Below are 54892 nucleotides of genomic sequence, written 5' to 3' on the forward strand. Positions count from 1 at the left end.
GTTTGCGCCAGAAAGGCAACACCACGCGCTATCGTGCCTGCGCTCAGCGTTGTTCCGCATTCGGGCAAAACCGTTGCGCCCATGGGCTGAGCGAAAGCATTGGAACGGCCTGCTAATCCAAGATTGAGCGTGCTCTCAAACTCCGCACCAAGCTCAAAGGTGGTGTCCTGTGACCAACGCTTGGTGGCATCCACCATAGTCAGCGCGGCCCTCTGGACCTTCTCATTGAGCAGCACTGCTTCATCTTCAAACAGATGCTCATTGGCGTAGACGGTGAGCCTGTGGGTGTCGTGCGGGCCTTCTGGCTCTTGTTGCCACCAGTGTTCAAAGTGTGGGCGAATGCCAATCAGTGACAGGCCAAGGGCCACACCATCGTCGGTGCCTTTGTCCTCGTGCAGCTTCCACACTTCATCAATCAGGCGGCGCACCGCTTCCTCTGGCAGACCGTCTTCTGCGATGAACTCTTCCAGTGAGCGGTCGTGGATTGCCAGCGGCAAGGCTTCTGTTGAGACCTCATCGGAGTTGCGCTGCATCAGGACGGAGAAGTCGAACTCCGCTGCCATCACTTCCAGTGCATCCACAAAGGCGCGGGAGCGCTCCTCATTGATACTGGAGGAAATCAGCGTGTGTGGAAACCGGCGCTCGCTCATGACGCCTCCGCCACAAGGTCCACATCGCCAATCACAGCAAACTGAGTTTTGCCAAGCTGGCGGGAGGCCAGATTGGACACATGCAGATCCACATCCACCACGCCTTCTATGAGCCGAACGGCAGGCGTTAAGGCGGACAGCGCCAGATAGTCGCCCAGACGCTGCGACCAGATGAGACCGGCCTTACGAATGGCCTGTTCTGAGGCAGCGCGGGCGGTTTCAAAGTCACCGTTGACCTTGAGTGGGCCGGTGATGTGAACCCTCACCAGCTCGGCTGGATGGACACTCAATTCATCGCCCTGCGGACGTTTGCTTTGTGGGTCCAGATAAGCTTTCAGGTCCGCGCAGAACTGGGCACCAGGCACACCGGAGGTCAGCAGCACATAAAGTGCAATGCGACCGGGTTCTGGCCGGATCACTTCCACGTCGGCAATGTCTGGCGAGAACGCACGGGCCTGCTGACGATAGCTTTCCTTTGGTCCGGCCTTGGAGATACGGTCATGGGCTTTGGCAGCGCGGTAGAGCAACGAGCTGTCCTCTTCTGCGGTTGTGCCGCCAGCGCTCGCCGTTGTGTTGGTCACGCTCACATCAGGATAGCCCGCAGAGATTTCCGTGATCTGGCCGGGTAGCAGGCCATTGGCCTCAGGCCCCGGTTGTGTTGCTGTGGCACGGCCACTTAACGAGACTTCGCCTGCCTTCAATACCTGCTGGTCATCCAGCGTAAATGAAACTTCCCCGGCGCTGACTTCCAGCCCACGCGGCAAGATAAGGTCGGTTCCTCGTGGGGTCTCCAGTATGAAGGCTAGCTCCACCCGTGCAGGTTTGGATTTGAGACGAAACGTGCCGTTGTTGGCGGCGGCCACATCCAGTGAGTGCCCCTTGGCAAACAGCAGCCAGCGCTTGTCGGCGGCGTCCTGCCCCTCTTTGCCAAGCAGCGACAGGCCGTAGGCGAGCAGGTTGATGAGCAGCATCTCATAATGGGCCGGATAGAGCTTGCGCTGTGGCCCATCCGGGTGGGTTTTCCACCACGCCACCAGCTTTTCCTTCCAGGCATTGGCCGAGGTGGTGAAGTGCTGCGGTGGACCGCGTCGGATCAGCTCATCAGTGGTTAGGGCTTTGATGAGGTTTACCATCACTCGGCCCTCATCAGATCGACATCGGTTCGTTGAATATCGGAAAGTACATCAGAGCGTGGACGCCAGAAAATAGAGGCTGCGAAATAAGCAAGGCCGAGTTGTTCAACGTCTACGCGGTCAAGCAGAACACGCGGCTCCCAGCGGGTAATGCCCTCCCAGATCTCTTTGGAAATGCCCGGAATGGCTTCTGCTGGCACGCGGTCAATATAGCTCAGAGCATCGCAGAATTGCTCAGGCTCAGTAGGCACAGAGAGCTTGGGTGTCAGGCAGATAATGCGGATAGCCTGAGCCAGATCATCCAGCCCTTCAACTGCTTCATTCCACGGCGCATCGTCTTCCTGCGCTAACTTAATCTGCCAATGGAGGGGATCTAAAGCCATCGCCCGCAAACATCCTTGCTAAAACTTCTCGTTGTAGGCAAGGTATCGCACGGGCGAGGATCAGGTTACGGAAGTGTTCCGCAGGTGAAGTTCAGCGGGATGAGAGAAAAAGAATTTAGCCAACTGATTGGGCGACGCCACCAATGATGCCGCCAATCAACGAACCAATCTTTCCGTATTTCTCAGAACTTATCTCACCATTGCTGCTTTCAATTACTTCTTCAATCGTATTTTTATCAAGTTCTTCGAATTTTTGATTTTGAATTAATGATATTCCATAGGAGGTTAACTGCACTCCGTAATGATTAAAAGAACCACTTAAGGCTTTGCTGTTATTGACAATTGAGATAATCCCTTCTTGTTCCATCCAGTCAATAACGTCTGAAAAAGTTGCGAACCCTTTCTCGCCCTCAAGCGTAGTCCCTTCATAAAACTCTTGAGCCATACGAGAAGAAATATCTGTTTTGGATAATCCTCTTTCATACAAAAAGTGAAGTATTTTGCCGATCAGTTGCTGGTGCACACGTAGTGTTGACATCTCTAAAATCCTAGGAAAAATGAATACAATCTTCACTCTAATGAGAAGGTAGAGAAAATGGAACTCAAAGAATTTGTGACGCAAAGCCTTCAGCAAATCGTTGAGGGTATCCAAGAAGCTCAAGCAGCTAGTGGCGGAGAGCATATTAATGCTGGGCTTCAAGGCATTAGCCTTAACGGAAACCTCATCAATGGCGGATCCTTAGGGGTATTTTCTACAGTCGAATTTGATGTTGCTGTCAGTGCTGAGCATAACGGAGGTGGGAAAGCAGCACTAAAAGTTTTTGGAGTTGGTGTAGAAGGTGGCGGACAGACTGCTGCTAGCTATGCGAACAAAATCAAATTCAGCGTGCCGGTAAGGTTGCCAGATGGCGACCCAACGAGAGTACAACAACGTGACGATCAAATAAGAGCAGAAAATGAGGCGTTAAAACAACGTCACCAGAATTCGCGCGCTCGTGCCCCGTATTAAACCACCACACCTGTCTGAGCTGGCCCCGGTGTCACATCCTTATGCTTATGCGTCTCACCCACTTCTTTACCGTTGTGGGTGACGCTATCGCCTTCCATCTTCACCACACCTTTCAGCTCAATCAGATCCGCCTCAAACGTGATCTTGGGTGCACCTTTGACCTTCATCTCACCTGTGACCTTATTGTAGAAAATCTCCAGAGGCCCAAACACTTCATGGACGATATTGGGATCATTTGAAGGTGGAGTATCTTCATTAGACCAGACAGCCCCTCCAATGACTCCATCCTCACCATAAGCATCCAGAAGGCACCAGACTTGCGTGCCGACTGCGGGCATATCGTAGCTCTTCTGCCCTTTGGTGTTGCGCTGGCTGACAGAGAGCCACGCAGATGCATTGCCGTCTTCGTCCTGGAACTCAACCTGAGCCCGCCCATCCTTGCCGTGCTTGGTTAGCGTGCCGCGTTTGAACGGGCTGGAGCTTTCGCCATCTGTAACTCTGCTCATTTGGATTTCCTTTAAAATGTCTGGCCTTTGGGCTTTGATAAATCCTGCACCGACCCATCAAATAGCCCAGACTTACTACCGGATTTTGTGCCTTCAGCAGAGGCCTTGCGCACCTTGCCGTCCTGGCGGATTGCCTTCAGCTCCAGCTGGGTGGTGTATTTGCCGCGTGAGATCTTGTGCACGGCTTTGTGCACCAAATAGAGCGCCGCATATTTACCAAAGGTTGCGCCCAGAGCGACCACTTGACCAGCGATCATCAGCGGGTCACCCACCGCTGTGAGATTTGCTATCAGGCCATCTTCATTGGCTTTGGCAAGGCGAGACTTTGCGATGGTTTTGGCTTCTGTCTCATCTTCCACGCGTTCATCTATGGTGAGCGTATCGCCGGACTTGATGGAAAGATCCTGCACGTCACCGGTGATCAGTTTCTTTTTTTGGCCGTGAGTATAGGCAACCTTGGCTTTGCTGTAGGTCTGGTGCGTTTTATCGGTGGCCTTCCAATTGATTATGGTTGTGCCATCCGCCAGCTCGAAAGTGATTGTTGCCTCACGCTTTTCCAGATCCTCACGTTTATAAAACACCAGTTGCTTGTCTTTGATGGCAAAGAAATAGCCGTAGTCTTCAGCCAGACGTTTAAGGAACTGGAGATCGCGCTCGCGGCGCTGGCGCTTATAGCGAAACTGAATCTCTTCGATTTTGCCTGAGACCGTGTAGCCAAGCCCCTTGGCAATGTCTTCAATCACCTTCTTGAGCGTGGTTTTCTCGAAGGCCTTGGATTTTTTGGTGCGCTGCTCGGAGCTGTAATAAGCTGAGGTTGCTTTAAAACTGAGGCGGTCATTCAACCGTGAGCCTTGCGCTTCAGGAATGTCCACCTCAAACTCGCCACAAGGCATGGGTGGATACCCTTGATAGCCAATAGAGGCGATGACCTTATCGCCTTTCTCCGGTCGCCATGGACCACGCCATAACCCGCTATCATCGCGCAAGGTAACCGCAACCTCATCCGCTTTGCCATGCAGGTTATCTGTCCAGGCAAAGTCAATCAAATGCGGGGCAAGACTGTCTGCCACTTCCACGCCGTTGATCTTGAGAGAAAGAAAAGGTTCACGCAGATTCATGGGGCACCTTAATCAGACTGATCTTTCAACTTTGCACGTTTCTTTAGCCACGCGAGTTTCAGCCGATCTGCGCGTTCTTGTGCACACAGGCAGAGTAACTCTGCAATGTTAGCCATGAGCTTGCGACATGCGTGGGTTGTGTGAGGCCAGTTAGTCATTCCCTGCTCTTCTGAATTGGAGGATCTGCAAAACCCCTTGATTAATCCATCAACAAATCTGGCTATCACTACGCCGCCAACCCCGGCCAAAAGGACGGCCCAGAAGTACGGTCCATCCAGATCGAAATATGACTTAATTGCAAGGCACATGATAAAGACAAGCGTAGAGATAATAACGGCGGCAGTGTTAGGGTGATTGTGTGCAAGACCCTTACTCTCTTTGTTTTGTTTCGATATTTCTTGAGCACTCATCTCATTCTTCTCCTAACGCTTCCATGGCGGCAACAGGTCTGTGTCCAGCGGATCTTGCTCAATCACCGGAATACGCAAGGTCAGGCGTGGGGGCAGGATTGCAGGGATCTTTGCGATTTCCTCCGGGAATAGATGGCGGTTTTCTTTTATCAGGAGGTCCATCATTTCCGGGTCACGGTAATAAGCCCAGGCGATGGTATCCCAGCGCTCTCCAGGCTCGCTCACATGCTCCAGATAATCACCGGTCGTTATTGCCATCACCTGAGCCTCTTAATCAGCGGGTTCAGCAGGGCAACGGCAGCCCCAGCTATGCCAACACCACCAAGGCTTAAGGCGCTGCCGGGAACTTCCACCAGCTGAATACTGGCAGAGATCCGCACAATGCGCCCGCTCTGAGTGGTCTTATGGGTGGTGCCTTTTAGCTCCTTGATAAAGTAATGCTTACCCAGAAACCCTCCGCCACCTGGAATAAACGGCAAGATATTGCCAGCGACTTTAGCAGCAACTAAGCGAGTATACTCAGCTTCCGGACTACAGAAACTCTCATCAAAGAAGAAAGAGAACGAACGGCGATCTAAGGCTTCTCCGCCCTTCTGTGGTACGGGTTTGCCCCGTACCACTTTGTGCTCGTGGAAATCATTGGCAAGGGTTTCATCTGCCGCCGTGGGGCCTGTCATCACGCTGGTAGTACCCAACTGAAAATCTCCAAGGCTGGCAAAAATCATCTAAAACTCAAGCCTCTTTTTCTCATCCATCTTGCGCAGCAGCAGTTCAACCAGCTCATCCGCTTGATCTTCCATCACCTCGGTAATTTCTTCTTTGGTAATGGATGCTCCTGAACCTACTGTGATTTGAGGGGCGAAGGTGACGGATATGGTTCCGCCAAAGCCTGAAGCGCCAGCCCCGCCCGAACCACCCGCCGCTTGCAGAGCCTGAGCGGGCGGAGTGATCGCTTGCGGAGCAGAGGCGGCCAGAGAAGGTGAAACGGTTGCCGTGCTGAGTGCCGCCGCCGCCATGGTAGCCGCCGCCGCCTTACGCATTGCTTTGACCATCGGCGCGGGCTTGATAGATCCTGCAATGGTCTCGCCAAATTTGAGGCGGTGAATATCAGAAAGTGGTCCCATCTTTGCCGGAGAGGATGGCAGATGGTCGCGCAAGATCTGTGTGACCTGGCGCATCTCATCTACCAGCAGATGAGCCCGTGAGCGCATCCCTTTAGCAATCGTCTCCATCATGCGCTGGCCGTGATAGGCAAAGTCCACACCGCCAAGCAGATTGTCGACTTGGGCAATGGCAGCTTTGCTGGAAGCTTGAAGCGCTTCCACCGCCGCATTCGCTTTTTCCACCTCTGCAAGCCCCATGGGCGCTTGTTCTTGCTGACCAAACCCGGAGTGGCCCTCAAGTTGGCGGGACAGGCCCATCATCTTTTGTGCATGAGAGGCAAATTCACCACCACCAGAGGCAATAGCGGCAAGCTTTTGTTGATAGGTTTCAAGATTCATCTGACCGGCCTGCAGGGCTTCTGTGAGCGCCAGACCTTCTACAAAGTCATCAGACCAGCCGTTTTCGGCAACCTCGGTCAGCTGATCAATAAAGCGATCAGCACCCTCTGGGCCAGTCACCGCCGACCAGAGCGAACTTGCCATATCAGCTAGGGATTTAAGGGTCTCTCCAACAGTGGTCGCAAGCGTTTCACCCGCACTGCCGATGGCATCAAAAATGCCAGACAGTTTCTTCCAGGCAGTGTCTGCAAAGCCTGTCAGTTTGCTCCAGAAGTTTGAGAAGACATCCATCTTTGGCAGCCATGCCCCAGTAAAGAAGGAGATAAACCCTTCTTTCATCTCCGCAAAACTGGGGAGCTTGAGTTCTGGTAAGTCGGGCCAGACCCAATCTGGCAACCAGCCCAGCTTGAAGAAATCAATGAACGCCTGTTTGATTTCCGCAAAACTTGGCAGCTTCAGGTCTGGAAACTTCGGCCACTTCCAACCTGTAAACGTGGCCTTGATTTCAGCCCACTTGCCTGAGACCTTGGTTTTAAGGCCTGTCCAGAACTCTTCAAACCATGCGGTGATCTTGCCCCAGTTGGTGATGATCAACCCAAGAGGCGTCCACTTAAACAGTTGCTTCAGCCCATCCCATGCGTCTGAGGCTGTTTGCTTGATGCCTTCCCAAAGTTTGCTGAGCCAGCTTTTAATGGTGCTCCAGTTGGAAATGATCATGCCTAGCGGCGTCCAGGAAAAGACAGTTTTAAAATGCTCCCAAAGGATGCTTGCTTTGTCTTTAATCCACTCCCAAGCATCCACCAGCCAAGCAGAGACCACGTCCCAGTTGTCATAGATAAGCCACGCGGCTGCGGCTAATGCTGCCACCACAGCCACAACAGCCAGCACCGGCCAGCCAATGGCGGCAATACCAGCCCCAACTACGCCCAGCAAAGGGGCAAGTGAGGTCAGGCCACCAACCAGAACCGTGATGCCCGCAGCAAGCTGGACAAAGCCGGTCACGATCCCGGCCAGTGTTGAGATAATCGGAATGGCAATCAAAACAGCTGCAAGATTATTCCAGCCGCCAAGCTTATCCGCCGCATAAGACAACCAGCCACCGACACTTTTTAAAACATCCCACAGACCAACCCCGAAGGCCCACAAGGTTTCCAGCGCGGTGATGATGTTGGCGCTGACTTCCTCGGCCCATTTTTTGAGAGAACCGTCGGACTTCATCAGATTGAGTTGACTCAGAAATCCTTGCAGTTTCCCCTTGGCCCAGTCAAACACTCCAGCATCTGCAATCATGAGACGGAACTGATACCAATGGTCAGACATATTGGACATCATCCCATCCCATGTCTTTGACATCTTGTCTGATGCACCAACAGCACGAGTTCCCATCAGTTCAACTAGTTTGGAAATAGCTTCATGGCCCAGTTCTCCTTTAGAGGCCATTTCCATAAGAGCGGCAGAGCTTTTGCCAGTTGCTTTGGAAAGCATGTCCCAGACAGGAACACCTCGCTCTTGGAGCTGGTTTGCTTCCTCTGCCTGAAGCTTGCCCTTTGTCCAGGCTTGACCAATTGCAAGGATGATCCCGTTCAGCTCTTCTGCGCTACCTCCGGTCATAGCCATAGTATCAACCAAAGCTTTGAGTGAGCCGTTCGTAGGATCTATTCCGGCGTTTTTCAATTGCCGATAAGCTACGACGACATCCGGCAATTCTAATGGTGTCCTCGTAGCAAAGTCGGTGATCCAATTCATCGCCTTTTTTGCGCCTTCACTTGATTGCTCAAGGCTTTCAAGCTGGACCATGTAGTTTTCCATCTGCGCGGCCGGACCAATCACAGTCCCGGCGGCGGCTCCTGCAATCGCGCTGGCCCCGGCAAACAGGCCGCCTCCGACAGCTGCCCCTTTCGCGATTTTTCCAGCCCCGCCCTTAACAAGCCCACCACCTTTTTGAAGTCCCTTTGTGGTCCGTTTGACCTTGTTGAGTGCACGGCTCAAGCGCTCAGTCTTGCGCACGGCCTCGCCGGTTTTGCCGACAAAGCGGCCCATGGCATCTCTGGCTCGGTTTGTTTGCCCAGCCATGACTCCGGCACCTTTAGCAACTGCCTCGGTAGCACGAGCAGCTTTCTGGGTTGCTTGAGCGACTTTATCTGCTGCCTTAGCGGTTTTGCCCGTCGCTTTTTCTAGTTTTTGGGTGGCTTTGGCTTGTTTGCCCGCAGACTTAACCTGACCCTTTTGCAGTTTGTCCTGGGCTTTAAGCTGCTTTGCCATAAGCGTGTTAAAACGCAGAAGCTTGCGCATCTTTTTCGATGCGCGGTCCTTAAACTCGGCGGTAATTCCAAGGCGCATAGCTGTTCCCCATCCTCACCGCCGAGAGGCAGCCTCGACGGCTTTGCGCTCAGCCTCAGCCCGCGCCTCATCCAGCGCTACCTGCTGGTCAAAGTGAGATAGGAATTCAATTTCCAGAAGGTCATCAAGGTAACCGGGGGTCCATCCCCGGTTGACCATGTAGGTGTGGCACTCAAGCGTTGACAGCGCTAAGCCGCTGCCGTGCTCCCGTTTCCCTCATCATCCTCTTCAAGCTCCTCATCTGAGCCGCCAAAGATTTCGCCCATAAGCTCATTGGCATCTTCCATGGGGATGTAAGTTCGCCAGTCGGCTTCAGAAAGCTTCTCACCGTCAAAGGTACAGACCTTGCAGATGTAAAGAATTTGCGCCTTGGCGATCTTGTTCTTCGCCATGGTCAGAACTTGCGTCCAGGCACCGTGTTTACGGAACTTGGGAAATTCAACTGCAACCTGTGTGAGCGGCAGGGTGAATGTGGCCATGCCCTGGTTGGCATCCCGGTAGGTCTTCAGTTTGCTGATAACATCGGTGTCTTTCGCTGCCTCAGGCTGGGCCGCTTTCTTATCGCTCTGGTTGTCCATGGTGCACCTCTTTCTAAAATCAGGGATCAGTCCTTAAAACGCAAGAAGCCCCTGCGCGGTTAAGCAACAGGGGCTCTCAGGTCGCGGTCTATGAAGACCGTTATGGGCTTATCTGCGCCACATCTCGCCGGAAGAGTTCCGCACTGAACTGGCAAACACGTCCACCTCAAACAGCGGCTTGTTGCTGTCGTGGATACGCTGGACCAGACGCGAGATAGACAGCTCATGGGTCATCTCTTCTGGGTCGCCGTTCTTGCTCTCGCCCAGCTCATGACCAAAGAAACGAACCTGCAAGATAGTGACCAACGTATAGGATTGCTCCAAATCCGCCCCGTCTGCACTGTTCACATCAACATACTTGTGCAGCTGAATAGTCTGTGTCTTCGTGGGGTTTAAGAAGGCTTCCTGCAACTCCGGATCCACACTGCTCATGGTGATTTCACCGGTAAGCGCTTCCAGCGTTCTGGTTGGCGCTTTGTAAACGGCCACCTGACCCAGTGTTTCAATATCTACTGTCTTCCATTCAATTTTGGGCATTTTGAAAGACTTGGCGAGCCCCACAAGGGTGTTGTCGCCCAAATAAATATCGGAGTTGGTGATTTGCCCAAAGCGACCGCGATAATCAGCCATTGATCATCCCTTTCTTTGCTTAAGCCGCGTCTGACTGGGAAAGCCCCAGTGCATCGGCCAGAAGGTTGATGTTGAGGGAGCGGCGCACGGTGATGGTCTCCATGATACCAGTCGGAGCAAACTCCAGCGTATAGTGGAACCAGCCGTCAGCTGCATAAGCAGCACTCATCTTCTCCCGGTCGAAGGCAAAGCGGAAACCGGAAAGCTCAGGATCACGACTGCCCGTCTTGCCAATCCCCCAGGCATTGATGGCATCTTCTATCTGCTCAATACGGGGCAGAGAGCCCACGCGATCCTTTTTCTCATCAAGGAAATGCAGAACCGCTTCGTCCAGGACGTCTTGCGTGTACTGGGCGTGGAAGAAGGTCAGCATGGAAGTCTTGGTGGGATAGCCAGCATTGCGGTTACCAGAGGTATGCGGGCCTTTACCAAAGCGTTCTTCAACGGAGATAATCCCGTTAGAACGGGTGACCTGCGTATCGCTGGTGCCGTCACCGGGTACATAAAGCACCTCCTGTGCAGCGCCTTCAATACCTTTGACGGGCCGATTGGACGGGCTGTGGTGATAGCCGTACTCCATCACACTCATGAGCACGATGCCCATCAGATAGGCGGAGTAATGGTCTGCGATGACTTCCCCTGCTTGAGCGGAGGTATCATCCAGGTTGACCGTTTCCATCATTGGCCAACACAGGTTGACGCGGGTGTCGTTGGTCTGGAAATCAAACGACCCACTCGGCCCGCGTGCTTCCACAAGCTGCTGTAAGGTTGCTCCAAAAGGCGCATCCCAATAACAGCGGGCGCGAATGCGTGCACAAATTGCCGCCATCTCAGCGCGTACACCCGTTAGACCGTCAAAGCCGGGAGCCCCAATGTTCTTCGGGAACCAGCCAAAACGCTGATAACAGGAATAAGCCAGCTTCAATCCGCTTGGATTGCCCATGGCATCAAAGGCACCAATGATATCCAGTGCACCAACCTTGCTTGAGTCGGGCTTGCCTGCCTCATCTTTATGGGTAGTCGGATCAAACACATTGACCACGCAAATGGTGCCGATACCGCGTGTTTGGGACTGCTTGAACATGGCCCGCAGTTTTTGCGGCAGCGTATAGCCATCGCGAAACGGGCCGAAATGCTTGGCAATATCCTTCTCACGCCGAATGATAATAGGCTTGTTGATGTACTTGGCCTGCTTCTCGGGAGCGTCATGCACTTCGTGAATGGGAGCAGTGCCAACCAGAAAAGCAGTCGCCGCCTTCAGCTCACGAACCAGGACACCATCTTCATTGGCATCAACAATCTCAGGTCCAAAAATACGCTCAGCCATTGGACGCCTCCGCAAGTTTTGTCAGGATGCCGCCGCAGACCCACGCTGCAATTGTTGGGTGGTTTGATGGCAGCGTGTAAGTTTTACCGGGAGAGAACATGCCCTCAAAGAACACAACATGTTCTCCGGCAGTGTTTTTTGCTTTCAGCTGAACCGATTGCACCGGGCCGCTATAAGCGTAATCGCAGAAATGCGCGGGAGCCGTGCCTGTTGCACTCATGGCTCTGGTCCTCCTATTGTGATTGAGATTGTCGTGAAATGGGTAGAACCGGACGACGCGGTCCCTGATGGTCAGAGATACTGCGTGCCTGACAACTCACCTCCATTTGCCAGCGCCACATGTTTGGGGTGTGCTCCACCAGATCCTCACGCTCAAGCATGAGAGCGCTTGCCCCGACTAATGGGAAATTCTGCAAAGCGGTCCGGCAGCGCTCTAACGCTGTATAGGCTCCATGCTCTCCCACCAGAGAGGTCAGGCTCAGCGCGATTGCAAAGCGCATGGCCCGCGATTGTGTGGTGTGGTTCAGGTTGTTGTCGCTGGCGTATCGTGCCCCGGAATAGTGGACCAAAGCCGACATCTGGAAGTTGGCAAGGTCAAATTCCTCCGGCTTGGAGGGAAACCCGCCCACATAAGCAATGGAAGGCAGATAGAGTTTGAGGCGCTCGACAATCTGGTCCTGAAGGTTTTCAATCTGATTCATTGATACCCCTCCAAAACACTGCCTGCGCGGCCTTCGTCAAAAGAGGCTGAGATGCCACCGGTTGCCGGTTCATTGCCTCCGCTCACTTCAAGTCCCAGATCCACCCGGCCTGCTTGAACATCCTTTAGCCAGGACAAACAGTCCCGGTAACGGTTGCGTGTTTCTTCTTCGACCGCGTTGGAGTGATGATGCCGCTCGCGCAGGTAATAAATACCAAGGTCAGAGACAACGCCCTTTAAGGCTTCGGGAGCATCAACGGGTTCAATGGTCTTCAGGGCAGCAAAGCGGCCATAAAGATAACCGCCCGCCATAGCTTCAGCCCGGCCAAGCTGCGCTTCCACACGAGGGCGGTCGATATGTCGGCCACCCGCAGAGTTCGGTCCGCCAATCCCGGCAACAGCAAGCAAGTTGCTTTCTTCATGCCTTAAGATGAACTCATCCACCGTTAGGAAGCGCAGCTTTGTCATGGCTCTAACGCTCCTGCTTAAGCCTGTTCGCCGTTTGCGGGCGCTTTGGCCTGCAAGTCGGCATGAATGGCTTTAATCTCATCTGCTGACACATCAAATTTGGTGAGAAGCTCCACGGCCTTCACCTTTGGCGTGCCGTCCTTGGTGAAGTCGGCCTCGGATGTAAGTCTGGAGATGGCCTCAAGGATTGCTGCCTTGCGCTCGTCAGTGGATACTTCAATGGCAGCCGGGTCTGGTGCTTCGGCCTCACTAAGAATGCCAAGGGCTTGCAAGGTCTCGGCCTGTGCTTCTGTCATATCGACGGTGTCGCCCGGTTCATAGCGGGTGCCGTTGTGGCGCAGTGCTGCCAGCACCGGATAGGTGTTTGTCTCAGGGTCCATCTTGGTTACTCCCGATTGTTACAATTGAAATGGAGAAGAATGGGGCCGCATATCAGCCCCACACAGATGCAGGTGCTTTAAGCAGCCGCTGCGTTTTGAATTAAGAACCCGGCTCGTTTGGCGACAATGATCTCTTTGACTTCCTCGCCAGAGCGCACCAGCTTACCGCCGCGCAGGCCCATATTGGCAGGCAAAGTACCTGCCACCTTTTTGCCAAACTGGGCGGTAAAGCCGAAGGTCAACCCGCCGCTGCTGTCCGCTGCCCGGTTGATGAATTGCCCGGCCACGATATTGTCCCACACACGAGCAAGAACCGGGTTTTCACCAGGCCGCTTGATGTTGACGCGGCTTTCACCGACCAAAATCCGTTTTACTTCCAAAAGCTCAGCAACTTGCTCTTTGGTCGCGCGACCCTGATCGCCCGAATTGCCATGTATTGCTTTCACGACTTTGGAGTGTTTGCGAAATGCCCGCCAGGACACATGACCAAATGCCAGCTGGTTTGGCTTTTGCCAGCACGTTGACATCATATCTTCAATGAGAGAGATCGGGTCACTGTCAGGGTCATTAAACAGGTCTGAGCCTGACAAAGCTTCCACATGGTCGGGGTGATAGTTCGCCGGGTCTTTAACCAGGTTGGCACAGCGCACCTCCCGGTCAAGCATAACGATATCTGTGGCGCGTTCTGTTGCCCGGTTCTCCGGGTTCCATTTATTGCGCTTGGCTTCTTCAATGGTCACATTGTCAAGCGGCACATCAATGCCAAAGGCATCAACCGAGGCATCTTTTTCTGTGCCGCCAATTTCAACCTGATTAGGAGCAGAGCGACGCCCAACACGGGTATCAGGGAGAGAAAAGTCCTCGCCCTCGCCATACTCTTTGTATTTGAAAGAGCGGGAGGTTGGGACACGCGGCAGCACCTCGTCACCAATCAAAGTGTAGTCCGGGTTCTTATAAGCAATGGCGATGGCCGTCATCACCGCGCTTTCGGTAAATTGGTCAGTGGCTGACATGGAAGGGCATCCTTAAAATAGATCAATACGAGGGAAATGAGCTGGAGGCTTAGCCGGTGATGTAACCGGGCAGCACGTGCATATCGGCCACCACGCCAGATTTGGCTGAACACATGGCGTGACCAGCAATGGGAACGGTTTCTCCATCTGCTGGATCAGCCTTAACGGCACGACCTTGCGCATCTGAGGTCAGCGGATCGCCGAAGACCACATCGCCGCCAAACGTCACAGCCCGAATGCCATCGTGATAAACATCAAGACGAGCTTTATCCTTTGCCCCGCGTACGCCAGAGACCCCGAGGATCTTGTCCCCTACAGTGGCTTGTTTGACGTGGCCGTCCTTGGTACCTGGCGCAATCAGGCAGTACTGATCCGCAACGCCCTGACTGGTGTAGTTTTTGATGAGCCCGAATTGCTGCATCTGAAATCTCCAATTAAATTGAAATGAGGAAGCGGATTAGAGCGGGCTAAGTCGAAAAACCGTGCTTCTTGCGCACATGCAAGACAGCGTCACTGGTGGAGACCTCGATCCCGGCTTCTCGTTGACCTGCTTGAAATTCAACAGCCTCACGAGCAATGGTCTCGGTGTCAGCCGTGCCATCAGCGGGCGTCTCGCCAAGATCCGTCTCGCCAAACTCAACAATCTTGGGCTGGGCTTTGAAAAGGCCTTTGGTCAGATCCAGCAAGTCTTGCGTTTTGGTGGTCTCACCATCGGCAAAATCTACTGAGCCCGCATCGCTCCCCGCCAGACCATCAAGCAGCGCCACCACACGGGGTTTGTAGCTGGATGCCAAGCGGCCTTCATTGATAAGGCCTTCTGCAAAGTCTTCGTGCTCTTTATGGCGGGCCTCGCTCTCACGCTTGTTCAGCTCATCTTCGCGGGCTTGCAGGGTCGCTTCACGAGCGGCAAACTCAGCGCTCTGTGGTGTTTTGGGTGTCTTTGGATTGGGCACCGGATCATCCTTTACTGGAGGGGTTGAAAAATCGTCGGAGACTGGCTCAGGCGCGGTTCCGGCATCATCTATCCAGCTGATCTCCCAGTCTGAGATCACTCTGTCGGCGGTCTCCAGGCCGTGCTCCTCAATGAAAAAATCACGGATACGGCGAAATACGCTGGCCACGTCTTTAAAAGTGCGGTCTCCAAATTCGATTGTGAGCGTGCCGTCATCGCCGCCAGCAAACTCAACAGGCTTGAGACCGGAGACAGCAGGTGCGGCACCGCCCAGAAAACCCACATGGCGCGGGTAAAGCTCATCTCCAGCCGGATTGCTGGCGGCACCTGGTTGAAAGAAGCTCATGGAGATTTTCTTGTAGCGGCCTGTTTCTACGGCCTCGCTGAAGTCCGGGTCGAGTTCGCCGACCTCAGCAATCAAGCGCTCTGAAGCCTCATCATAGGAAAAGCTCTGGACCCAGCCATAGGCCGGATCGTTGGTTTTGGGGTGCCCCACCACAACCGGCACCGGGTTTGCGCTGGCATCATACCGCTTGGCCAGAGCACTCAGCTCGTCTCCGGTAATGGAAAACGATGTACCGCCCATGCTGGTAAAGGTTCCTGGACGAAACACTTCAATCTGTTTGGTTGTGATCTGCTGGTCGTGTTTCGGCATTTGGGCGCTCTCCAACGAGTAATCTCAAGTTGAAGGCAGTTTCGCAGGTAGAACTAATATGAGCGCCGGAACTGCATCCGAAGCTCCTTGCTTATTGCCGCTCCTAAAGTGGCGGTAAATCACAGAGGTAAACAGCGCATTCGCCAGCAGGCTGCGACCGGGTAGCTCCTCGACCGGTCAAATACATCTCAGACGGGTTTCTAACGGGCATCTAACGGGCCTTGCTATGAAATCAGGTGTGGTTGATGCAGCCAAGCCCGTCAGGGCATCACAGCCGCCTTAAAGCGGGCGCGGACATAAACACGATTGGAAAATGAAATGGGCGAGATCAGCGACCAGGTAGAAGAGCGCTACTATGACCAGCTCCACCGCAGCAATGAAAGCGCCCATATCAGTACGGCGGTCAGTGCGTTCTCTCACAAAATGCAAGCCCGTATGCGGGCGAATATAGATAAGAAGCACGGCTGGGATGATCCGCATCAACTTAACAACGGCGAGCTGAAGAAGAAACTACTGGCGGCGCTTGTTGATGAGGATTGGGTCAGCGTGGGCAGCTACGCCATGATGGCGAGTGGGCGGAGGTGAACTTAGCGACTGGCTAATAAGGGCTGGTAGGTGAAGCAGGCTAATGATCAGGGTTGAGCGGAATCGCTACTGTAGTCTTCCGGATTATTTTCGGTAGCTCCCCTATCAAGTTCCACTACTCCAAACACAACTTGATAAATATCGTACATGCATAAAATGTAGAGGGTTAAGATCCACAAAGCCAAAGCATGTACAATCGCAACTGTAGTTGAATTGTCTTCATTCAGGCCCTTCACAAACAATAAGACTATGGTGATGGAAAAGCCCCAAAAAATATACCAAGCGTTGTCCCGGAGTTCTTTTTTTACTTCATCGGCTGCGTTTTGAATGTTGGGGTTGCCTTTGAATTTCTCTCTCACCATTCGGTTTAACGCGAGATGTAAGTTTGCAACGCTAGCTAGGGTCACAGTAAGCACAACAGCCATCAACGCAATGAGCTCATGACTGACAAATGCTAGCAAGAAGGTATTCTCAGCCAGCCAGTGCTCCCGACTAACAACAATGCATGACAGGATAACCCCTACACCGATTAAAACTCCCCACTTAATCACCTCTTCCCCCCAAGCAGTAATGAAAGCAGCCCTAAGATCTTAGCTGGTTCGCTTTGTCTTGGCATTAGTGATTCTGGTACTTGTTTGATTTTTCTAGCGTCGCTTGAATTGTAAACCTTCTTTTTTCCTGCTTTGAGGGTCGCAGACCCAGGGCCTTCGGAGATGTAGTCGATTGCCTCCGTTACGAAATCACCCTCAGGAATGAGTGCGCCGTCTTTGTTTTTTACAGCGTATTCGGTACTTTGTCCGTTGGTTTCCTGCACAATGACTTTGTTGAGTGCGCGCAGGCCATCCATGCCACGTAAGCCATTCGGTGGGTAAAACTCAAGCTTAAGCTCTGTTATCTGTCCTTTGTATTCTTCAACGGCTGCCCAAAAATCATTGCTATCCGAAATAAATGCAATGTCGGTATGCCAAGAGAACGATTTCCTATCTCTAATAACCTGCTCGAGCATCGATGAGAGAATTGGTTTTGCTGAACCAACATCTTGGCGTTTCTCAAATGCAACGACCTGTTGGTCTGCTGCTGTGTCAACGCATAGAAAGGAGGCCTTATAATGTTCTGATTTTGTTAGCGCAAACTGGCTATCGGGACCTGAGTTTACTGTTTCGACGACAGGTTTACCTATAAGTCCAGACAAAAAGTTGTTGTCTCTGGAATCAACGTGAATGGGTACATACGTGTATTTTGTACCTCTATGGAAGAAATCACGCCGTTTTGAGAACGTTTCTTTCAGATAGTCTTGTCTGGAAATCTCGGGCTCTTCACGACCAAGCGCGGCTACTAAGTCGCCGATAGTGGGAATGCTGAGTGAAAGTCTGAGGTACTCAAAGGTTGCCATATCGTATTCAATTCAAATGCAGTTGATTCCTTTGCGCCTTATAAATCTAAAGTTGTGATAAGAGAAGCACCGAGCGCGTATTATTCGAGTACAGAGTTCATCAACTAGAGCATTTTTTCTTCGAAAACTTGGCTAGTTACAGCGAAAAGATTATCTCGGAAATGTCCGTGTGTGAATTCTCTACAGGTGCGCTTCTCAAGTGACAGTCAATGGAAATATACAGGCGCGGAGATATGAGGTGAATGCGGTCAAGTGGCCTGAATTCTTCCCACCAAAGGTTGGATTAAATTATGTCCAACAAGCTCCCGATAGTTAGACTGCTGCAAAGTTGCAGCAGTCTAACTAAGTTAATTATCTACTCTTCCAAATACCCTTCCAAATACCCTTCCAGCGTTTCCTTCACCAGCTCCTCATCACCACGCCCAATACCAATGTATGGCCGTGCCGGAATGGTGATCTGCTTGGCTGCAAGCTTGCCGCCCATATACGGAATAAGCAGAAACGGTACCCGGCGCGGGCGGATGGTTGCACCGTACTGGTTCACCCAGACCTTGGGGTGGTTGAGATTGGTGCCCACTTCTGCTTTCGCCGCTGAGCTGTTCTTATGAATTGAGCGGAACAGTTCTCCGGTGTCACGCAGTATGCCGGATTTAGAGCGTCTGTTGTCCAGCGTGACGGGGTGAAGTGCAGGCCAGCTTGAGCCGTCCGGGGCCTTTTCCTCCCGGATACGTTCCTTGGTTTCATCCAGCAGCACCTCGCCAATGATGTCATGAACGGTGGCCGTATCTTCCACGCGGCCTGCCACATCTTCAATGGCCGCTATAAAGCCCTTGCTATCCAGAGATAAGGTAATCATTGAATTGAATGCCTTCTGTGCTTATATTTGGAAAGAGTGATGACAGCGCTTGCTGATGTATGCCCCCCGGCGTTGAGGTGGGATCTTAAAGATCAGCGAAAGCGCGGTTGTGGACCGCCTTAAGCAACCCATCACTCTTTCTCCTCAGATCTTCTGTAAAGCAGAGCGCCTGCACGGTGATTTTCAAGGTACTTGATATCCCGCTTTTCTTGACGCCCACGAGTTGGAGTAAATGCTGTCTGGCCTTCCCAGCCTTTGCGTGTGTAGCTGAAAGAGACAAAGCCGGCTGCGTCCTCAAAGTACCGCAAGTATCGGCGCACGAGGATGGCTTGCCCCAGTTCATTGACGCTCCAGTCCACCCAGATCTCGTCGGGATCGGTTAGGCTAGCAGCCAGATAGGCCACAAACACCTCACGGCCAAACTTCTTCACCTTCCACGCACCGGCTCCGTTCTTAAACAGGTCATCAGAAACGGTAAGCACATGGCCTGCTTTGTCGCGCACCAGCTTAGCCTTGCCCTGTTCAGCGCCAAACGGCTTTAAGAACGCCTCCACGTAATCCTCTTCGGGAAGTTCCGGTGGCAATGGCTTCAGATCTGGTACAGGCTCAGCGATCTCATCAAGTGCAGGCAGGTTAGGTTCCGGCACTGGTTTTGGGCGGATCGGCTTAACGAGCCCAGCCTCATCAGGAACCAGATCCGGTAGCTTTGGTTTGGGTCTGAGCGGCTTTTGCAGTTCTTTGGGCACGAGGCCTTGCGACCAGCTTTGTCCTGGCGCATAGCCCCAGCCCATGCCAACGTCTTTGGGGTAGTTGATCAGTTCACCGGTCGCTGGGTCTTTAGTGATTGTGTATTTGACGGTCGGCGCTGTGTCCGGGCCATCCTTGCCAAGACGTTTGAGTTTGGCTTTGGAGATTGTTCGCACACCACAGCTACACAGCCAGTCATTGGGTGGGTAGTAGGTATCCCACCACGGATCATCTGCCCGCAGCACCATTCCATCCCATGCTTTGTGAGAGACACGGGCTGTCTTTGGAATGCGCTCATAGGCGTGAACATACTGCCAGTACGGGAAGGCCTTAAGGGTGGCCGGATCTTGCATCTGCTTATAGCGGCCTGCAGCATGAGCACTGCGCAGGTTAGTGTCATAGATCACCCGTGCCCGCCACAATCGCTCGCCGTTGTGATCCCAGCCGTGGCGTTTAATGATCTTATCAAACTCATCCAGAAAACCGGGATGATAAGTATCGTCTTTATCCAGCCAACCTTTAAAGGGCTTGCCCTTGGCAATAGCGTCATCAATGGCCTTTTGAAAATCTTCCAGCAGCGCATCTTTTGTTGCGCCTGCAACGACAAAGGCCCGGTCGTGGCCTTGATGAAGCACCTCTGTCCAGGCCTTTGTTGGAAGGCGCACCTTTTGGCGGTGGAACTCCAGTGCCTCCTCAAAGGGATCCGCAAACTCAGTGCTGTCGTTAGTCTGATTTTTTAGTTTTTTTTTGAGTTGCCAGACTTTGCGCCAGATGGGGAGATCCCGGTTTCTTCAATTACTTCAAGACGGCCCGTGGCCTCAGAAAGTGCAATAGCATCACCCATGAGATTACCAAGCGGGTCCACCTCAAGCTCTGCATAAGCCTCCAGCAGAGCCTCAGAGGCTTCTTGGTAGTTCTCTGCCCCGTCCAGTTTGTCTTTGATGCCATCAGTCCAGTTATGGATAGCAGGTCCGGCCAGTTCTTCCAGTTGCCGGGTCAGGTGATCAACGGGACTTGTTTCACCTGTAGCAAAGTCGGCGCTTTCTTGCTTGCTGCCGCCTTTCGCGATTGGACCATCCGCCGTTTGGGGGAGCTTATATTCGACAACTTCCGTCCCCAAAACATCGCCCAGCCATTGGTCAACGTCTTTGGGCTCATAGCCTTGCAGGCGGGTTGCTTCCAATATCCGCAGTGCAGATTGTTGCACCCAGCGCACTTTGCGCTCAACATCAGCTTCATCGCTTTGATTGCGTGGCCGTGGCCTCCAGACCTTAGGAGGGTTGGCAGTAGGCCAGTTGAGTTCGCTGATCCATGTAATCAGTGTTGAGTTGAGCGTTTCACACAGCTGGTCACTGTCATCATCAACAATGCCATCGGTTTCATCGGCATGGGTCTGACTGGCAGCGCGAGACCCCTGACCCTTTGCACCTGTAGCAAGGGTTGAACCTAACACCACTTCCGCTGTCTGCTCATCCCAGTAGCGGCACCAGGATTCATATCCGGCCTCCCCAGAACGAGTGGCTTCCAGAAAGTCTACCTCAGTCCCGATGGGCGCGACCAATGCGCCTTGGCTGACCATCTGGCGAAGCACGCCAAGCAGTTTGTCTTGTTCTTGCTTGGAGGTTCTGTGTGCGTATTTACCAAATGGGATTGGACTTGCGAACTTGTCCATAAACTTCATCCAGAAGGCGACACCTTCACGCTTGAACAAGACATGCCAGAACAACACCGACCCAAGCCCGTGGCCAAACGGATTGTTTGCATTGGCATCAAAGCGGTGCACGATGAACTTGCGCTCTGGCAGTTCTTCACCTTCCTCCCGGTTGTCAACGGTCAGCAGCCGGAGGCGCCAGTCCGCATCAAATGTAAACCGGCTCGGGTTGTGGTCTTTAATTTTGAGCGGAGCAATCAGGCCCTCCGCATTGCGGAACCACACAATCTCACCAACGGCAAAACCCTTGAGGATCGCTTTGAGAAGAGCTTTGCAGATCGCATCAAAGGGCAAGACTTTCAGGATAGCTTTCACGCCTTCAGCAGCAGTGATATCAATTGCCTCATCACTTGCAGGCTCCACCTGCCATTCCCGCCGTGTGACCTTGGATATACGTTTGGACAGCGCCGTGCGCGCCCGTGCATCCTGCAAAACTTCATCATAAAGCTTGAGGCCTTTTTTCTCGCCCTTGGCTTCAAGGGTCGGGTCTTGCGGCTTTAAGATATCGGAGTAGTTCTCGATCGTAATATCGTTTTGCGCGGTCGCAATCAGTTGCCCGCCCTTGGCTGGAACACTGGCCGGAACTGCCTGCTGTGCAAGATTGCTTTCAGCTTTACCGGAAGCCTTGTTCTTTTTCGTTTTTTTACTCATAGGCGAAATCCTTCAAGCGGGCTGGATGAGGCAAGCGGCGCAGTCTTAATGGTGCTCGCATTCAAGGTGGTAAAGGCCATGGAAAGGGTCTGAGTCCACAGCATCTCGAGACAATCCGGGCCGTCATCATGAGCAGCGTTCGGCCATTGCTGAAGCTGGTCAATCAGGGTCTGATGGGCTTTGTTAAAGCGGATCAGACCAGCTGCTGCGGGCGGCTGCAAACGCTCAATGCGCAGGTTCTTATCTGCAATGGGCGTGACCGCAAAACACGGCATGGCAAGACCCGCCTTGGCTGCTGCCTTCATTAGGTCTGTGCGCAAGAGTTCCTGGAACTGAACGGTCTCCACAAACCAGCCCTGACAACCGTAGATACGCTGTAAGGCAATGGCGTCCTCAATGATTACATCAGGAAGGCGCTTGCGGATGGAGGCTTCCACCACGTCCAGCGTCTGTGTCTCTTGATCAAATCCACCAATCAGGATCGCGCTTGGGTCGCGGTTCTTGTTGTGCTTGCCCAGGGAAGGATCAATCGCGCCAAAGTGCAGCCAATCACGTTTGATCTGTACATAGTAGGTCAGAGCACGGAACGGATTGTCCTCACTCATCGGCTTATTCTGGTATTCGCTTTCAAAGGCGGAGTGTGATCCGGCCCGCTCTTTCATCAGGAAGTCAAGAGGATGTAGTTCCGGCCAGTTGAGCACCGCGCCCTTGTTCATCTCCTCACGCTGTGCAGCATAAAACGCATCTGCGGCGGGCTCGCCGTCATTGAGATAGATCTCTTCCCACTTGTCCCATAGATCCATGCGGTCCGGCCATTTGAGAAGGGCCTGGTATTCTGCAACCCGCCAGCGCGGCTTTTTAGAAACCCGCACGATCACCGCATCAAAGTGCAACACCGTTCCCGCATAAAGCACGTCCATACGTCCATCGGTGGAGCCCAGTTTCAGAACAGCCTTCTCAACCCAGTTCTCAAGCTTCTGCCTTTGCTTAGGGCTTTCAACGTTTTCATCGTTTTCAATGTCGTCCAGGATCACCAGATCCGGACGATGGGGACCATGACGGCGACCGCGTAGCTTCTTGCCGGTGCCAAAGCCTTCCACCTTGATATTGTTTCGGGTGATCAGATCACCTTCACGCCATGTGCGGCCCTGACCGACAACCTTGGGAAAGTCATAGGCAAGGCGCGGGTTGCTCTCTAACTCCGCTTTCAAGGCTTCCACCATGACAGCAGCCTGTTCAAAGGCGTCCATGATCAGCATGATGTAATGCTTGAGCCCACGCACAATGCACCACAGCGGGAAGATCAGCGATACATGGGTGGACTTGGCAGAGCCGCGTGGGGCAGTGATCAGCTCACGCTCGCCCTTTTCAGTTGTAACGATCAGCGGCAAGTTTTGATAAAGATCCAGATGCAGCTTGCTCGGCGGGCTGGTCAGGTAATGGGGAAAATAGGTTTCGGCAAAATAGCGGTACCCCGTGGCCGGATCAGCCACCGCCTTGATACGCTCTTGCCGTGCGGTCTCGTCAATAGGAAAGGCATCAACCGCAAGCTCAATTTGCAGGCGCAGGCTTTCTGCAAGCTCGGCCAGTTCTTTCTTAAAGTCCTTCCCGGAAAGCTTTTTAGGCTGTCTCATCCGTAGACCTCTGCCAGATACTCGCCAAACGGCTCCAGCACTTCTAAAAAGGTCTGCGCATGGTCAGGGTGATGTTTACGGATGAACTCAGCAAAGCGCTGCAGCACATCTTGCGCCACTCCAAGTTCTGAGAGTTTGGGCGCAACCCGTCCGGCAGAGGCCACCATCTTGTTGAAGGCATCAGACAGGGACGCCATCAGCTTCACTTTTTCAGGTGGCTCAATGGTTTCAGAGACTTTGATCTGCTCGATGGTTGCCTGGAACATGGAGACAAAGTCTTCAACCACGGTTGCCACCACGGCCTCCAGCCCTTCGCCTGCAAGAGCGTTGGCAGAGCGGGCTGCATCCCAGTTGTCACCACTCGTTGCCGCATCCTTCTTCCACCGCCGTAGGGTGCTTTCAGACACGCCAATAGAAACCGCCACGGTCGGGATTGCTTGCCGGTCGAGAACAAACAGTCGCCGCGCCAGTCGCTTTTGATCTGCCTTGGACGGTTTCTTACTCATTCAGGCCCCGACTTTCTGCTTGATAAAGGCAACACCAACAGAAACCACCGATGCGACCACAGTGCTGTTCACCATGGCTTTACGTTCAACGGCGCGTAACCGCTCATCCTGTTTTTCCTGACGGACTTCCAGCCCATCGACCTTCTTATCGATGCCCTGAAGGAGACCTTTGATTTCTCCCAGTTCCTTTGCAATCTGCTCAGACATTACCGGACCCTCCGGGTAGATGCGCCGCGAATGGCTTTTTCAAAAGGACGGGTGAGGAAGTACGCGCCGACGATCCAGCCAGCCCACGTACCAAGAGGATCTGGCAATGCGGCCACATTCCACTCAAAGTGAAACAGACTGTCCGCTACAATTGCGCCGGAATGAATCACAATCGGCCAGGCAAAAGCAGGCCGGATCATGGCTGTTACCCACCAGCCTTGCTCGGCCAGCACAATGTCACGGGCGGCACGGCGGCTTTCCAGCTCAGCTTTCAGCTCTTCAGCAGCAAGGCCTGCGCTGATACGCTCGCGCTCGTTGTCACTATCAGCGCGTTTTTCCAGATGGCTCAAAACCCGATCAAGAGCACCACCACTGAGCCAACTCAATCCTTTGGCCGCAATAGACAGAAGGAACCTCATCCTGCGTGCCTCCAGCTTTGTGCATCTTCAAGGCGGCGCTGCTTGATGTTTCGCGCCAGATACCAAATCCCCAGCCCAACTCCGGCAATCAGGAGCCACTTGTTATCGGAGGCAAGCTCCATCAGCGGGGCAAGCTGGTGACGAAGCTGGCTGAGCTGTTCAGCGCCCGTGCCAAGCTGATCCAACAATCCTTGAGAGGTCTCTCCAAGTGCACCCGCGCCGACACTGGTTCCGACCAGAACCTTTGCAACACGCGTCAAGTCATCTGCTTTTTTAACGGTTTGTGAGCCCGCCGCCCGCAAGTCACTAACGGTCAGATCTGCGCGGGCCTCATCGTGCCGCTGAGCCAGAGGCACGGCCTGCTCAAGAGCAGTTTCAGTGTTGCCTCCAACTTTCCCGTCTGGCTTCAGGCCGTGCTCCACCTGAAACGCCACCACAGCCCGCCGTGTGGCTGGACCAAAATCACCATCTGGGCGCAGTGGAAACCCAATTGTTGCCAGACGCTCCTGCAAGGCTTTGACCCGGTAGCCGGAAGAGCCAAGGCTTAAGATAGTCTCAGAGGAGGAGGCCTGCGAAGCGCCCGAGGAGCCGGTCGCAAAGTTGTAAGTCGTACCAGCAATGCGGGCGTAGGCTTCAGCAAGCAAAGCAGCATAATAGTCCACCTGACCTTTGCCGTTATAAATTCGGGCAATGGCCCGCCAGTCTTTGGCTTGTAATTCTTCGCGCAGACCAGACGTTTCCAAAAAAGAGACAAAGGCCTTAATCTGGTTTTCGCCGTTTGCAGCAAGAGCAAGAACAAAATCCTGCACGCTGTCAAAACCGCACATGGAAAAGTTGAAACCCATGATCTGAGCAAGGCCGTAAGAGCAAGCTTTCAAAGCTGCCGTCTCATCAAGCTTTGCCATCTTTCTCAAGCGGTCCCAGCGGCGATTTGAGCCAGAGCCTCCAAGCCCTTTGTAATTCTTTTTCTTCCAACGCTTGGCAGCAAGGCCGAGAGTGACGGCCTTAAGTCGCTTGGACTTAGGTAGTTCGCGGTAAAATACGTGCTTTTCTGGAAGCAGGATCAGGCGGCCCTGATCATCAAAAGGGGCTCCCTTGCTTTCCACTTCCAAAACAGCCTGCAAGACTGCCATCTCGCAGCCAAGTCGAGCAGCTTCCTGCTTGAGCAGCGGTTCTGCGGAGGTTTGAGTGCCGCGTGCACGGCGCAATTTTTCTACTATAAAAGACATGAGGCCCGCCTCAGCTAACAATCACTGGGGCGAGCCTCATATATTTTGGGATCTCGTGCGACGGAAGCAGTTCCGCAAGGGGTAAGTTACGGCGGTTGCTCTTTGAGCAAATCCTCCAGGTCGATCTGACGTGGATCAACCGGTTTGCGCCTGGGCAGTTTCTTGCCCGAAACCAGGGTACGGGCATAGCGCTCGGAAACGCCAAGTTCCAAACCAATTGCGAGTGTTGTCATGCCATCTTTGCGCATTTTTAACGCTGCTTCTCTGGTCTCCCCCCGGCCCACATGGGTTGGGATATAGATCTTGTTGCCCGGTAATTCCGCAATCAGCAAATCCGCAAAGACACGGTCAATAAGCGCCAATGGATTGCTCTGACTCCATTTGAGCGGGATCTTCACCTCTACGCCCGGAAGTTTGCTTAAAAGCTCCTCAACCACCTCTTTGCCGCAGATGTCATAGATATCACGCATATCTTCAGTCAGGTGTTTTGCTTCAACCATGACGCCCTCCAGGCCGACCAGAGGGCATAATTGTAACGACTTTGCCGTCAGCAAATACATATCGGATTGCATCACTGCGAAGCCCCACAGCACCGGCCAGTAAAGCTGTTTCGGTTTCGCGTCTGATCAGGTCGCGAACAGCACCCACATCAATCTCTAAAACCCGCTCCATGTAACGCAGTACCGCGTGGTCAGTAACTGGGTGAAACTCAGGCATGACCACCTCTGAAGGTTGCGTATCCGCTGCCAGACTGATTGAATGCCCGCATCAAACCTGATTGTTTTAAAAGGTATTTACTATGAGATTTGTGCTGAGCCTCGCCGCCCTGCTGTTTGCCTCCGGAGTGCAGGCGGAAACAGAACTTGAGCCGTGGCAGGAAAAATCTGCTGAAGCCCTTAGTTCCTTTAATAAGTTCAAGGAGGTGAGTTGGGAGCAGAAAATTAGTCTCTGGATTTTTGTAGAAAATGACGGTTCTGATTGGAACTCTATTCAAAGCTACGTTTGCAAAACGCTGAAAGGTAATGGAAAACCTGATAGCGCGTTTGTTGTAGTAACTTTCTGGGATCATCAGGCTGCATTGGCAGGTAATTCTATTCAGTATGCAAAAAATCCTTGTTGACGTATTCATCCCAACAACCTCCCTTCAATCTCTTTCAGAGCTTCAATCAAAGGAGTGGCCTGATCATAGGTCAGCCACTCGGGATCATCCACATCACTGCGGTTTTTGACAAAGCTCCGCAGAGCCTCCTTGTAAGGCGCTTCCCAATAGCCTAGGTCATCCAGATTTTTAGCCAATGCGTATAGCTTACGCACATAGCCCTTGCTGGAGGCAGGGCGGAACGCGCCACCCTGTTTTTTAGGTTCCCAGCCAAGACGCTTGAACTCGGTAACCACACGCAAGCGCTGTGCTTCGCTCAGATCCTTGGCGCTGCTCTTTCCGGCGACCCGTTTCAAGACAGCCCGATAGCTGTCCTCATCCAGCGCCAGATCCTTCTTCGCAATATGAATTTGTGCAAGATACCGGCTCATGCGTTACCCCCAATAAGCCGTGGGGCTTGTCCGTTATTTACTGCGTGAGCGAGATTGATGTCGTCAGCCGCGCTCACCCCCTCTTGAAATGCAATTTCGCTAGAGTAACTGCGTTCACGAGACTTGAGTTTCTTAGGCTTCAAGCGTTCTTCGGACACTTTAATCGCCCGCTCTCGTTCTTCTGAGCACATCTGGTCCGAAAACAGGATTTTAAGCTTTTGCGCTAACGAAAAGCAAAGAGCCAGGGTGAAGTCATGGGAAAGCCTGCGACGAGAACGTCTGCTTCGGGCGCGCCGATACCTTTCTGATTTATGAAAGATTTTCACCTCTCGTTTTACAGCTCTTTCGCACACTTCCCGAAGGTAGCACGCAATCTCTGGACCAGGTGCTTTCCCAATATATTTGACCCAAATTAGCCCGCCGACTGTCTCGATTATACAGCTTGTGTTTGTGCATTTGGCAATCACCGGCCAGAGATCATCGATAACTCCGTACCCTCTGGTTTTGGATGAAGTGCGTTTTTCCGATATTTCCACTGTGTCGATAGTAAGGTTGTACTCACGCATCAAGGCTGCTGCTTTTTGAGCAGCTGACAACGCCTCTGCTTCCGAGCAACCGTTGCCTACCGTCATTTCCATAAGCTTGCGGATACGCTCTGTAATCTTGTTTGTATCTGTCATGCCTAGCATTCCCGACGATTGGCCGAATGCCCTACAGGGCATCCATTCATCATATCAGTTGTTGTGGTGTAAATCGGAGTTGGACCGTCCTCGTGGTTGACACTGACAGTTCCAGCAACCTGATGCCCGCGACGGTTCCAGTACCCTTTGATGATATTGAAGCGCTCATGCTCACGGCGCAGGTCGTATCCCATTTGCTGATTACTCATGATGGTCTCCTAGACAGCAGCCAGATCAAGAGAAATTGGGGTGCGCTGCCCAGTTGCAGGGTTGCGCTCATAAAGGCGAAGGTAGGTTTTTGAGCCAGTCACCCGCACCGCATCAGAGATTGCGTCCATGGCCTTTAGCCATTCATTGTCCTCAATGGAATGACGGCGCAAGCCGAGGACACGCCCTGTTGAGATTTGCCCCTCTTTATCGACCTGGAAAGCATCATCTACCAGCACCTGAAGGTTGGCATTCGCTCCCTCACTCCACTTATGAATACAGCTGTCAATCAGTGCCTTGGCGGCTTCCAGCTCTGGTCCAAAGCTGATGCTTTCAGAGATTGCAATTTGTAGCTCCAGCTTGCCGTCAAAACTGCGCAAGGTCATATTGCCTTTCTTGCCGCCTTTTTGAGCGCCATACTTTTCGGCAATCAGTTCGCGAAACGCTTGAACCTCTCCCATGCTGTGGGTTTTAAATGTTCCCAGCAAGCTGTGCAGCTCACGGGCTTTGGCTACAACGTTCTTAACAAGTGCGTCTTCTTCCTGATGCTCGGGTTTGATCGCGCAAACCGGGATCATGCCTCCCTTCGGATCTTCCCAGTACTGGGCAGGGTCAAGGCGTGCTGTTGTTTCATGTGTCATGGTCAATTCCTTTTTGAATACATTTTGTGTTCCGGCTCAGGGTTGGGAACACAGCAATTTTGGGGTCGTTAAAATGGGAGGCTTCCAGAGGTGTCACCTTGCTTTTTGCAAGGCGTTCCAAATGCTCAGCCAGTTCGGTTCCCGTTAGCAGGGATTGGGCAAATAGCTCATGAGCTTTAGGCTCCATAACCTCATTGCAACGTGAGGCCAGAAACAGAACGCGCAGCTCTTTCAGGAGGCCGCTTAGCATGCTGTTTCCTGACCTGTTCGGGAGGCGTTCAGGGAACAGCGCTGACAGGCTGCCCAATGGCGCAGGGCTGCCGGGTCACTGGTTGGTATGGCGCGATCACAGTTGCTCTGACAGCTTTCCCGGCTAATGTCTGACCCAAGGTATGGGCACAGCACGCGGTCACAAAACCGTTCAATGGCACGGCTTTCAAAGCGGTCTACCCGTCCACCATTGGCCTCAAGTTTTCCCGCCAGATAAAGACTGACTGCCGTACGTGATACGCCCAAAGCATCTGCAACAGCTTGTCTGCTTCCAAGTGTTGCCACCTGTTCTTCAAGGAGGCCGCGTACATCTATTTGCATGATACGACCTCCCCGGAATTGCCCAGGTTATGGTCAAACAGCGTCTTTGATTGCGGACGCCACACCGGTGCAACTGGGCCAGTATCTTTGAGAAGACGCCACCGCTTAAATCCGTTGGAGGTGAGCTTTGTTCCAGCCGCACGGCGCGGCATTTCGAGTAGGTAGCCAAGCCTGCCCAGAGCATTGATATAGCGGTGCAGGTTGTTATCCGCCGTTTTCTCTGTGCCTTTTTGGGCTGCCATTAGTAAATCGGGAACAGTAAAAGCCTCTCCCATACGCATGATGTTCCAAGCCCGCTGACGCAAGGTGCTGCGTTGTGGCGCTCTGCTCTTGCCTCTGTCAGGCATGATCGGCCCGCTGGTCAAAGTCACATTGCCTTTCACCGCGCATGTTCCTGCTTCTGTGAGCTGGTAGCACCCGGCCTCCACACGCTCAGCCAAGCCGCGAAAGATCAGCTTAGTTGCTCCTTTCGAGATCTGCCTGCGAGACAGGTCCAACTGCGCGTCCAGCTCATCCATGGTCCGGCAAGCGCCATCTCCAAGGCTGTAAAGCAAGGTTGTTGGGATTTCGCCAGGAAGCGTCATGCCAGCACCTCCGGCACCGTGATTGGATGGTTGGAGGAGCGGTCATTGATGATGATCACCCCGGCCATGTCTGCCATTGTCAGCCCGCCTTCACCGGGAGGGTTAAGCAATCCATGACGCTCAATATTGGCAATAGCCTCTAAAATTTCGCGGTTAAACCCACCGGATACCTTACGGATAAACTTAAGCAGGTCATCAGCCACGGGCACTTCACAGCGCCCGTCGATCAGAGCCCGCACATCTTCTTCAGAGCATTTCTCAAAACGAACTTTTTGGGAAACACGGGAGGCAACCTGCGGAAAGCGCGTCAGGTTATCATTCACTTTGCCCATGCCCACCAAAATGACTGGCAGCTCAATCATGTCGGAGATATCGCGGATGGTCTCCAATATGGCTGATTTGCCGGAGACGTGGTCCGCCTCATCAATCACCAGCCCAAAGGCCTTATTCTCAATGCCTGCAGAAGCTTGTCGTCCAGCCAATTCCTCAAGAGCTTTGCGGTACTTTTTCTGGAATGCATGAGGTGGGTGCACCCGCAAGGCTTCCAGAAGCTCATTCATAAACCAGCTTGGCGTCCATTCTTTCTTGGCCCGCAGGTAAATCGAGCCAGTCTTGCCCACCCAGTTTCTTAAGGTGGTTGTTTTGCCAAGTCCCGGCAGTCCGTCCACGACTACCAGACAAGCCTCTTGTGCACCCCGCTCATTCAGGGCAGTCAACGCGTTAAAAAAGCGCTGCACGTTGGAGGTCTTTACAAAGTCATTCCGCATCTGTTAGTTCCTTAAGTGCGTTTATAGGGGCGTCAGGCAGCGGCACGGAGGAGAGTTCGAAGGCTCTCCGTATCGATACCAAGCGCTTCAAAGAGGTCCAGATAAGTCCTGTTGGTCACACAGTCCGACAGGATTTTTTTGTCCAGATCGGTCATTTTTTCAGGATTATCCAGGACCCAAACGGCAAGCTCTTCCTTGGACTTAAATACTGGCCTGCCGGATTTGGTTGTGGGTTGAGATTTCGGTTCTTGAACTTCAATTGGTTCCGCCATGTGAACCACGTTGGTATCGGGCTGAGCCGACTTCATCACGACTGAAACAAGATCGTCGTCGCGCTCTTCAAAGCCGGGGGCCGAAGCAAACACTTCCATAGGCTGCTCGCCAGAATGCTCCACGAGATAGCCCGGACGCTGCTCTTGCTCGACACGGCGCAGCTTGTCTTCCAGCCGTTTGGCCGCTGTCTTCGCCTTTTTCTCGCGGGCGCTTTCGATAACCGGTTTGGGGAAGTAAGCTTGGCTGTTGCCTTCAAACTTGGCAGTGCAGATCAGCGCACCCGGAGTTTCAATGCCGTCCACATAATCAAGCTCGCGCACCCACACCTGGCTTGCATCCAGCATGTCATAACAAACCATGACTTCCTGGCGGTCATAACGTTCAAGCTCCAGCGCGAAGTAGCGGTTCTTTTCAATTGTTACGAGGCCGCGTGAAACCTTGCGGCGAACTGCCGGTCGAGACAGGTCGTCACTGTCTTCCTTGGCAAGAGTGACGGCCTTGAAACCGTGAGATTCAAATTGAGCCCAATATTCATTGGGAGACATATGGCGAGTGTTGCCGGTGATACTTCCACGCACCTGTGGCAGCGCAGAATGAGGTCGATCATTGTAGTATTGCAAAGCTCCATCAAAAATTTTGAGGAACTCGTTCCAGCTGATGAGTAACTCGGATGCGCCGGTTTCTTTAAGGTCATTCTTGATTTTCTTGTGTAGCTTCAGCGCGGCTTCCCGGTCCAGATCACGACCAGCATAGCTTGGCAGCGTTTTGGCAAGGCGGGTGTAAACTGATCCGTTAAACCGCTCAATAATACCGCGAGCCTGCGAGTTGTAGGCTATGCTGTGTTCTTTGTGTGTGCCAAGGCGGCTCAGCATGCCTACTGCAGCTTCATCCAGCAGCAGGTTTTTGTAGCCCTTACCGTTATCTACGTAGAAAATCGCAGCAACACCGCTTGCCATGCTGGCATTGCGCAGGGCTTCAGAAACATCGTAGGCCTTCTCATTCAGTCCGATGGAATAACCAACGCATTTGCGGGTCACTACGTCCAAAATGCTGGTGATCTCAGGGCGGATCGGATTGCCGGAAAATGGGTGTGCGACAAAAGCGTCAAAGGTCTTGCCGTCAGCCGTATAGATGTCGGTTGGTTCCAACCCTTCAGTTGACCGGCTCACATAGACTTTGCGGGCCTTAAGCGCCAGCAGACCTTCGCGGCCTTTATAGGCAGCAATCGGGTCGGCCTTCTTCAGCTTGGTTAGATAGCGTTTGACCTGGTCGTAACTTGGGGCCTGTGCAGGATTTTCCAGACTGGCGCGATACTGATCTAGTGCCAATGCCACAGTTGGTTTACGTGGATCCGCATAGAACTTCAGAAAGCCCGGAGCCCACTCGTAACGGGCAGCATTCAGCGCATCTTGTTTGCGTTTGCCGGGGATCAAGCCCGCAAAGCCGCTTTCCTTAAATGCCTTGCGCCAGTTGTAAATGGCACGGCGGGAGATCCCAGTGCCTTTGTCCTTGGCCGTGCGCACCAACTGAAGTAACTGCTCCTCATCCGGCGTTAGAACCTCTTGGTTCAGGAGCACTTTCACTTTAGCCGTGAACCCACATACGGCTTTGTCATAAGCCATGCCGCGCATGACCAGCTGCTCCACCATCTGCAAGATCTGCTTACGAGCTTCCGCAGCTCGACGCTGTGCGCCGTCAGCATCCGCCAAAGTCACAGGCGCTTTAACCCGCACAACAGGCACGTCTGCGTTAAGACGCTCAATGTTGAACCGAGCTTCTAACGCTTTACGAGCTGGCTCTGGTAGTAAGTCAATGTGGTACTCCCAGCCACCGCCTCGGCCTTTGCGTTTTCGAGCGAGGGAAGAGGATTGCCAATCGTGCCTGTCGATGAAGCGGATCACAGATTTGCGGTCACTCTGGGGGATCTCCGGAAGTTTTAAATCCGCTAGCTCACGAGCCGTAAACCATTCACGCTTCGTACCGTTATCCGATAGGGCTGGAACTGTTCCGCTCATTTCAAGCCCTTCCATTCTTTGTCTACTTTCTGGATCATTTTCTTGATGCGCGTCTGCGCTTCTTCCATCAGTTGCCGTTCAATGAGAGGGCGATACTTCCGGTCCACCACAATCATGTCAGTGCGAGCCAGAAGCTCGTTAAGCAGTTCTTTTGATCTCAAAACGGAAACGAGGCCGATCAGGCGATACCCGGCAATATTGCTGGCTTCCCTTGCTTCACTTGCCCATGCATCCAGACTGTCCCGGCTGATGGGCTCTCCAAGATGTTCAGACAGGGCTGCTGCGATTTCCTCGCGGCTACGACCATCTTCTTTCATGGCCTCAGACAAGGCCCGGCAGACTTTGCCAGAAGGAGTTGCCGAGCGAACCCGTGTTGGTTCAAAACGAGCCTCCACTTGTGGAGGTTGCCAGCTCAGTAAATCGTCAGTATGTTGGCAGCGACGGGCTCTCATAGTGGGTATCCCACTCTGTAAGACGCGACTTCTACGCACAGCATCCAAACCCAAAGCACAAACGCAGTGGTGAACACCCCAAGGGCAAGCGCACTGGCAAAGTCTTTGAGGTGGTTGTCTTGTCCCGCGTCATAATCAAAGCGCCGATAAAACCGCAGGGCAACACACCGTGTTGCGCGAGCTGTTCTCATGCCGCCACCTCCGCCTCGGAAAGTGGAGTATCAGCGAGAGATCGTTTTTTCTGACTAGCGCTTGGGCCGTGTTTGTCGCTATTGTAGATGACATGGGCAGAGCGCTTGCGCCGGTCAGGCCAAAGCTCTTCCAAAGGAATACTGAGATATTTGGAGATAAGCTCCGCGCCGCGCCCGGTTCCGGTTTCCAGAGCCTTGGTCAACGTGGTACGGTGCATGCCTTCTCTGGCAGCGATTTCGGTGAGCGTCCACTCTTTGCGGTGTAACTCAGCCTTGATTGAATGCTTGTCCCACTTCATTTGGGGTGTGCGTCTAGCCATTGTATCTCCTTAAAAGCGGACTGTTGCAGCAGCCGCTTTTTTATTCACCGTGCGACTCACCTTGGTGATTTGCACTTGTTGGTAACGAATGAAGATAGAATAGCTAAATAAAGCTCGATGTAAAGCTATATATAGCCTGCCACTGTTTGATATGGTTATTTTTAACCTGATTATTGGCTTTATATAGCACTTACAATGGCTTAATAAGGCGCGTATTCTGTTTATAAAAGGGTGGCCGTTAGGCCATTGTTGCAAATGACTAACAATGGCACCTTCTCTGAGCGCTTAAAAAAGCTTATGGGCGATGACAGTCGAGCAGAGTTTGCAGAAAAATGTGAGATATCGGTTGGAGCGCTCAGAAATTATCTGAATGACGGGATGCCGAGTGCAGACAAAGCCTTGAGAATTGCAAGGTTATTTAGCGTGAGTATTGAATGGCTCATTGAAGGCGTCCAAAATGTCGAGCCAAATAAAGCACAGGCGGTTGATTTTATTACCATCCCACGTGTTGATGTCCACCTAGCCGCTGGTAACGGTGCTTTGAACGGCGATAGCATCGAGAGAGTGGAAGATATTCCGTTCACTAAAGAATTTTTAGGCGGGAAACTTGGCAGAAGCAGTTCAGACGGCTTGATTATCCTCACTGCGGACGGTGACAGTATGGATCCGCTCATCGCCGACGGTGACCTAGTGATGGTCGACAAAAAGCGCAACACACTGTCTGATGGCGTCTATGCCTTTGTCTACGGTGGTTTGGCGCGTGTTAAGTACCTCCGTCCAACAATTCAGGGCGATGTTGAGCTGATCAGCCAAAATCCTATTCACAAAGACGAGCTGCTAAAACGCTCTGATCTTGAAGATTTTCATATCATCGGCAAAGTAGTGTGGTGCGGTCACCGCTTCAGCTAAACTGCCCTTGAAGCCAGCCAATTCAAACGTACCACTTTCTTTTGCTCATTTTTGACCGTTATATGCACACCTAAGCGCCCATTTTGAATATATTTCGCGCAACACTGTGCAAAATGCTTTTCCCTATCCAAAACAATATAATTGAGAAGTTTCAACGGGTTCATTCAATTTTACCCGCCTATACCTCTGTGCAGAATAACAGTCCCCCCCACAACTCTTTCAACTTAATACTGGAAAAGCTGTGAATGCCGTCACTAGCTGTCAGAGACGAGGCGTTCTGTGAGGTTTGGTGAAATAGTAGCTGACAGTTAGTTGTCAATGGTTGCAAGCCGAACTCCTCAGCAGTGTAGAGATCTACCAAAGAGCCCCAAAGGCAGCAGTACCCAAATCTCAAACGCTAGCGAAGCAGCCTAGTCCGTATTATCGGACAGGTATGATGTCGAAAACTTAAACTCTGATACGATGAAAAACTTTGCTATTCGTTGAATTACTCGCGAAGCAACTAATAGGCGTCGCGTTTCCTCAGCACCATCGGGATCAGAGGGCGCATCTTTTGCGGCGTGGGCCGTAGCTACTCGACAGTTTTTGTAGACGTACTGCCCTCTACTTACATTCGCCGCTTTTCTGTCTGCTTCAAAAGAATCTAACTCGCCCTGCCCGGCAGACGACACAGCATCATCAAAAATTCGATCTACCCAAGATACGACCTTTTTCTTGTTGTCATAACGTGTCTCAAACACTCTGAAAAAGCTGAGTACCGCATGACTAGCCAGCCCTACAGAGCGCGCATTTAGACCATCACGATAGAAAGACAAACACATCAGCAAGTCTTCGTCATGCGGCAGCTCTCTATAAAAATGCCATTGATGCATCGTCATAAATGCTAGATTTTGCTTAGGGACCGGAACTGGAACTGGATTTCCTGACCAACCTTCATGAAGAGAAGAAGGCTGATCCTCGCACCAGCTCATGATACTTAACATTCGATTTATCAGTGACCGGGCGTCATCGCTAGAGAGCCGCTCTTTGATCAGATCAACGCTAACTGAGTGCGAATTTTCTTTTGTCTTTGGAAACAAAACTAAATGATGACCACCAAACTTAACTCGCGTCGGCTCCTTAGGCCAACTAACTTGAGCATCAACTCTCAAGTTGAGAAATTTCGATGACGGACTAGCTCCAAGCCGACGGTGAAATTCATCTCGCTCCTCTTCAGTTTTGTACTCTTGCCAATCAGTTTTTAGAGGTCGATTTAAATGTCTTGATATCGAAGCCGATTTACTAAGGGTTCCAAAAAAACATGGCGCAAATGATCTTTGAATAGCTGTAAATCGCTCTAATCGTTCATGATCATACAGCTCCTCCGCCCCAGGGACTAAAACACTCTCTGCATACCTAGACACATATGAAGCTGTTTTCGCTATACCACTTCTACGAAAATACAAGGTTGCAGAATATTCCTCACCCTGAAAGTCCTGTTCAACTGATAACGTCATGCGAGTAAGATTATCTTCATTTCCATGATCTTCGATCAGGCTCGCTATTGCTTCATTAAGATTTGTTACATTATTGAAGGAAGCTGCTTCTCCGCCCACAGGACGCAACTTTCCCAGAATAAGTGACGCATGGCCAGAGTAGCCTATTAATGGGTGTACAAATCCCAAAACTGCATTTGCAATTTGCTTGTTAGATAAGCGAACACCAGCATTTTCTCGCCCGCGAGGAAGTAGGTTGTACCCCCTCAAGCTCTCAAACCGTCTCTGAGTTTCCGCAAACGTCCCACGTTCGGCAAGCCGTTCGTGAAGCCAAATCATTAATTCACGTGCATACATTCAAATAACTCATGCCTACTAGCCAGCTTGAAACACTCAACTCTCAATTCGAACTGAAAGATTTTTTAATAAACTCAATGTCTTGCAATTTTGTACTCTTTACAACACCCCGGATACCGCTGCCTCGTTCAATACTTTTGTTTCTTACTTCGATTGCTACCACCAATCAAAAAAAGCCTGAGAAGCATCACGCTTCCCAAGCCAGAATATTCCGTGAGAGGCAAGGCCCCTCTTCATTCCGTATTTTTAGTCTTTGGAGACTTCCAGCGCGCAAGGTTCAAGCAGCTCGGAAATCTTCTCACTACTTCCCTGCACATCTTCAATGTGATTGCGCACAGTATCAAACAGCGTCAACAACGCTTCATATTCCTGTGTATGCTCCATGCGTTCGCTCAAAACCACACTCATAGAATAAACTAAATTTTTGAGGTGGTTAGTTGCTAAGCTAAGCTGATCCACTTCATTGCGAAGGGACGTATGGGCACATTTCTCTTTACCAGTTTCTGTCATTTCAAGCCCTCTACTTTGGGTGTTGAACAACCACTCAGCAGAAGGCTTCTGACAACCCACTGGTGAGCGGGAGGTTCAGAACCTGCAAGTAGACAGGCGGGTTTATTCCCCCGCGAAGGGTATTATATTCACCGCCCTCCCGCCCATAAGCGAGAGTTTGCGTTTGGAGAACGAACTCCAGACACAAAAAGACCGCGGATTAACGGCTGCGGTGACCGCTACTTGAAAAGAGGTTCTGATGCCTCAAGATGAAGCATGCGATGATTGGCGCAAGGTGTCAATGCAATGAAACTGAATTCCTCCACAAACCCATAGGATTAGCGGGGCCAAAAAGGGAGAACAACAACAAGAACCTCAACACCAAGCCCCCGCGAAAACCACATAGCTGCTTGCACCGTGGTCTCGAACTACCCGCAGTCAAGGAAAAGCCCAGGAAGGACCCGTGATGATTGGGAAGGGGAAACGACTAAATCACATCCAGATAGATTAACCGCTTTGAACCCGTCGCCTTCTTCTGCACCTGAATACGCTTTTGCCTCAACAGCGGAGAAGCTCGATCTACCGCACTGCCAAACGCATTCACCTTTGTCGGCCAGAAACGTGAGGATCTGATCTGATCACTCACAACCATATTGAGCTCAGCCAACAGCTCAGTTGCCGTACCCACCCAGCCCTCACCACCTTGCCGAACCATGAGAAACTCATGAAGAGCCACAGCAACCGGATCACCTTCAAAGACGGCCTCTGCCGTGCCGCGCCGGTTGCTCTCATAAGCCTCCAGAAACTCACCCTCTTCCCAACCAAGGCCAGAAGACGCAGCCACCATTAACCGCGCAAAGTCCGCCATGCGTGGATGGCGATCCAGATGTACACTCTCAATGTTGCGAATAGCTGCGCTCAACGCATCCAGTAGAGCGCCAAGCATACGCGGTTTGAGCAGCTCCCATTCTTGCCAGAACAACTCTTCCGGCTGACGGCCCACTTCATCAATCCGCTTGAGACGAACAGAAAGGGCTCGCTCGGCCAGATCAGCCCGCTCAGTCAGCGCAGGAATGCCATTAAGCAGCACTGGCCGCGCCCCTTGAAACCAATAGGCATCGCCATCCGTGTGTAATTTGCGAGAGATAAACCCACTCCCCGTCGCCATCCGGCAAATAGCATCAGAGAGCCAGCCTTCCATTTTCGAGACATTATCAAAGTTGAGCACATGCCCGTTTTGCGCCATCACCATAAGATCGCGCTCATCCTTGGGAAGAGAGGACGCAGAAACCGCACAAGGATCTGTAATGGACCGCAACAGTCGCGCCATAGTGCTCTTGCCGCTGCCTTGCTCTCCACCAAGTGCGAGAACCGGATAACTCCGACTACGCCCCCACAAGGAGGCCACCATCCAACCAAGAATGAGCTTGCAGTCCTCTTCCTCCGCATTGATAAGATGGTGCATCTCTTCAATGTGATGCCCTTTTTCAGGTACCGGTAACGCAGACATCGTCTGCTTGCGGATGAATTTTACGGGAGGATTGTTGATCACCTTCCACTCGTCACGGGTGATACGGACAGCTTGCCAGCTCTCATCTACCAGATCCAGCCAGCTTTCCCCGTCCTGCCAGCCAGTGCGCATAAAGGGCTCATGACAGGCACCTTGTTCCAACGCTCGCACCTCAAACACCCGCAAAGCATCACCTAAGTTCTGCGTTGAAGGTGCAAGCCCGGTCTTTTCATAATACCGCCCCACCAGCCAACGCTTGAAGCTTTGGCTCTCAACTGGCCAATGCTCATAATGATCATTCACGAACACAGTGGCAAAAGCATCTTTTTGCGGAGAATGCCAAAGCTCCAGATCCTGCGCGACTGATAACAAACTCACACCACGCGCACGTGGCTTAGCTTCCAGCTCTTCCGCATCCTCTGCTTGAGAAGACAATACGAAGGTTTCAGCTTGTTCTGGCGTCCACCCATCCGTCAAAGCATCGGCCGCATCCCAGCCTTTGGGAACGCCATCCGGCGGATCAAGAATCCTCACAGATGCAGCCCCAATCTTCTCAAGGTAACCAGCAACATCATCAGCAAATTTTAGCCCAGCCTCATCCGCATCAGGCCAGATGACGACCTCTCGCCCTTGAAGCACAGACCAATCCGCTTTCTTAGCTGCATTTGAGCCACCAGGTGAGCTGATACAAACATGTCTCAATAACAATTGCTTGGCAGCATCTGCAGCCTTCTCTCCCTCAACAATGACAACAGGCATATCCGAAGTTTTGGCAAGTAGGTCTAAACCATATAGAGGCCTTGGAAGCGGCCATGTCTCCCACCGCCATTTCATTTGCCCTGCAAATTGGAACAAACACAAAGGGCGATAGCTCTTCCCCGCCCCAGCCTCATCAAACCGGTACACATACCCAAGCACTTCACCCGCTGCATCGCGGTATGTCCAGCACTGCGAAGGAGCCCCAAGCTTAGGATGAAAGGCATGTGGCTCCGGTGCCCCATCAGGCACCGGCATTACAATCACCTTTTGAGGTTGTTCCCGCTTCGGCTTTGATGTTTGGATTGGTTTAATTGGAGCAAACGGATCACTCATAAGCATCCACTCCAACCATGTCCGCCAGATTACAGGCAGCTTGCTTTTGCGAGAGCGAAAACAGATAGGCTCCAAGGCTGATAAAATCCCGTCCTCCTGCACCGGTAGCAAAATCACACCACAGGCCTGAAGCAATGTTGATTTTGAAGGAACCAGCCCGACGATCCATCCGGCGCGGGTTCTTCACGGTATACTCACAGCCACAAAGCCGCCCACCGGGGAGCCATTGCCTGCAGATGGTATCACCATGCAATAAAGCAGCTCTGGCAATGCGCTGGAAAGCAACGCGGGGATTGTGTCGCCGTCTCATGAGCTCGCCCCCACTTCACTTGTGGAGTTTGTCAAATGAGATTCAATCCATGACTGTATGTCAGAAGGCCGATAGCGAACCGACTTTCCCATCTTCACATAACTTGGCCCACCGCCACGCACCCGCCACGCCTGTATGGTCCGTATAGAAATTCCCAGATAATCCGCTGCCGCCGCTTCTGTAATCAAGGCGTTCTCAACGCTGTTCAGTTCCGTCCTCATAACCATCATCTCCGCTCATTTACGATGAAGAAATGCTGGTTGGATTCCACCGGCAAAAATAGGCGACACGATTATTCAGTGCGGGTGATCTGATTTATTGATTTGAAGAACGCGCGGATCTTGGCCCCGGTTTCGTGCGGTCTTTAGGAGCGTGTAAAGCCCAAAGCCTTTCAAAATGTCGACCACTTAATCCCGGAAAAAGCTGCAATGCTTCCTTCTCGATGCTGTCTCTTCTTTGCCAAGGTCGATCTGCAAGAGATTGCAGAAAACGTATGACTTCAGCCTCAACAAAACGGCCTTTGCTATCAGGTCTAGACTTGCGCTTTCGCTTGGTGTTTTGAGCCACAAATATCGTCAGATCTTCGGCCAGCACCTGTCTCTCATCACCGTCAATACGCAAGAGTTCATTTCGCCGCAGCGAGACATAGGAGAACTCAGAGGACCAGAGAGAGGCAGGCACGTCAACAGCTTCAGCTAGAGCGCTCTCACGTCCTTTAGCTATGAGCTCACCACTCTGCAGTGCTGATATCAGAGTTAGATACGTTTCAAATATGAGCTGAGTTGCTAGCTTATCCTCAGCTCTCCGGGGAGCCTTGCCGCTCTCAAGGATTTCCATCAACCCATGATCATCCAGCCACTCGGGAAGAACTGTTTTCTTGTGGCATTGAGTTAAAGTTCGAAGGTCAGCAGTTACAGGCCAACAACTCAGTGAGAGATCGGAAAAGTAAGAGCAGATGCCTTCGAATGTCCAATCATAAACGGACGCAACTACGCTTGCATCATAGATTGCTTCACTCACTTTATCTCGATCAAACAGCAATCTACCAAAAGCATCATAGAAGGAAAGCCCTTCAACAAGCGCCAGATCACACCTTACAATCTCCCCCATTTGATTTCCTAACCTAACAATCACGGACATCACTGTAGACTAACGCAAACTGGAGAGTGACATTGCTGAAAAAAATTTATTGAGGCCAACAATGTAGATCGTATAAGATTTGCAAATTCCCGCCAAATGATTGAAAAGATAATACATGTAACTTTTTGATGTAATTATTGATGCTGTTGAGACGTCAGAGACTGCGGGCCGATTCCAATGCTTACCAAGGAAGAAAAAAAGAAGCTCTCAGAGAGCGACATTTGCGACCTATACATTACTCCAGCAATAAAAAATTCTGGTTGGGATCCATATAAGCAAATACGCCGTGAAGTCACATTGACGCCGGGCCCAATCATCGTTCGAGGCAATGTCTCTTCACGAAACAGTAAAAAGAAGAAATATGCGGACTACGTTCTATACTGGCAGCTGTCGCAACCCATTGCTGTAGTCGAAGCGAAAGACAACAACCATGAACCTGGGCAAGGGATGCAACAGGCTCTTGGATACGCTGAGATCCTAGAAGTTCCATCTGCCTATAGTACGAATGGTGACGCTTTTGAGGAGCACAACAATTGCCCATTGGCGGGGGAGCTAATCGAACAGACTATCCAAATGGATAATTTCCCCACCCCTGAGGCATTGTGGGAGCGCTATAAGCGAGACATGGGCCTAGAAAACACTCGACAGGACTTAATTTCAGAGCCTTATTTCAGCGATGGCTCGGGAAAAGAACCAAGATATTATCAAGCAGAAGCGATTAACCGAACTGTAGAAGCAATATCTAAAGGGCAAAATCGTGTACTTCTGGTAATGGCTACCGGAACAGGTAAAACTTACACGACTTTCCAAATTATCTGGCGGCTTTGGCAAGCCGGGGCCGCAAAGCGAATTCTATTTTTAGCTGATCGAAATATTTTGGTGGACCAAACCCTAGTTAACGATTTCAAACCGTTCTCTGGAAAGATGAAAAAAATTTCTGGGCGAGAAATTGATCCCGCTTACGAAATCCATCTAGGATTATATCAAGCCCTGACAGGCACAGAAGAAAAAGATAAAATTTTCAAAACGGTATCGCCCGATTTTTTCGATCTGATCGTAGTTGATGAGTGTCATCGAGGTAGTGCCGCTGAAGATGCCGCTTGGAGGGAGATTTTGGAATACTTCAACTCCGCCACTCAGATCGGCCTTACAGCGACCCCAAAAGAAACAAGGTTTGTATCAAATAGCACGTACTTCGGCAAAGCAGTTTACACCTACAGCCTTAAACAAGGCATCGAAGATGGTTTCTTAGCACCTTATAAAGTAGTGAGAATTGATATCGACAAAGATATTGAAGGCTGGAACCCTCCACCTGGTGCCGTTGATGACCTTGGTGAAGAGATTGAAGAGCGGAAATACAATCAAAAGGATATGGATCGAATCTTGGTCCTTAACAAGCGCACCACGCTCGTCGCAGAGCGAGTCATGAAGCTTCTAAAGGCAACAGACCCCTTCAGCAAAACGATTATTTTTTGCGAAGATATTGATCATGCGGAACGTATGCGAAGGGCCATCGTCAATGCCGCAGGCAAGCTCGCTCTAGACAATCCCAAATATGTTATGCGCATCACTGGTGATAGCCCAGAAGGTAAAGCTGAACTTGACAATTTTATCGATCCCGAAAGCAAGTTTCCTGTAATTGCGACTACGTCCAAACTACTCACGACTGGAGTAGACGCAAAAACCTGCAAGCTAATTGTCATCGATAGAACTGTTTGCTCGCTTTCTATCTTTAAACAGATGATTGGTCGGGGTACCCGTGTCGATGAAGAACATGGAAAATACTACTTCACCATTATGGATTTCAAGAAGGCTACCGAGCTCTTCAAAGATCCAAAGTTCGATGGCGATCCAGTGGTGATCTATCAACCTGAAGATGACGACCCTCCAGAGCCACCAGACCCAGAAGACCCAGAAGATGACGGCGAGGGAGGAGGAGGAGGGGATCCACCACTGGGCGGAATAAAAAAGTTCCGTGTCAGCGGGGTCGATGTAAATATCATTGCAGAACGCGTTAGCTATTTAGATCCTGACGGAGAACTCATTACCGAGTCATATAAGGACTTTGCCAAAAAGCAGGTACAAAACGAGTTCTCTTCTCTCAATGATTTCATCAACAGATGGAATGAGGCAGATAAAAAAGCCGTGATCATTGCTGAGCTCGAAGAATGCGGTGTTCTGCTGGAGAACCTTGAACAAGAGGTGGGAAAGGACTTCGGTGACTTCGATCTACTTCTTCATGTGGCCTATGACCAGCCGCCCCTAACTCGTGCTGAACGTGCCAACAACGTGAAAAAAAGAGACTACTTTACTAAATACGGTGAACAGGCCCGCAAGGTGCTAGCAGCACTATTGGACAAGTATGCAGATGAAGGTATTCAGGCAATCGAAGATGCCCGAGTTCTGAGAATGCATCCGTTTAATGAAATCGGCAGTCCGGTCGAGATCATAAAAGGCGTTTTTGGGGGCAAGGTAAATTATGAAGAGGCCATAAGGGACCTCGAAGAAGAACTGTATAGGCAGGCAAGCGGCTGATGGGAAACATTTCCAGCGTTATCAAAGCTATTCAGGACATCATGCGCAAAGATGTTGGCGTTGACGGTGACGCACAACGCATTGGTCAGATGGTCTGGATGTTTTTCCTAAAAATTCTCGATGACCGAGAGGCCGAGCTGGAGTTAGTCGAAGACGACTTCCAATCTCCGATACCTGAGCCTCTTCGCTGGCGAAATTGGGCGGCAAACAAAGAAGGCAATACTGGAGAAGAACTTTACGACTTCGTTCAGAACACACTGTTTCCCAAGCTCAAATCGCAAGAGTTTCTAAATAGCCCGCGCCGTGAACAGGCCCAGGTAGTCCAGCATGTTTTTGCAGATGCCTACAACTATATGAAATCGGGCACCCTACTGCGCCAGGTCATCAACAAGATTAATGAAATTGACTTTAACAATTCTGGCGACTGGCACACCTTCGGCGGGATTTACGAGCAAATCTTGAAAGATCTGCAAAGCGCGGGAAATTCCGGTGAATTTTATACCCCACGTGCTGTCACCAAATTTATTGTAAACCGCGTGGATCCCCAACTTGATGAAACCGTGCTTGATCCCGCCTGCGGCACAGGCGGCTTTCTCACATGTACGATTGACCACAAAAAAGAGCACTATGTCAAAACACGTAGCGATAATGATGTTCTAGCCAAGACAATCAGAGGCGTTGAGAAAAAGCCCCTCCCCTTCATGCTGTGCATCACAAATATGATCCTGCACGGAATTGACACCCCACGCCATATAGCTCTCGATAACACGCTGAGCAAACCTTACACTGGCATCTCTGAAAAAGACCGCGTCAATGTGATTGTATCCAATCCACCTTTCGGTGGCATTGAAGAAGATGGTATCGAAAAGAACTTCCCGGCAACATATAGAACCCGCGAGACGGCTGACCTTTTCATAGCAGTAATTAAGCGCCGGTTGAAAAAGCATGGACGCGGTGCTGTCGTCCTCCCGGATGGCTTCCTATTCGGCGAAGGTGTTAAGACCAACCTTAAGCGCGAGTTGCTAGAAGAGTGTAACCTCCACACTGTCGTCCGTTTACCAAAGGGCGTCTTTAATCCGTACACAGGCATTAAGACCAACATTCTTTTCTTCACCAAAGGGGAACCAACTAAGAACATATGGTTTTATGAACACCCTTACCCAGAAGGCGTTAGCAACTACAGTAAGACAAAGCCAATGCGGTTTGAGGAGTTCCAACCCGAAATCGACTGGTGGGGAGATGAAGCGGACGGTTTTAAAGCTCGTAAAGAAACACCACATGCCTGGAAAGTAAGCGCAGAATATCTTGCAGCCTGTAACTACAACTTTGACCTGAAAAACCCTCATGAGGTCGAAGACGAGGATTTAGATCCTATGCATCTCCTAGAGGCTTACCAAAACACGCAGAATGACATACAGAATTTACGCGACAAATTAAAATTGCTCCTTTCAGACGCTTTGAACGGAACGCGCAAGTGACACATTTACGCAGCCCAATGATAGAATCCATAGATATTTGGAGCACTGCATCAGAAATGAAGTCTGGGGCAGGCCGTCGCAGTAACAGCGTGATAGACCTTTACGGGCTAACGAAACTTCGAGAGTTAATACAAAGGTTTGCGATACAAGGAAAGCTGACGCAACAGTATGAATCTGACGGCAACGGCCCTCGGCCAACCAACTTAGAAAGAAAAAAAAGAAATACCGACGATCAACCACTTGCCTTTACCGCCCCAAAGAATTGGACTGAAGCCAAGTTTGGCGACTTTTTTACGCTGGAATATGGAGACAATTTGCCAGCCAAGGCCCGTTCTCAAAGTGGCGAGTTTCCAGTCTTCGGATCTAACGGAGTAGTGGGAACTCACCACTCTGCCTGCGTTTTCAATCCTTGTGTCGTGGTCGGTCGTAAGGGCTCAGCAGGCGCAGTGAATCTTAGTCTTTCCGAAGGTTGTTGGGTAACAGACGTCGCCTATTCGTGCGTTCCTCCACAGGGCGTCGATATCCAGTATTGCATAGTTTTGTTTTCTACTCTTGGCTTGAGTAAACTTGGGAAAGGAATCAAACCAGGGCTGAACCGAAACGATGCTTATGCACTTTCCATAGCAGTTCCTCCTCTTTCCGAGCAAAAACGAATAGTTGCCAAGGTAAATGAGCTGATGGGACTATGCGATGAACTGGAGCGCCAAACCCAAGACAGCATCAAAGCTCATCAAACGCTTGTAGAAACATGCCTCGCTGCACTTGTGAACAGCGAGACTCCAGAAGCATTGCGCGAGAACTGGTCCCGCCTCGAAGACCACTTTGACATTCTGTTTACATCTGAGGAGAGTGTTGACCGGTTGGAGCGAACGATCCTAGAACTTGGCGCATCTGGCCGATTGGTACCGCAGAGTGAAGAAGAAGATTCAGAGCTTTTTCTTCAGCGTATACGTTCTAATAAGGACAAATTGATCAAGGCAAAACGTGCAATAAAGCCCAAAAAACTACCAAAGCTAGAAGAAAAGCACATCCCTCAGAAGCTTCCACGAGGCTGGATTCACTGTCGTTTACAGGATCTCCTTATGACAATGGATGCAGGTTGGAGCCCGAACTGTCCGGTCGATCCTAGCCCCAATGACGAAACATGGGGCGTTCTCAAAACAACAGCAGTCCAATCTTTAGAATACAGGCAGTACGAGAACAAAGTCTTGCCAGATCGGCTTTCGCCGAAAGAGCAATACGAAGTTAAGGCAGGCGATGTTCTTATCACACGTGCAGGACCTAGAAACCGCGTGGCTATTTGTTGTTCCGTAGAAGGAACTCGTCCTCGCCTGATGATATCGGATAAAATTATTAGATTTAGCGTGGTTGAGACCGAAGTTTCACCGCGTTTTATTGCGCTGTCTCTAAATGTAGGAAACGCGGCTGACTACTTGGAAAGCATGAAGTCAGGCATGGCAAGTAGCCAAATGAATATCTCACAGGACAAGCTGAAGGGTGCACCAATTATTCTACCCCCTTTAGTTGAGCAAGAAAAAATCATGATTAAAGTTGATGAGCTCCTCACTGCATGTAAAAACCTGAGAGGCGCTATACCTAAAGCCAACAAATTAAGAAGCCTGATCGCAGACCAACTTACCTCAAACATCAATTTGTCAAATGCGCCTTAAATCAATTTGGATCAGCGAGTACAAAAACCTCCGAGATTTCACCCTCACCTTTGATGGAGACAACTTTCTCGAAATCTTCGTCGGGAAAAACGGAACCGGTAAATCAAATTTTTTCGAAGCTCTCGTAGAAATCTTTAATTTCATGTTCCAATCTAAAAAGAGACGCTCAGAGATCAACTTCGACTTTGAATTGCGTTACCTGATTGGCGAAGAGGAAGTTCACCTTAATCGTAGGCTGGGGGAACTTGAGGTTAATGGCAAGAAACGCGCAACGATTGGAAACGTCCAAACTCCTGAAAATGTGATTGTTTACTATTCTGGACATAGCGATGTAATTGATAAGACGGTCGATAAATATGCGAAAGCTTTTGCGCGCCGGAACAAAAGCTGGACCGGAGATGAAGCCCGAGAGTTCATCAATATCGGCATTGAATACAAAGAAATCTTGTTAACTATCTTGTTGCTCCAACCAGGGGACTCCCCAGCCCGACAATTTGTAATTAATAAGCTAGGAATCTCTGTTACCGGGGGAACTGCTCGTCTTAGGCTGTCACCCCCGAGTTTTCAGCATATTCCTGTCGAGACCGGTGATATCACTAGTTTCTTATGGGGTGCGCAAGGTGTTTCTCTAACCTTCGTTGAAAGGCTTCTGAATTGCGTTAAAGGTGATTATACGCGAGACTCAATCTTTGAACGAACCACAAATCACTACGAAATTGCAATTGACCTAAACCTGTTCCAGGAAGAGTTCGCCGAGGAAACCTCATCAGACTTATTCCGAATGTTGGATAATCTGAAAACCCTCGGAATGTTAGAGTCTCTATCAATTCCGATTGGATTGAGCGATGGGCGACCAATTAACGTTCAAGACTTTAGTGATGGCCAATTTCAGTCTGTGTACATATACGCAATTTCAGAACTATTCAAAGATCGGAACTGTATAACACTTCTAGATGAGCCAGACTCTTTCCTCCACCCAGAATGGCAATTCGGCTTTTTAGAGCAAGTATCAGATATAGCAGGAACTGACGCTGCTGAAACTAACCACGTCCTGCTCAGTAGTCATAGTGCTGTGACCTTGATTAAGCACGCAAAAGAGAAAATCGGCTATTTTGATATCAAAAACGGCAACGCAAAAAGCTATTATCTGCCAAAGCACGTTGCAATAAGAAAACTAAGCGAGAACTTAATCAAATACACAGAAAAGGATCAGCTATTAAGCATTATTAATGCTATCCAATTTAACGCAAAGCCTATCCTCTTCACAGAAGGACATATCGATCCAATCATCATCAAAGAAGCGTGGCAGCGCCTCTTCGATGACGAAATGCCATTCATCCCATTCTACGGATTTAGCTGCTCGTATTTGAAACAACTCATACAAGACCCGCGTATACATCGTGAGATGGATGGTAAACCAGTCTTCGGCATGTTTGATTTTGACAAAGCCTACGAACAGTGGAATAGCATTCGCGGTGATCAGGAGGTACATTCTCTTGTTCAAGGACTTACCAAAAAACTAAACGAACATAATGCATATGCGATTATGCTGCCAGTTCCTGAAAATGAACGGATAAGGCAACAAGTCGTCCTTGATCTTGATAACAATACAAGCTTTGAAGGTGATGCTTTGTGCGAAATCGAGCACCTGTTTTATGGCGACCCTCTCACCGATGAATTCTTCGAAGAACAACCTGTCGCCGGTGGTGGTACAAAAATCACAATCAAAGCTGATGCACAAAAAGAACGATTTGCTTCCGACGTCATACCTCGACTAGATAGCGCCTATTTTGAAGTTTTTCGCCCAGTTTTTGAGTTCATTCGGCAGAAAGTATAGAAGCGGTCTTCCAAAATTATTTTGCGTTCCCCTGCATACCGCCCATTTGAGTAAGCCGAAGAATAGACAACAAAAAACCCGCGAACTCATTGAGCGAGTGGGTTTAATCAAGGTCATCGCAGGCTACCCTTAAACACAAGAAATGCCTGCTTTTTCACCGTAATCCTAGGTGAAATCATTTACCATACAGCTCTTCGCAGCTGCAGCGAATGACCGCAAAGGTCCGCTAGATGACTCTAGGTGCCAACGGGGCAAGTGACGGGCGAGACACTCAGCAAGGACCGGAAAGAAATTGACCTGAAATTGAGAATTCACTTTTGCAGGCAATGCACCGTGTTAGGGCAAACGACAGCAATTTCTTACTGAAACATGCAGTTCTCCCAATCATCTGCATGCTCAAATACAGCGGCTATGGAATTCTACTCCCCTCCCTTCAGCCCCGCCTCGATCCGCTCTCCCACAGTCTCCGATAGCACACGAATGGGGTGAGCATCATGGTTCACATAGCGGTTGGTGATGGTCACGTTGCGGTGGCGCAAGAGGTGACTGATAAGGAAAGCATTACTTCCTGATTGCGCGGCAAAGGTGCCCACTGTGTGGCGTAGATCGTGGATGCGCACATCTGGAATATCTGCATGATGGCGCACACGCTGCCATGCATTTTCCACCAGCTCTTTTGTAATATGCCGTGTGGGATCATTGATGCGGGCAAGCACATAGGGAGAGCCATCCAGACGCGGTATGTCGGAGAGGATGTCCAGCACATTCCCACTCACAGGATGAGGTTTGCGGCCATCCCCTTTCTTGGAAGGTAAGGCAATTGCCCCCTCTTCAAAGTCCACATGCTTCCATTCAAGAGAAGCGATCTCCATCAGCCGCGCACCTGTGTAGAGGAGTAGCTTAAGGCAGTAGAGCGCCATGGGGTTCACAGGTGTCCGGCGCTTTTCAATATCGTGGCGCAAGTGCTTGTGGTTCTCTGGGCTAGCCTTGATGATCCATGGAAGCCCCTCCTTCTCCGCAAGCTCCAACGTCTTACCCAAGCGCTGTAACTCATCACCGGATAAGAACCGGTCGCGCTCATTTTCTTTGTAACGCTTCACCAACCGCACAGGGTTGCTGTGCTCAGGCCTCAAGCCCCACACCTCAGCGAGATTGAACGCCTTGGAGATGATCGCCAGCACATGATTTGCTTGTCGCGGAGTTCTGCGCATAGAACGATGAAGCTTGGAGATATCCTGCCGGGTGACTGAAGCTAGCTTAGCTTTGCCCAAAGGCTTCCTCACACAGCGCTCCAGAATTCGCCTGATCTCAACAAGAGACTTGGGCTTATTGTGCACCTCAACATGTTCGCTCAGGTACATGTCCAGCAGATCATCAACCGTCGGCGCATTACGAATGATCTTGCGATTAACGGTTGGATCTTCCCCATTACGCACCTTGGCCAGAACATCGACAGCCTGCCCCCTCGCCTGATCTGGTGTTAGCTCCCCGTATTTTCCGAGGGTCATCCGGCGAGACCGCCCTTCTAGTGTGCGATATTGAACAATGAAGGTTTTGCGTCCGGTTGGCATCACCTGCAGCCCAAATCCCGAGAGCTTACCGTCCCAGACGAAGTACTTCTTCGTCGTTGGCTTGGCTGCATCGACCGTCCGTTTCGTGACATTGGGCATCAGACAAAACTCTCCCGCTGACGGCCCATGACAAGAACCGCCCCACATGCGAAAATAGAAGTTAAAATTAGTCCCCGAATGCTGCTGTTTCTGACGGCCTGACAGCTTGTGACAACCTTTTGGGCTTCTCTTAAGGCCATGTGCAAAACACAGCCTCATCCCCTTACAGATCGCTTGCGCTATGCCTACCGTTTCTTGTCAGCATATTGTAAGCAAATGTACGAGTTTCACGGCGAAATGCAAGGTAGGCAGAGGCAAATAATTTTCTACAACTCATTGATTCATAGTACTGAATCGTAGTAGAGTGCAAGTGACGGTGAGTTGTAAATTGCAACTTGTAATCAGGGGGTCGCGGGTTCGATCCCTGCTGCCGGCACCATTTACTTTCTTAATTAACGAAGACAAGCAAGAGCCCTAGGTGAACTAACGATCGCGTGAACTCATCACTCTTCAATCCCGAAGCAAGAGGCAGAGCAGAGCCCTGCCTCACATTTGCATAACTTAAAACGTCTTGGTGTATTGCAAGAAGACGCGGCGACCTTCGGCTAGGACGTTTCGGTTGCGGCCGGAGCTTGCTGTTACATTGGTCTGCTTGGTGTCAAACACATTTTCTATACCAAATTTTACAGTTCCAAAGTCTGCAGCGTATTTTGCGCCAGCATTAACCGTGAATGTCTGTTTTAGCTTTAGATCTTCTGACTGCGGGTTCCCATCATCAACATTTCGCCCGGAGCCGTAGATTGCTTCACCATGAAGACTCACGCCATTCTCAAAGCGGTAGTCTGTATAAAGAGTCGCCTGGAATGGGGAACCAATGCGATTATTAGGCAACGCATCGTCAAGGTCGCCATCCTCGTCATAGTCATAAACGCCTTCTTTGTAGGCAAGAATAGTTCCAAGGCTCCAATTGGCATCGATCACTGCTCTTGCATTTAACTCAGCGCCCCAGATGCGCTCTTTTCGCTGCGTTAAAGCACTCGCAGCTGGGTTAAAAGTTAATCCTTTGTCCGTTGTAGAAAGGAAGACAGAAGTTGCTACTGAATATTTACCATTGTTGAAGCGCCCGCCGATTTCATAATTATTTACGATGGCTGCCTCAGGCTGTAAGTCAGAGAAATTGAACTCAGTCTCCCACTCCACCCAAGTATTTGGATCTAATCGATTAATACCCAGCGCTGGGTCAAGCGTAACGAGAGGATTTCTTATGTCTGCTAGCGGGGCTTTGAATTCATAATCAACTGCACGGCGCGTGAAACCACCTATATCAGGTACAGAATACCCTTGGGAGAAGCCTGCAAAAAGGTCTAACTCATCCGAGACGTGCATGACACCGCCTAAGTTAAAAACTGTAGCATCATAAACAGCATCTCCCCCTTTCACATTTGCTTCAGGTACATCTAAGATCGGAAAGCCTGGATACTTAATTTGACCTGACGGACGGGTATAATCACCCACGCTTAGATCATAGCGCTGATAACGAAGGCCACCACGCAGTTCGAACATCTCTCCGACAGGGACTTTGAGCTGCCCAAAGACCGCAAAGGAGTTTTGCTCCATTGGGCCCATGATGTCTCGACCATCAGGTAGCTTCTGCGTTACATCTTCGTAGGTAAAGTCGCCCCCGTAGCTGAACTCCAGCCCTTCGTAGAGGTTACTGAGATCGCGATCAAATGTGGTACGAACTCCAACTTGCTTCATGAATACTGAGTTTTGAGAACGGTCTGGATCTGGAGAATAAGTGAACGGATTAGCATCACTTAAGGGAACCAAAGCCGAACGTCTTTCAGTGTCATTGTAAAAAAGCTCGATATTGGCATCGCCGAGAAGCCCGAGATCGTAGACATTTAACGTCACAGTCAGGTTCTTTGCGTCTTCCATCGGGCTTAGGCCCTTGTAAGAAGAGCTGATGTCTTGAGAAACCGGATCTGATGTGAAGTCAGAGTAAAACTCGATGTCCTGCTCCATTTTAAGCAGGTTCGCGTAAATTGAGACATCAAACCGTTCAGCCTCAAACCCAACACGACCAGAGATATTGTATTGCTCGAGACCAGAGCCACCACCCTGCCCAGTTGCCGGATCTTCTGGTACGCGCGTGCCGTTTCCGGCAAACAAATCACCCGTGTTCTTGAACTGACCATTCAGTTGAATGCTCTTGCCATCTTTCCGGTATCCAGCCTCAACACTCGTGAGCACATGCGCACTATCTTTAACATTGCGCTCACTTGCAGAGATGGTCGTAGAGAAAGACCCACTGAAGCCCTCTTTATCCGCACTCTTGGTGATGACATTGATGATACCGCCTGTACCGCCGTCACCATACACAGCGCTTGCGCCATTGATAATCTCAATGCGCTCAATGCTGTCTGCATCAATGAGGCTCAACACACGATTTACTTTACGCAGAGAAGATGTACGTGGACTACCATTGACCAAAACTTGTAGTGAGCGCCCGCGGAAGGTTTCCCCCAATCCACTGAGTGTATCATTGCTGAGATTCAACCCCGGCACATAACGTCCTAAAGCTGTCGTGATATCTCCGTTCGCAGCAACAGCTTGTTGCAGTTCTTCGCCGGAGATCACCTGCACAGTACCTGGAATGGAGGAGATGGATTCCTCGGTGCGGCTGGCGGTTACGACGACGGTTAGGTCGGTGTCGTCTTCAATGGCATCCTGTGCGGTTGCGATGGATGCTGTTTGAAACAGTGCGAAAGGTGCGACGGTGCATAGCAGCACTCGCGCGAGGGAGCCCTTGCTCCCCATAGCGACGCGTTTCATATTGCCCCCTAAGTTTTTATCGGTGATGTTGTTGAAAGATCTGCATCTTCGGCAGTTTGTTGCCCCTTACCGATGGATGCTTTTTTGAAGAAGTGCATGCTCGCCAAAATACCTGCGACTGAGCAGACAGTCGCGAGCGAGAAGAGGATGCCGTAGCCGGAATGCTGCGCGATAAAGCCAGCAGCTACACTACCCAGCATGTAGACGAATAGATTTGCGCAGCTGAGAATGGTGAAGTCGGTACCAGCTTGCTTGAGCGAACTGACGCGCATGAATGCGCTGTAAAGACCAACAATTTCCATGTAGCGGATGAAGGTGTTGGCGGCAGAAAGGCCAACGAGCACTGCAACTCCGCGATAGTCCAGCAAAGCTACAGATGCATAGCCGAGGAAACACAAAGTCCTCAAAGTGCCAATAAGCCAGAGGAACTGCATCAGGCCAGCTCGTTTGATCAGCACCACAGCAATCGCTGAACCGCCCAAGCCAACGCAAGCGGCTGCACCTCCGCTAACCATTCCGATCTGTGAAAGAGAAAAGCCGAAGTCCACCAGAAACGCTTGCTCAACGCCTTTGACGAGCCCCTCAGGCAGGCGGAACAGCAGTGCAAAGAACAGCAGCATCAACGTGTTGTTGCGTTTCACAAATCCGATGATCGATGGCCGTGGTTTACTTTCTCCATCGACACCTTTGTCTTTCCGTGGGTTTTCTCTGAAGAAAAGCAGTGGCAGCAAAGTGAGAAATGACAGGCCAGCAGCTGTTTTGAGGGCAAAGCTCCATCCCCACAGATCATGCAGGAACAGAGACAGAGAACCACCGATCAGCACGCCTGCAGCAACACTGCCTCCCTGGACTGCATTGCCAAGGGGCTGGTCTTTCGGGGCGAGGTGTTCAACGGCAAAGCCATCTGTCGCAATGTCCTGTGTAGAGGAGGACAGCGCCAGAACCATCAGTAATGGAAACAGGATGTGCAGTTGCTCGGCGACATTGAGTGTTGAAAGGTAAGTGATGATGCCCACGGAGATAAGCTGCATCGGGATGATCCAGCTTCGGCGTCTTCCAAAGGCAGCGAAGGAATAACGATCAACAATTGGCGCCCAGAGGAATTTGATTACCCAGGGCAGCATCAAAAGTGCCATGGAACCGATACTGACGAGGCTGATGCCTTGTGCACGGAAGATCGCTGGCATGGCGGCTGCAACAAGATAAACCGGAATAGCTTGAGCTACATAAAGCCCAGCCAGCACGACAATAACTGAACGGGCGGTACGATCACCTTGCTCGTTTTGTGAAGTTGCGCGCGCCTGCCCTGCAATAAGGACACTGCTGTCGTTAGCCATTTTCTACCTAGCACTCAAAGGCTTGGCTCGAACGAGTCGCTCTGGCTAACCAATCAACATTTTTTAACTAGAGAATTATACTCATATTTTCAATCAATACTTGCAAGTTATTCGCAATTAGATCTTACGGAGCAACTGCAATGTTTTCTGCTTTAGCTAAGTTTTCGCGTTGGCAGCAACACGCTTCTAACCAGTTTGCTGAGAGGTGCTTGTGTATTTATGAGTTTAAACCTCAACTTCATTCTAACGTCCCAAAAGCAGATCATGAGCAGTGCACCCAAAACATTCAGTCTCGATCATCTTCTCAAAGGCGACAGAGCTATTGTGCGAGAGATCGAGAGCGAGGAAACATCTGATGGACGCGC

63 protein-coding genes (1 of these 63 cut by a window edge) are annotated in these 54892 nt (G+C 51.1%); 9 read left to right on the forward strand and 54 right to left on the reverse strand.

Features of this window, described 5'->3' with window-relative positions; all coding sequences use genetic code 11:
- The 4 genes from PsAD26_RS21295 to PsAD26_RS21310 all read right to left on the reverse strand — a co-directional run.
- Positions 1 to 650 (reverse strand): phage tail protein (locus PsAD26_RS21295; protein ID WP_063312035.1); only part of this gene is annotated, 650 nt, incomplete at its 3' end.
- Positions 647 to 1783, reverse strand: a complete 1137-nt coding sequence (locus PsAD26_RS21300) for a baseplate J/gp47 family protein (RefSeq protein ID WP_063312036.1) — start codon at positions 1781 to 1783, stop codon at positions 647 to 649. The genes PsAD26_RS21300 and PsAD26_RS21295, both read right to left, overlap by 4 nt.
- Entirely contained in the window at positions 1783 to 2166 is a 384-nt protein-coding gene (locus tag PsAD26_RS21305) for a hypothetical protein (RefSeq protein ID WP_063312037.1), read from the reverse strand. Before PsAD26_RS21305 ends, PsAD26_RS21300 begins: the two co-directional genes overlap by 1 nt.
- Before the next feature lie 115 nt (positions 2167 to 2281).
- On the reverse strand, positions 2282 to 2704 hold the full coding sequence (locus PsAD26_RS21310) for a hypothetical protein (RefSeq protein WP_063312038.1): 423 nt from the start codon (positions 2702 to 2704) through the stop codon (positions 2282 to 2284).
- A gap of 57 nt (positions 2705 to 2761) precedes the next feature.
- Between PsAD26_RS21310 and PsAD26_RS21315 the strand changes: the two genes are divergently transcribed.
- Entirely contained in the window at positions 2762 to 3175 is a 414-nt protein-coding gene (locus PsAD26_RS21315) for a hypothetical protein (RefSeq protein WP_063312039.1), read from the forward strand.
- Here the strand turns inward: PsAD26_RS21315 and PsAD26_RS21320 are convergent.
- The 17 genes from PsAD26_RS21320 to PsAD26_RS21395 form a co-directional block, all read right to left on the reverse strand.
- A complete protein-coding gene (locus PsAD26_RS21320; RefSeq protein WP_063312040.1) occupies positions 3172 to 3681 on the reverse strand; it encodes a hypothetical protein in 510 nt (169 codons plus the stop codon). The genes PsAD26_RS21315 and PsAD26_RS21320 overlap by 4 nt on opposite strands.
- 11 nt (positions 3682 to 3692) lie before the next feature.
- Positions 3693 to 4799 (reverse strand): contractile injection system protein, VgrG/Pvc8 family, encoded by a 1107-nt coding sequence (locus PsAD26_RS21325; RefSeq protein WP_063312041.1) that lies wholly within the window; start codon positions 4797 to 4799, stop codon positions 3693 to 3695.
- A gap of 8 nt (positions 4800 to 4807) precedes the next feature.
- Positions 4808 to 5209 carry a hypothetical protein gene (locus PsAD26_RS21330; protein WP_063312042.1) on the reverse strand — a complete coding sequence of 134 codons (402 nt, stop codon included), beginning with the start codon at positions 5207 to 5209 and terminating at the stop codon, positions 4808 to 4810.
- Positions 5210 to 5221: 12 nt separating this feature from the next.
- Positions 5222 to 5467 carry a hypothetical protein gene (locus PsAD26_RS21335; protein ID WP_063312043.1) on the reverse strand — a complete coding sequence of 82 codons (246 nt, stop codon included), beginning with the start codon at positions 5465 to 5467 and terminating at the stop codon, positions 5222 to 5224.
- Positions 5467 to 5934 (reverse strand): phage tail protein, encoded by a 468-nt coding sequence (locus PsAD26_RS21340; protein ID WP_063312044.1) that lies wholly within the window; start codon positions 5932 to 5934, stop codon positions 5467 to 5469. The genes PsAD26_RS21335 and PsAD26_RS21340 overlap by 1 nt, the downstream gene beginning before the upstream one ends.
- A complete protein-coding gene (locus PsAD26_RS21345) occupies positions 5935 to 9051 on the reverse strand; it encodes a tape measure protein (protein ID WP_063312045.1) in 3117 nt (1038 codons plus the stop codon). It abuts the gene before it with no gap.
- Between the two features lie 15 nt (positions 9052 to 9066).
- Positions 9067 to 9210, reverse strand: coding sequence for a hypothetical protein (locus PsAD26_RS29735; protein WP_193758328.1), 144 nt, complete (start codon positions 9208 to 9210; stop codon positions 9067 to 9069).
- 29 nt (positions 9211 to 9239) lie between these two features.
- Positions 9240 to 9629: a hypothetical protein gene (locus tag PsAD26_RS21350; protein ID WP_063312046.1), complete on the reverse strand. Its 390-nt coding sequence runs from the start codon at positions 9627 to 9629 to the stop codon at positions 9240 to 9242.
- 108 nt (positions 9630 to 9737) lie between these two features.
- The gene (locus tag PsAD26_RS21355; RefSeq protein WP_063312047.1) at positions 9738 to 10259 is read right to left on the reverse strand and encodes a phage major tail tube protein; all 522 of its coding nucleotides are present in this window, start codon (positions 10257 to 10259) and stop codon (positions 9738 to 9740) included.
- A 19-nt stretch (positions 10260 to 10278) separates the two neighbouring features.
- The gene (locus PsAD26_RS21360; RefSeq protein WP_063312048.1) at positions 10279 to 11586 is read right to left on the reverse strand and encodes a hypothetical protein; all 1308 of its coding nucleotides are present in this window, start codon (positions 11584 to 11586) and stop codon (positions 10279 to 10281) included.
- Positions 11579 to 11806, reverse strand: a complete 228-nt coding sequence (locus PsAD26_RS21365; protein ID WP_063312049.1) for a hypothetical protein — start codon at positions 11804 to 11806, stop codon at positions 11579 to 11581. The genes PsAD26_RS21360 and PsAD26_RS21365 overlap by 8 nt, the downstream gene beginning before the upstream one ends.
- Before the next feature lie 13 nt (positions 11807 to 11819).
- On the reverse strand, positions 11820 to 12287 hold the full coding sequence (locus tag PsAD26_RS21370; protein ID WP_063312050.1) for a Gp37 family protein: 468 nt from the start codon (positions 12285 to 12287) through the stop codon (positions 11820 to 11822).
- Positions 12284 to 12754, reverse strand: coding sequence for a DUF1320 domain-containing protein (locus tag PsAD26_RS21375; protein ID WP_063312051.1), 471 nt, complete (start codon positions 12752 to 12754; stop codon positions 12284 to 12286). Before PsAD26_RS21375 ends, PsAD26_RS21370 begins: the two co-directional genes overlap by 4 nt.
- A gap of 17 nt (positions 12755 to 12771) precedes the next feature.
- Complete coding sequence (locus PsAD26_RS21380; protein WP_063312052.1) at positions 12772 to 13134, reverse strand: hypothetical protein; 363 nt, start codon at positions 13132 to 13134, stop codon at positions 12772 to 12774.
- 77 nt (positions 13135 to 13211) lie between these two features.
- Positions 13212 to 14147 carry a hypothetical protein gene (locus tag PsAD26_RS21385; protein ID WP_063312053.1) on the reverse strand — a complete coding sequence of 312 codons (936 nt, stop codon included), beginning with the start codon at positions 14145 to 14147 and terminating at the stop codon, positions 13212 to 13214.
- Positions 14148 to 14196: 49 nt separating this feature from the next.
- The gene (locus PsAD26_RS21390; RefSeq protein WP_063312054.1) at positions 14197 to 14568 is read right to left on the reverse strand and encodes a DUF2190 family protein; all 372 of its coding nucleotides are present in this window, start codon (positions 14566 to 14568) and stop codon (positions 14197 to 14199) included.
- Positions 14569 to 14614: 46 nt separating this feature from the next.
- Complete coding sequence (locus tag PsAD26_RS21395) at positions 14615 to 15754, reverse strand: hypothetical protein (RefSeq protein WP_063312055.1); 1140 nt, start codon at positions 15752 to 15754, stop codon at positions 14615 to 14617.
- A 318-nt stretch (positions 15755 to 16072) separates the two neighbouring features.
- Between PsAD26_RS21395 and PsAD26_RS21400 the strand changes: the two genes are divergently transcribed.
- Complete coding sequence (locus tag PsAD26_RS21400) at positions 16073 to 16339, forward strand: hypothetical protein (RefSeq protein WP_063312056.1); 267 nt, start codon at positions 16073 to 16075, stop codon at positions 16337 to 16339.
- Between the two features lie 47 nt (positions 16340 to 16386).
- Here PsAD26_RS21400 and PsAD26_RS21405 read toward each other — a convergent pair whose 3' ends face one another.
- The 12 genes from PsAD26_RS21405 to PsAD26_RS21460 form a co-directional block, all read right to left on the reverse strand.
- The gene (locus tag PsAD26_RS21405) at positions 16387 to 16890 is read right to left on the reverse strand and encodes a hypothetical protein (protein WP_063312057.1); all 504 of its coding nucleotides are present in this window, start codon (positions 16888 to 16890) and stop codon (positions 16387 to 16389) included.
- Positions 16887 to 17732, reverse strand: coding sequence for a hypothetical protein (locus PsAD26_RS21410; protein WP_063312058.1), 846 nt, complete (start codon positions 17730 to 17732; stop codon positions 16887 to 16889). Before PsAD26_RS21410 ends, PsAD26_RS21405 begins: the two co-directional genes overlap by 4 nt.
- A 355-nt stretch (positions 17733 to 18087) precedes the next feature.
- Entirely contained in the window at positions 18088 to 18588 is a 501-nt protein-coding gene (locus PsAD26_RS21415; protein ID WP_063312059.1) for a phage virion morphogenesis protein, read from the reverse strand.
- A gap of 131 nt (positions 18589 to 18719) precedes the next feature.
- Complete coding sequence (locus PsAD26_RS21420; protein WP_063312060.1) at positions 18720 to 20000, reverse strand: PBECR2 nuclease fold domain-containing protein; 1281 nt, start codon at positions 19998 to 20000, stop codon at positions 18720 to 18722.
- Positions 20001 to 20071: 71 nt separating this feature from the next.
- Complete coding sequence (locus PsAD26_RS21425; protein WP_063312061.1) at positions 20072 to 21697, reverse strand: DUF935 family protein; 1626 nt, start codon at positions 21695 to 21697, stop codon at positions 20072 to 20074.
- Positions 21694 to 23331: a phage terminase large subunit gene (gene terL / locus PsAD26_RS21430; protein ID WP_063312062.1), complete on the reverse strand. Its 1638-nt coding sequence runs from the start codon at positions 23329 to 23331 to the stop codon at positions 21694 to 21696. The genes PsAD26_RS21425 and terL overlap by 4 nt, the downstream gene beginning before the upstream one ends.
- Positions 23328 to 23837, reverse strand: coding sequence for a DUF1804 family protein (locus tag PsAD26_RS21435; protein WP_063288076.1), 510 nt, complete (start codon positions 23835 to 23837; stop codon positions 23328 to 23330). The genes terL and PsAD26_RS21435 overlap by 4 nt, the downstream gene beginning before the upstream one ends.
- Positions 23838 to 24044, reverse strand: coding sequence for a hypothetical protein (locus PsAD26_RS21440; RefSeq protein ID WP_063298771.1), 207 nt, complete (start codon positions 24042 to 24044; stop codon positions 23838 to 23840). It lies immediately after the preceding gene.
- Positions 24044 to 24463, reverse strand: a complete 420-nt coding sequence (locus PsAD26_RS21445; RefSeq protein ID WP_063312063.1) for a hypothetical protein — start codon at positions 24461 to 24463, stop codon at positions 24044 to 24046. Before PsAD26_RS21445 ends, PsAD26_RS21440 begins: the two co-directional genes overlap by 1 nt.
- Positions 24460 to 25692, reverse strand: a complete 1233-nt coding sequence (locus PsAD26_RS21450) for an N-acetylmuramidase domain-containing protein (protein ID WP_063312064.1) — start codon at positions 25690 to 25692, stop codon at positions 24460 to 24462. The genes PsAD26_RS21445 and PsAD26_RS21450 overlap by 4 nt, the downstream gene beginning before the upstream one ends.
- Positions 25693 to 25778: 86 nt before the next feature.
- Positions 25779 to 26192: a hypothetical protein gene (locus tag PsAD26_RS21455; protein WP_063312065.1), complete on the reverse strand. Its 414-nt coding sequence runs from the start codon at positions 26190 to 26192 to the stop codon at positions 25779 to 25781.
- A complete protein-coding gene (locus tag PsAD26_RS21460) occupies positions 26185 to 26409 on the reverse strand; it encodes a hypothetical protein (RefSeq protein ID WP_063312066.1) in 225 nt (74 codons plus the stop codon). The genes PsAD26_RS21455 and PsAD26_RS21460 overlap by 8 nt, the downstream gene beginning before the upstream one ends.
- A gap of 82 nt (positions 26410 to 26491) precedes the next feature.
- On the opposite strand from PsAD26_RS21460, the gene PsAD26_RS21465 reads away from it, so the two are divergent.
- Positions 26492 to 26812 (forward strand): hypothetical protein, encoded by a 321-nt coding sequence (locus PsAD26_RS21465; protein ID WP_063312067.1) that lies wholly within the window; start codon positions 26492 to 26494, stop codon positions 26810 to 26812.
- A gap of 5 nt (positions 26813 to 26817) precedes the next feature.
- On the opposite strand, the gene PsAD26_RS21470 is transcribed toward PsAD26_RS21465, so the two are convergent.
- Genes PsAD26_RS21470 through PsAD26_RS21525 form a run of 12 tightly spaced genes read right to left on the reverse strand, consistent with a single transcriptional unit; the run spans position 26818 to position 33943 of the window.
- The gene (locus PsAD26_RS21470) at positions 26818 to 27222 is read right to left on the reverse strand and encodes a regulatory protein GemA (RefSeq protein ID WP_063312068.1); all 405 of its coding nucleotides are present in this window, start codon (positions 27220 to 27222) and stop codon (positions 26818 to 26820) included.
- Positions 27219 to 27902, reverse strand: coding sequence for a DUF2786 domain-containing protein (locus PsAD26_RS21475; RefSeq protein WP_063312069.1), 684 nt, complete (start codon positions 27900 to 27902; stop codon positions 27219 to 27221). The genes PsAD26_RS21470 and PsAD26_RS21475 overlap by 4 nt, the downstream gene beginning before the upstream one ends.
- Before the next feature lie 2 nt (positions 27903 to 27904).
- Positions 27905 to 28111, reverse strand: a complete 207-nt coding sequence (locus tag PsAD26_RS29465; protein ID WP_063312070.1) for a hypothetical protein — start codon at positions 28109 to 28111, stop codon at positions 27905 to 27907.
- Between the two features lie 9 nt (positions 28112 to 28120).
- Positions 28121 to 28750 carry a DUF3164 family protein gene (locus PsAD26_RS21485; RefSeq protein ID WP_063296200.1) on the reverse strand — a complete coding sequence of 210 codons (630 nt, stop codon included), beginning with the start codon at positions 28748 to 28750 and terminating at the stop codon, positions 28121 to 28123.
- Positions 28740 to 29000 (reverse strand): hypothetical protein, encoded by a 261-nt coding sequence (locus PsAD26_RS21490; protein ID WP_063312071.1) that lies wholly within the window; start codon positions 28998 to 29000, stop codon positions 28740 to 28742. The genes PsAD26_RS21485 and PsAD26_RS21490 overlap by 11 nt, the downstream gene beginning before the upstream one ends.
- Positions 28994 to 29341 (reverse strand): hypothetical protein, encoded by a 348-nt coding sequence (locus PsAD26_RS21495; RefSeq protein WP_063312072.1) that lies wholly within the window; start codon positions 29339 to 29341, stop codon positions 28994 to 28996. The genes PsAD26_RS21490 and PsAD26_RS21495 overlap by 7 nt, the downstream gene beginning before the upstream one ends.
- Positions 29332 to 29925, reverse strand: coding sequence for a hypothetical protein (locus PsAD26_RS21500; protein ID WP_063312073.1), 594 nt, complete (start codon positions 29923 to 29925; stop codon positions 29332 to 29334). Before PsAD26_RS21500 ends, PsAD26_RS21495 begins: the two co-directional genes overlap by 10 nt.
- Positions 29922 to 30692 (reverse strand): ATP-binding protein, encoded by a 771-nt coding sequence (locus PsAD26_RS21505; protein ID WP_063312074.1) that lies wholly within the window; start codon positions 30690 to 30692, stop codon positions 29922 to 29924. The genes PsAD26_RS21500 and PsAD26_RS21505 overlap by 4 nt, the downstream gene beginning before the upstream one ends.
- A 32-nt stretch (positions 30693 to 30724) precedes the next feature.
- Entirely contained in the window at positions 30725 to 32980 is a 2256-nt protein-coding gene (locus tag PsAD26_RS21510; protein ID WP_193758329.1) for a Mu transposase C-terminal domain-containing protein, read from the reverse strand.
- Positions 32977 to 33432, reverse strand: coding sequence for a hypothetical protein (locus PsAD26_RS21515; RefSeq protein ID WP_063312076.1), 456 nt, complete (start codon positions 33430 to 33432; stop codon positions 32977 to 32979). The genes PsAD26_RS21510 and PsAD26_RS21515 overlap by 4 nt, the downstream gene beginning before the upstream one ends.
- Positions 33429 to 33623 carry a hypothetical protein gene (locus PsAD26_RS21520; RefSeq protein ID WP_063296193.1) on the reverse strand — a complete coding sequence of 65 codons (195 nt, stop codon included), beginning with the start codon at positions 33621 to 33623 and terminating at the stop codon, positions 33429 to 33431. The genes PsAD26_RS21515 and PsAD26_RS21520 overlap by 4 nt, the downstream gene beginning before the upstream one ends.
- On the reverse strand, positions 33620 to 33943 hold the full coding sequence (locus PsAD26_RS21525; RefSeq protein ID WP_084403769.1) for a helix-turn-helix domain-containing protein: 324 nt from the start codon (positions 33941 to 33943) through the stop codon (positions 33620 to 33622). The genes PsAD26_RS21520 and PsAD26_RS21525 overlap by 4 nt, the downstream gene beginning before the upstream one ends.
- Before the next feature lie 255 nt (positions 33944 to 34198).
- On the opposite strand from PsAD26_RS21525, the gene PsAD26_RS21530 reads away from it, so the two are divergent.
- On the forward strand, positions 34199 to 34852 hold the full coding sequence (locus PsAD26_RS21530; protein ID WP_063312078.1) for an XRE family transcriptional regulator: 654 nt from the start codon (positions 34199 to 34201) through the stop codon (positions 34850 to 34852).
- 410 nt (positions 34853 to 35262) lie between these two features.
- On the opposite strand, the gene mauJ is transcribed toward PsAD26_RS21530, so the two are convergent.
- The 6 genes from mauJ to PsAD26_RS21560 form a co-directional block, all read right to left on the reverse strand.
- Positions 35263 to 36684 (reverse strand): methylamine utilization protein MauJ, encoded by a 1422-nt coding sequence (gene mauJ / locus PsAD26_RS21535; RefSeq protein WP_063312079.1) that lies wholly within the window; start codon positions 36682 to 36684, stop codon positions 35263 to 35265.
- 246 nt (positions 36685 to 36930) lie between these two features.
- The gene (locus PsAD26_RS21540) at positions 36931 to 37194 is read right to left on the reverse strand and encodes a hypothetical protein (protein ID WP_063294981.1); all 264 of its coding nucleotides are present in this window, start codon (positions 37192 to 37194) and stop codon (positions 36931 to 36933) included.
- A gap of 466 nt (positions 37195 to 37660) precedes the next feature.
- Positions 37661 to 39775: a DUF6371 domain-containing protein gene (locus PsAD26_RS21550; protein ID WP_063312081.1), complete on the reverse strand. Its 2115-nt coding sequence runs from the start codon at positions 39773 to 39775 to the stop codon at positions 37661 to 37663.
- Positions 39768 to 40085 carry a hypothetical protein gene (locus tag PsAD26_RS21555; protein WP_063312082.1) on the reverse strand — a complete coding sequence of 106 codons (318 nt, stop codon included), beginning with the start codon at positions 40083 to 40085 and terminating at the stop codon, positions 39768 to 39770. Before PsAD26_RS21555 ends, PsAD26_RS21550 begins: the two co-directional genes overlap by 8 nt.
- Positions 40082 to 40306: a helix-turn-helix domain-containing protein gene (locus PsAD26_RS28995; RefSeq protein ID WP_193758330.1), complete on the reverse strand. Its 225-nt coding sequence runs from the start codon at positions 40304 to 40306 to the stop codon at positions 40082 to 40084. Before PsAD26_RS28995 ends, PsAD26_RS21555 begins: the two co-directional genes overlap by 4 nt.
- 94 nt (positions 40307 to 40400) lie before the next feature.
- The gene (locus PsAD26_RS21560) at positions 40401 to 41195 is read right to left on the reverse strand and encodes a hypothetical protein (RefSeq protein ID WP_063312083.1); all 795 of its coding nucleotides are present in this window, start codon (positions 41193 to 41195) and stop codon (positions 40401 to 40403) included.
- 207 nt (positions 41196 to 41402) lie between these two features.
- Here PsAD26_RS21560 and PsAD26_RS21565 point away from each other — a divergent pair, with 207 nt between their 5' ends.
- From PsAD26_RS21565 to PsAD26_RS21580, 4 genes are read left to right on the forward strand one after another with little or no spacing between them, the layout of a single operon-like run.
- Positions 41403 to 43760 (forward strand): DEAD/DEAH box helicase family protein, encoded by a 2358-nt coding sequence (locus PsAD26_RS21565; protein ID WP_063312084.1) that lies wholly within the window; start codon positions 41403 to 41405, stop codon positions 43758 to 43760.
- Positions 43760 to 45238, forward strand: a complete 1479-nt coding sequence (locus tag PsAD26_RS21570; RefSeq protein WP_063312085.1) for a class I SAM-dependent DNA methyltransferase — start codon at positions 43760 to 43762, stop codon at positions 45236 to 45238. The genes PsAD26_RS21565 and PsAD26_RS21570 overlap by 1 nt, the downstream gene beginning before the upstream one ends.
- Complete coding sequence (locus PsAD26_RS21575; protein ID WP_153041549.1) at positions 45235 to 46908, forward strand: restriction endonuclease subunit S; 1674 nt, start codon at positions 45235 to 45237, stop codon at positions 46906 to 46908. Before PsAD26_RS21570 ends, PsAD26_RS21575 begins: the two co-directional genes overlap by 4 nt.
- The gene (locus PsAD26_RS21580) at positions 46898 to 48745 is read left to right on the forward strand and encodes an AAA family ATPase (RefSeq protein WP_063312087.1); all 1848 of its coding nucleotides are present in this window, start codon (positions 46898 to 46900) and stop codon (positions 48743 to 48745) included. Before PsAD26_RS21575 ends, PsAD26_RS21580 begins: the two co-directional genes overlap by 11 nt.
- A 419-nt stretch (positions 48746 to 49164) precedes the next feature.
- Here the strand turns inward: PsAD26_RS21580 and PsAD26_RS21585 are convergent, their stop codons facing one another.
- From PsAD26_RS21585 to PsAD26_RS21595, 3 genes are all read right to left on the reverse strand, one after another.
- Positions 49165 to 50415, reverse strand: coding sequence for a site-specific integrase (locus PsAD26_RS21585; protein ID WP_063312088.1), 1251 nt, complete (start codon positions 50413 to 50415; stop codon positions 49165 to 49167).
- 501 nt (positions 50416 to 50916) lie between these two features.
- Positions 50917 to 53190 carry a TonB-dependent receptor gene (locus PsAD26_RS21590; RefSeq protein WP_208985797.1) on the reverse strand — a complete coding sequence of 758 codons (2274 nt, stop codon included), beginning with the start codon at positions 53188 to 53190 and terminating at the stop codon, positions 50917 to 50919.
- A gap of 8 nt (positions 53191 to 53198) precedes the next feature.
- Positions 53199 to 54527 carry an MFS transporter gene (locus PsAD26_RS21595; protein ID WP_063312089.1) on the reverse strand — a complete coding sequence of 443 codons (1329 nt, stop codon included), beginning with the start codon at positions 54525 to 54527 and terminating at the stop codon, positions 53199 to 53201.
- A 219-nt stretch (positions 54528 to 54746) separates the two neighbouring features.
- Here PsAD26_RS21595 and PsAD26_RS21600 point away from each other — a divergent pair, with 219 nt between their 5' ends.
- On the forward strand, positions 54747 to 54892 hold the start of the coding sequence (locus tag PsAD26_RS21600; protein WP_063312090.1) for a FeoA family protein. 184 nt of this gene lie beyond the right edge of the window; the window shows 146 of its 330 coding nt (coding positions 1-146); the start codon lies at positions 54747 to 54749; its stop codon lies beyond the right edge, outside the window.

This window comes from Pseudovibrio sp. Ad26, assembly GCF_001623285.1.
Lineage (GTDB): Bacteria > Pseudomonadota > Alphaproteobacteria > Rhizobiales > Stappiaceae > Pseudovibrio > Pseudovibrio ascidiaceicola.

Bases quoted from the DNA above. Each gene is read 5' to 3' on its own strand.
- PsAD26_RS21300 (WP_063312036.1), bottom strand. From the start codon at position 1,783: ATGGTAAACCTCATCAAAGCCCTAACCACTGATGAGCTGATCCGACGC.
- PsAD26_RS21305 (WP_063312037.1), bottom strand. From the start codon at position 2,166: ATGGCTTTAGATCCCCTCCATTGGCAGATTAAGTTAGCGCAGGAAGAC.
- PsAD26_RS21310 (WP_063312038.1), bottom strand. From the start codon at position 2,704: ATGTCAACACTACGTGTGCACCAGCAACTGATCGGCAAAATACTTCAC.
- PsAD26_RS21315 (WP_063312039.1), top strand. From the start codon at position 2,762: ATGGAACTCAAAGAATTTGTGACGCAAAGCCTTCAGCAAATCGTTGAG.
- PsAD26_RS21320 (WP_063312040.1), bottom strand. From the start codon at position 3,681: ATGAGCAGAGTTACAGATGGCGAAAGCTCCAGCCCGTTCAAACGCGGC.
- PsAD26_RS21325 (WP_063312041.1), bottom strand. From the start codon at position 4,799: ATGAATCTGCGTGAACCTTTTCTTTCTCTCAAGATCAACGGCGTGGAA.
- PsAD26_RS21330 (WP_063312042.1), bottom strand. From the start codon at position 5,209: ATGAGTGCTCAAGAAATATCGAAACAAAACAAAGAGAGTAAGGGTCTT.
- PsAD26_RS21335 (WP_063312043.1), bottom strand. From the start codon at position 5,467: ATGGCAATAACGACCGGTGATTATCTGGAGCATGTGAGCGAGCCTGGA.
- PsAD26_RS21340 (WP_063312044.1), bottom strand. From the start codon at position 5,934: ATGATTTTTGCCAGCCTTGGAGATTTTCAGTTGGGTACTACCAGCGTG.
- PsAD26_RS21345 (WP_063312045.1), bottom strand. From the start codon at position 9,051: ATGCGCCTTGGAATTACCGCCGAGTTTAAGGACCGCGCATCGAAAAAG.
- PsAD26_RS29735 (WP_193758328.1), bottom strand. From the start codon at position 9,210: ATGGTCAACCGGGGATGGACCCCCGGTTACCTTGATGACCTTCTGGAA.
- PsAD26_RS21350 (WP_063312046.1), bottom strand. From the start codon at position 9,629: ATGGACAACCAGAGCGATAAGAAAGCGGCCCAGCCTGAGGCAGCGAAA.
- PsAD26_RS21355 (WP_063312047.1), bottom strand. From the start codon at position 10,259: ATGGCTGATTATCGCGGTCGCTTTGGGCAAATCACCAACTCCGATATT.
- PsAD26_RS21360 (WP_063312048.1), bottom strand. From the start codon at position 11,586: ATGGCTGAGCGTATTTTTGGACCTGAGATTGTTGATGCCAATGAAGAT.
- PsAD26_RS21365 (WP_063312049.1), bottom strand. From the start codon at position 11,806: ATGAGTGCAACAGGCACGGCTCCCGCGCATTTCTGCGATTACGCTTAT.
- PsAD26_RS21370 (WP_063312050.1), bottom strand. From the start codon at position 12,287: ATGAATCAGATTGAAAACCTTCAGGACCAGATTGTCGAGCGCCTCAAA.
- PsAD26_RS21375 (WP_063312051.1), bottom strand. From the start codon at position 12,754: ATGACAAAGCTGCGCTTCCTAACGGTGGATGAGTTCATCTTAAGGCAT.
- PsAD26_RS21380 (WP_063312052.1), bottom strand. From the start codon at position 13,134: ATGGACCCTGAGACAAACACCTATCCGGTGCTGGCAGCACTGCGCCAC.
- PsAD26_RS21385 (WP_063312053.1), bottom strand. From the start codon at position 14,147: ATGTCAGCCACTGACCAATTTACCGAAAGCGCGGTGATGACGGCCATC.
- PsAD26_RS21390 (WP_063312054.1), bottom strand. From the start codon at position 14,568: ATGCAGCAATTCGGGCTCATCAAAAACTACACCAGTCAGGGCGTTGCG.
- PsAD26_RS21395 (WP_063312055.1), bottom strand. From the start codon at position 15,754: ATGCCGAAACACGACCAGCAGATCACAACCAAACAGATTGAAGTGTTT.
- PsAD26_RS21400 (WP_063312056.1), top strand. From the start codon at position 16,073: ATGGGCGAGATCAGCGACCAGGTAGAAGAGCGCTACTATGACCAGCTC.
- PsAD26_RS21410 (WP_063312058.1), bottom strand. From the start codon at position 17,732: ATGGCAACCTTTGAGTACCTCAGACTTTCACTCAGCATTCCCACTATC.
- PsAD26_RS21415 (WP_063312059.1), bottom strand. From the start codon at position 18,588: ATGATTACCTTATCTCTGGATAGCAAGGGCTTTATAGCGGCCATTGAA.
- PsAD26_RS21425 (WP_063312061.1), bottom strand. From the start codon at position 21,697: ATGAGTAAAAAAACGAAAAAGAACAAGGCTTCCGGTAAAGCTGAAAGC.
- terL (WP_063312062.1), bottom strand. From the start codon at position 23,331: ATGAGACAGCCTAAAAAGCTTTCCGGGAAGGACTTTAAGAAAGAACTG.
- PsAD26_RS21435 (WP_063288076.1), bottom strand. From the start codon at position 23,837: ATGAGTAAGAAACCGTCCAAGGCAGATCAAAAGCGACTGGCGCGGCGA.
- PsAD26_RS21440 (WP_063298771.1), bottom strand. From the start codon at position 24,044: ATGTCTGAGCAGATTGCAAAGGAACTGGGAGAAATCAAAGGTCTCCTT.
- PsAD26_RS21445 (WP_063312063.1), bottom strand. From the start codon at position 24,463: ATGAGGTTCCTTCTGTCTATTGCGGCCAAAGGATTGAGTTGGCTCAGT.
- PsAD26_RS21450 (WP_063312064.1), bottom strand. From the start codon at position 25,692: ATGTCTTTTATAGTAGAAAAATTGCGCCGTGCACGCGGCACTCAAACC.
- PsAD26_RS21455 (WP_063312065.1), bottom strand. From the start codon at position 26,192: ATGGTTGAAGCAAAACACCTGACTGAAGATATGCGTGATATCTATGAC.
- PsAD26_RS21460 (WP_063312066.1), bottom strand. From the start codon at position 26,409: ATGCCTGAGTTTCACCCAGTTACTGACCACGCGGTACTGCGTTACATG.
- PsAD26_RS21465 (WP_063312067.1), top strand. From the start codon at position 26,492: ATGAGATTTGTGCTGAGCCTCGCCGCCCTGCTGTTTGCCTCCGGAGTG.
- PsAD26_RS21470 (WP_063312068.1), bottom strand. From the start codon at position 27,222: ATGAGCCGGTATCTTGCACAAATTCATATTGCGAAGAAGGATCTGGCG.
- PsAD26_RS21475 (WP_063312069.1), bottom strand. From the start codon at position 27,902: ATGACAGATACAAACAAGATTACAGAGCGTATCCGCAAGCTTATGGAA.
- PsAD26_RS29465 (WP_063312070.1), bottom strand. From the start codon at position 28,111: ATGAGTAATCAGCAAATGGGATACGACCTGCGCCGTGAGCATGAGCGC.
- PsAD26_RS21485 (WP_063296200.1), bottom strand. From the start codon at position 28,750: ATGACACATGAAACAACAGCACGCCTTGACCCTGCCCAGTACTGGGAA.
- PsAD26_RS21490 (WP_063312071.1), bottom strand. From the start codon at position 29,000: ATGCTAAGCGGCCTCCTGAAAGAGCTGCGCGTTCTGTTTCTGGCCTCA.
- PsAD26_RS21495 (WP_063312072.1), bottom strand. From the start codon at position 29,341: ATGCAAATAGATGTACGCGGCCTCCTTGAAGAACAGGTGGCAACACTT.
- PsAD26_RS21500 (WP_063312073.1), bottom strand. From the start codon at position 29,925: ATGACGCTTCCTGGCGAAATCCCAACAACCTTGCTTTACAGCCTTGGA.
- PsAD26_RS21505 (WP_063312074.1), bottom strand. From the start codon at position 30,692: ATGCGGAATGACTTTGTAAAGACCTCCAACGTGCAGCGCTTTTTTAAC.
- PsAD26_RS21510 (WP_193758329.1), bottom strand. From the start codon at position 32,980: ATGAGCGGAACAGTTCCAGCCCTATCGGATAACGGTACGAAGCGTGAA.
- PsAD26_RS21515 (WP_063312076.1), bottom strand. From the start codon at position 33,432: ATGAGAGCCCGTCGCTGCCAACATACTGACGATTTACTGAGCTGGCAA.
- PsAD26_RS21520 (WP_063296193.1), bottom strand. From the start codon at position 33,623: ATGAGAACAGCTCGCGCAACACGGTGTGTTGCCCTGCGGTTTTATCGG.
- PsAD26_RS21525 (WP_084403769.1), bottom strand. From the start codon at position 33,943: ATGGCTAGACGCACACCCCAAATGAAGTGGGACAAGCATTCAATCAAG.
- PsAD26_RS21530 (WP_063312078.1), top strand. From the start codon at position 34,199: ATGACTAACAATGGCACCTTCTCTGAGCGCTTAAAAAAGCTTATGGGC.
- mauJ (WP_063312079.1), bottom strand. From the start codon at position 36,684: ATGTATGCACGTGAATTAATGATTTGGCTTCACGAACGGCTTGCCGAA.
- PsAD26_RS21540 (WP_063294981.1), bottom strand. From the start codon at position 37,194: ATGACAGAAACTGGTAAAGAGAAATGTGCCCATACGTCCCTTCGCAAT.
- PsAD26_RS21550 (WP_063312081.1), bottom strand. From the start codon at position 39,775: ATGAGTGATCCGTTTGCTCCAATTAAACCAATCCAAACATCAAAGCCG.
- PsAD26_RS21555 (WP_063312082.1), bottom strand. From the start codon at position 40,085: ATGAGACGGCGACACAATCCCCGCGTTGCTTTCCAGCGCATTGCCAGA.
- PsAD26_RS28995 (WP_193758330.1), bottom strand. From the start codon at position 40,306: ATGAGGACGGAACTGAACAGCGTTGAGAACGCCTTGATTACAGAAGCG.
- PsAD26_RS21560 (WP_063312083.1), bottom strand. From the start codon at position 41,195: ATGGGGGAGATTGTAAGGTGTGATCTGGCGCTTGTTGAAGGGCTTTCC.
- PsAD26_RS21565 (WP_063312084.1), top strand. From the start codon at position 41,403: ATGCTTACCAAGGAAGAAAAAAAGAAGCTCTCAGAGAGCGACATTTGC.
- PsAD26_RS21570 (WP_063312085.1), top strand. From the start codon at position 43,760: ATGGGAAACATTTCCAGCGTTATCAAAGCTATTCAGGACATCATGCGC.
- PsAD26_RS21580 (WP_063312087.1), top strand. From the start codon at position 46,898: ATGCGCCTTAAATCAATTTGGATCAGCGAGTACAAAAACCTCCGAGAT.
- PsAD26_RS21585 (WP_063312088.1), bottom strand. From the start codon at position 50,415: ATGCCCAATGTCACGAAACGGACGGTCGATGCAGCCAAGCCAACGACG.
- PsAD26_RS21590 (WP_208985797.1), bottom strand. From the start codon at position 53,190: ATGAAACGCGTCGCTATGGGGAGCAAGGGCTCCCTCGCGCGAGTGCTG.
- PsAD26_RS21595 (WP_063312089.1), bottom strand. From the start codon at position 54,527: ATGGCTAACGACAGCAGTGTCCTTATTGCAGGGCAGGCGCGCGCAACT.